Raw genomic sequence first — 47,900 nt, forward strand, 5'->3', positions numbered from 1 at the left:
TATCGAATTGCGACAATGGCTACAATGTGTTATCAATGAATCAAGAATCAGATAAAAAGGAGACACTTATAATGGCTTATCAACATATCCTTCTTGCTGTAGATGACTCTCCTATTTCTTATGCTGCAGTTGAACATGCTGAGAAACTTGCACTTGCTTTTAACTGTAAAATTACCGTAACCAGCGTGATTGCTGTCGACCCATTTAAGGGAGTCGACTTCTATAAAGTTGCGCCGGCAGTGACACAATATCTACTCGAAGCTGAGAAAAATGCGCTTGCACGTTTAAAAGATATTCAAGAAACATTACTGCACCATGGCGTGAGTGCTGTAGATACCAAAGTTGTTCGTGAAGTTCCTCCAGCAACCGGTATTTTGAATGCTGCTGATGAATTGAATGTAGATCTTATTGTTATGGGATCACACGGGCGTACAGGTTTCAAAAAATTCTTTTTAGGTAGCGTTGCTCAGGAAGTTTTATCGATTTGTCCACTGCCTGTACTGATTATTAAATCAACACTCAGTGAAGATTAGTATTTTCAAGCTCAATAATTAAAAGGTGAAATTATGTCTTATCAAAATATTCTTGTTCCAGTTGACGGTTCAGACATTTCTTTCTCAGCAATCAAGCATGCTGCATCTATTGCCAAAGCATTTGGCAGTAAACTTACTGCGATCAGTGTTGTTGCAGATGATCCATTTGCAGCAGCGGACTTCTATTATTCTCCAGATATGCTGAAAGAATATATTCAAGAAGCAATCAAAAATGCTGAAGAAGCTTTAAGCAAAGCGAGACAGCTGGCAGAACAACAAGGTGCACAAATCGAAACTCAAGTGGTGAGAAATTCGGTGTCTGCAGAAACCTTCATTAAGACAGCGGAGTCTTTAAACACTGATCTGATTGTTATGGGATCACATGGACGAAAAGGCTTCCAAAAGTTTTTATTGGGAAGCTTCGCTCAAGACGTACTTGGACAAACTCAGTTGCCAGTATTAATCATTAAACAATAAATTTAATTTGTTCAATATTAAAGCCCACGATATCGTGGGCTTTAATAATTAAAACGAATAGAAAATTATGTGATTGCAATCACTTTGACTAAAATGGTTTGCGACTCTTCGAAATCATCAAAAATTTGTTTTCGATTTAGCTCTTTTGACTTGACCTTGAATTCGTGATTTTGATAATGAATTACATCGGGTATTTGATCAAAATAATCACCTTCAGCTTCAATACTTTCTTCAAATAGAGGTGTGCCAAGCTGATATTCTCTGCTCTTTAAGACAACATATTTAACTGTTGTTTTCATTATTCACACTCCTTTTTCATATGCACTTTATTTTTATTTATATCACTTTTTTAGCTGTTTGAAAGATAAAATTTGATAATATTGAATAGTAATTCTCCAAATGGCATAAAAAGGAAAACCCACTGATTAAAAGTGGGGCGGCTGTAGATACAGACGTTTACGCTAATTATATTTTTTACTGATTTTGTAATTATCTTTTGTTTTTATTTTGTCTGAATACAGTATCGCAAAGAAATATGACAGTGTTATTTCAAAATCACTGAGGCACATTCAGACTGATTATTTTTTACTCACAATAGTACACTATTCAGCCGGTTGATAAAATTTGCTATTATTTCTGCATTCAACTGATTGAATACAATATAATTCATCAAGAGTTCAGAACCAATGTCTTTAGTACAGTGTTGTAACCTTCTCGAACAAAAAGGTTTAAAAGTCGCCTTTATTGAAAGTGCCAGTTCTGGCTATTTATGTAGTCAATTTTCAATTTATAAACATAGTGGTGCTGATATTTTATTGGGTGGATTAGTCAGCTATGATCCGTCTATTAAAGTTTCTGTGCTGAAAATCGCTCCTTCTCTTATCGAACAGTATACAGCTGAATCAGCTCAAGTGACTGAAGCAATGGCTGTACATGGAATGCAACTGTTTCCTTCGGCAGATATCATGGTGAGTTGTACTGGTTTGCTTAAACCAGGAGGTAGTGCAACGGCTGAAAAACCGGAAGGTACATTTTTTATTAGTATCCTTTATCAGCAACGAAAATACAGTTACCAATATTTCATCGATGCAACACCTATTGCTCGCTTAGAGCAATTAACCGCCAATGTTGCCAGAGAAATTTTGAATATTTTAACAACTGATTAACATAACTGCTTCAAATATAGGCGCTGTACAATTTACTGAAATATTTTAATTCACTTTTTTACTAAAAAGCGGTAAATTTTATATACATTATGAACAATCAATAACACGAATGAACTTATTAGGAAGCGTTATGAAACTTCAATTTGCTTTAATTTCTTCTTTAGCATGTTTAACTTTGGCTGGTTGTGCTGGTTCTTATCCAGAAAGAGTCGTGACCAAAGGACCTTTAATCTGTGAAGCAAATGAAGTTTGCCCTGAGCTTTCGATGCGTTGGAAAGATGAAATCCGTGATGGTTTTAAGATTACTGCAGAAATCGATAATCCAACCAAATATGATATTACTCAGTTCGTTTTCCTTGTTGATGGTCAACCTTATACATACTCAACCATCAATAGCACACAATACGCTGGTACAGTGTCTTCAAACTCAATCAATGTTCCAGTAAGTTTCCTAAACTCGTTCCGTAACGGTAAAGAAATTTCGCTTAAACTGGTCACTAATCAAGGTGATGTAGAACGTTCAATTTTAAAAGCTGATGGACAACAGTCTTCTGCTTATTTGACATTCTTAAAAGGTTATACAGGTCAGATCGTTGAAAAATAATTAAATTTTCAATGCTTTGAATAAAAAACCAGACATCAAGTCTGGTTTTTTATGTATAGAAGTTACCATTTTTATGCAACTTCTCATACTTTTCAAAATCATAAGGGGTATTTTTAATTAAAAAATACCCCCGAATATTGAAATCATTTAGGCTCAATTGGCGTAAAAGGAGCAACGACATCCGCATTCTGTGCGCGATGTCGCATAAAGTGATCCATCAACACAATTGCCAACATTGCTTCAGCAATAGGCGTTGCACGTACCCCCACACAAGGATCATGGCGACCTTTGGTTAATACATCCGTATCTTCACGATTCAAATTAATGGTTTTGCCAGGAGTGGTAATACTTGCAGTAGGTTTGAGTGCAATCGCGACACGAATAGTCTGACCAGAAGAAATTCCACCCAATATGCCGCCTGCATGATTGGCAAGAAAGCCATCTGTGGTCAACTCATCACGCGTTTCATGACCAAACTGTTCTGCAACAGCAAAACCATCACCAATTTCTACGCCTTTGACTGCATTGATTGACATCATCGCATGTGCAATATCTGCATCTAAACGATCAAATACAGGTTCACCCCAACCTACAGGTACTTTTTCAGCCAGGATCTCAAGTTTTGCCCCACAACTTGTGCCTTGTTCTCTTAAAGAAGTCACTAAGGCTTCAAAACGAGGCACTGCATTGATGTCACCACAAAAGAAAGGATTATTAGGTACTTCATTCCAATCCAATGTTTCTGTTTTTTCAGTGCCGATCTGCGTCACATGCCCACGAATCACAATACCAAACTTTTCAGCAAGGAATTTTTTAGCGATTGCACCTGCTGCAACACGCATTGCTGTTTCACGTGCGCTTGAGCGACCACCACCTCGATAATCACGGAAACCATACTTTTGGGTATAGGTATAATCTGCATGTCCTGGGCGGAATGTTTGTGCGATATTGCCATAATCTTTGGATTTTTGATCTGTATTGCGAATCAATAAGCCAATTGACGTACCTGTCGTTTTACCTTCAAAAACACCTGAAATGATTTCTACTTCATCTGGTTCTTTACGTTGTGTAGAAAACTTGGAAGTCCCCGGTTTACGTCGATCCAGATCAATTTGTAAATCTTCGGCAGATAATTCCAATCCGGGTGGTACGCCATCCACAATTGCCATCAATCCTACGCCATGAGATTCACCACAAGTCGTTACACGGAAGAGCTGTCCAATACTATTACCTGCCATGCTTACAACTCCTTATGCTTGAATCGATTGAATAAATAAATCACGGAAATTGCGACATTGTTGAGCAGTAAGCGCAAATATGCCTGAACCACCTTTTTGGAACTGTAACCAATAGAAATCAATTGTATTAAAATTCTGTTTCATTGCCCATTCAGAATTACCCACCTCAATGACAATCAAACCATCTTCAGTTAAATAGTCAGCGGCTTGAGCCAGCATTTTACGGACTAAATCGAGACCATCTTGACCTGCCGCCAATGCTAATTCTGGCTCATGATGGAATTCTTCTGGTAAGTCAGCCATATCTTCAGCATCCACATACGGTGGATTAGAAACGATTAAATCATATTGATTTTCAGCAGGAATTTTTGCAAACAAATCTGATTCAAGTAATGCAACTTGATACTGCTTGTTATGATGTTCGGTATTGATAGAAGCAACTTCTAAAGCCTCTTTAGAAATATCAGTGGCATCAACCTCTGAATCTGGGAATGCATATGCCAATGCAATCGCGATACAGCCCGTACCTGTGCACATATCTAAAATGCGTTGAGGCGTTTTTGGATTTGGATTTTCTGGCAAATTATTTTTAGCTTCAAGAAGCTGTCCATTTTCATCCAAACAATAGGGTGCAAAACGATTTTCAATCAATTCAGCAATCGGTGAACGTGGAATCAATACACGTTCATCGACATAAAAAGGTTTACCAAAGAAATAAGACAAGTTTAATAAATAAGAGGTCGGAATTTTTTCATTGATACGACGTTCTAATAAATTAAGAAATTCAGCTTTTTCACTTGGCAACAATTTTGAATCTAAAATTTCAGCATCAGCATTCCACTCTAGAGATAGTGTTTGTAAGACCAGTGCAGAGCTTTCAGCAAAATAATCTTCTGTACCTTGACCTAAATGTGCATCGTATTGACGTAAAGCTGTAACCCCAAAACGAATAAAATCACGAATTGTTGAAAGGTTTTCAGCAGCTTCCTGTAAATGTTCAGGGCTAATAGTCGGTCGATCCACTTAGGGTTTCTCCAAGGTCATAATTTCAAACGCCTTATGATACCTTGTTTTCAACCAGATTTATAATCCTTTACTACAATTTACTTGCCAATTATTTATCCACTTTGTCAAAATTTACAGGCGATAAGTGAGTTTTTCTAGACTATTCGCGCGGTTTACAGTTTGTTTCAGGGCGCAATTGTAATATTTCATTTTATAATCGTCTGAAACAGATTTTTGAGCTTTATCACACTGTTGACTACGTTGTTTTAACCATTGTTTTTGATATTTTTTTTGCGCTTTCTTTTCTTTATCCGAATACAGATCAAGGGTCTGTTTAAAAAGTGATTTTAAACGATCATCTTGTTTGCTAAATTCACTTTGCATACAATTTGCTAGGCTTGCAGAATGTGTACCAGCAGCATTCATACAACTTATATAATCTGTACTATAACCCATTGCCTGTGCCTTAATCGGCAACGCCAAAACCAATCCCAATGCCCAATATTTTAAATACATCAAATTCCCCATAAACAAGTTATTCTAATTTAAGTGCTTAAAATAGCAGTTTAAAAGATTTCAAATAAAATACAATCTCCTCATGTTTGTCTAGATTTTCAGTATTGAAATCGTTAAGCAATCGACTGCAAGTAAGGCTTCGCTTGAAATTATATGGATTCGCCTTTATATATAGAAATGCCCTCAAATTTATTCTGAATTTAGTTAATTTATGAGTTACAAGCACAACAATCTCATGGCCATGCGGCAATCTTGGTGGAATGATGAATCTACAGCAACTGTAAAAGCTGAAAAGCAATTTTTTCAACAAACACTCAGTGAAAAAGGTGTTTATGAAACCCCTTCACTTGAAGATGTAAAATATTTTTTCTTTAGTCTGCCGAGTATCATTATTGTCAAAGGTTATGCACTTGGGTTTACCAATCAACAAGTCAAAGACATGATCAGCCAACATATTGAAGTCAATAGACAAACTTTATCTGCACGAAATGAGATTAAAATTCAGTTCAGAATGTAATCATTTATTTTGCTGATGGTCTGTTGAATCAATTTAATTCCCCCATTCAGCGAATTGAACTATTTAAATACAGCCATTCCATGTAATATTCCTTACACTTAGTTCTTATTTATCTTTTCGAATCGCTTATAAAGGATTTTATCTTCATGTCAGATCAGAACGAAAAGCTCAAACAGTTAAAAACCTCGTCAATGGATCGCCGTTTATCAATTGCAAAAGCATCCTTATTGGCTGGTACACGCTGGGCAGCTTCAAGTGCGAGTTCAATCTTTTCAAGTGAAGAAGAAAAAGAGAAAAAACGTAAACAAGCGATGAAAGAACAAGCCAATTATCTGGTTCAGGAAATTGGCAAGTTAAAAGGCTCAATCGTCAAAATTGGTCAAATGATGGCACTCTATGGCGAACACTTTTTACCTGAAGAAATTACTCAAGCACTGAATACATTAAACAATCAAACCGTTGCACTTGCTTGGCCAGCAATTAAACAACAATTGGTCAGCCAGTTAGGCTCCAAACTGAATGATTTAACCATCGACCACGAACCCATCGGCACAGCTTCCCTTGCCCAAGTTCACCGTGCAACGCGTAAATCTGATGGTTTAGAACTGGTTTTAAAAATTCAATATCCAGGCGTTGCGGATGCCATCGACTCAGACATGAGCCTATTTAAAAATATGCTCAAGTTAACGCGTATGGTTCCGCAAACACGTGAATTTGATCAATGGTTTGATGAAGTTCGCGAAATGATGCATCGCGAAGTAAATTATGAGGTCGAAGCGGCAACAACTCGACGTTTTGCACAACGCCTCAAAGAAGATCCACGTTATGGCGTGCCACAAATTATCGATGATTATTGTACCAACCAAGTGTTGTGTATGACATTTGAACGTGGTGTGCCGATTAACAGCCCTGTTATGCTGTCATTACCTCAAGAACGACGTAATCTTTTGGGTGAAGCTTCACTCGAAATTGCAGTGCGTGAACTCTTTGAATGGGGTGAAATGCAGACAGACCCGAACTTTGGTAATTATTTGGTTCGTTTAGGTAATGGAGAAGACATCAAAGATAAAATCATCTTGTTAGATTTTGGCGCGATTCGTCAGTTTGATAACCAACTTCTTAAAGTTGCCTGTAATTTGATTAAAGCAGGTTATCACCATGATGCTGAAGCGATGGTCAATGCAATGTCTGGCTATGAGTTTTTTGATGCAATGCCGCTCAGTATTAAACCCGATATGGCAAAAGTTTTCTTATTGGCAACAGAAGCATTCAGCACACCACTAAATAATCCTGATCTACCTGCTGGTGTGATGGATCAACATAATCGTTATGACTGGAAAAAAAGCCAATTACATAGTCGTGTGATGCAGCGTGCTTCCAAATCAATGGCATCACGTTATTTCAGTGTGCCACCGAAAGAGTTTATGTTTATTAGCCGTAAATTTATTGGTGCCTATACCTTTATGACTGTAATTGAAGCCAAAACCAATGTACGTAAAATGATTACTCCGTTTCTGTAGGTCAATCTTAAAGTTCTTTAAAGTGACTTTGCAAAAATGTCACTTTTACCAATACCCAACATTTGTTGGGTATTTTTATTTAAAAATAATTAAATAAATACAATATATTAAACCTGATAAATCAACTTTAACAACCATTCATCTACGGTCAATCAGTTTGTCATCTATGACATAGTTTTTTCTTTTTTTGCATGTCAGGATGATCGCATACCAACACTAGAATACAGGGTATTTCGGAATGACCAATATGGTAAATAAAGCTCAGGGGTTGGGCTTAAATCTAATTACAAAAATTGCAGGCAGCGATTTACTTGATCAATTTAAATTGCGCAAATTTATTGAAAGATCACTTTATCAAGGATCAAAAGCAGGTTTTAAAACGCTCAGTGCCACGCAAAAAGCCTTTAAATCAGATACAAATGTGTCTAAACAAAGACTGCCCAACCAACAAAAATCGCTTTTTGATCTAAGCTTGACAGAAGAACAGCAAATGACTGTTGATGCAATGTATCAATTTGCCGCAGAAGTACTTTATCCATTGGCGCATCAAGCCGACCACCATGAAAAATTTCCTGTAGAACTCTGGCAGCACAGCATCGACTTAGGTTTGAATTACTATGCGTTGCCTGAAGCCTTAGGTGGAGTTGCTTCTGAGAAGAATATTGTCAGTAATATTTTGATTGCCGAGCGCTTAGCAAAAGGTGACTTTTCTCTTGCAGCGGGATTGCTCTCAACATTTAGTGTGATTAATGCAATTACGCAATGGGGTTCTGAGAAATCACAATCGCTTTATTTACCTAGTTTTGCCAATGATACTGAAATTCAAGCCACTTTTGCGGTACAAGAAGCAACCCCTGCCTTTAATCCTATGCGTTTAAAAACCAAAGCAACATCACAACATGGTCAGTTTAGCTTAACGGGTGAAAAAACATTGGTGTTGTTAGGTGAAACGGCTGATCTACTACTGGTTAGTGCTGAGTTTAATGGTAAGCCTGATGTGTTTATTGTCAACCGTGACTCCAGTATTACGGTGAAAAAAACACCGGCAATGGGTCTAAAAGCGACGGAAACAGTGACCCTTAAGTTTGATCAAACGCCTGCACAACGATTGGGTGATGAGGACTTTAACTACCCTGTCTTTTTAGATTTAGGTAATTTAATGTGGTGTGCACTGGCTGTAGGAACTTGTGAAGCAGTCAAAGAATACAGTATCAAATATGCCAATGAACGCACTGCATTTGGTGAACCTATTTCACATCGTCAAAGTGTAGCTTTTATGATTGCCGATATGGCAATAGAAATTGATGCAATGCGTATGCTGATCCTCAACGCTGCAAGTTTGGCAGAATCAGGGCAACCTTTCCATCGTGAAGCATATTTGGCACGCTTACTTTGTGCTGAAAAGTCGATGAAAATCGCCACAGATGGCGTACAAATTTTAGGTGGACATGGTTTTACCAAAGAGCATCCTGCTGAACGTTGGTACCGTGATCTGCGTGCTACAGCTGTTTTACATTCTGGTTTACATGCTTAAAACGAATAAAAAAGGATATTACTCATGAATTTACAAAATCCAAAAAAATTCAAAATGCTTTTAGACCAAGCACATGAAACCGCACTGAATGTATTACGTCCAATTTCACGTAAATATGATAAAGCTGAACATGCCTATCCTAAAGAGTTAGATATGCTTGCCTCTTTACTCGATGGTATGAACGATGGTGGTGATGGCTTAAATGCTGGTGCTGCAATCAACAAACGTGGTGACCATGACAACAGCAATAAAAATGGGACCAATATGTCAACCGCTTTAGGCATTATCGAAATGTGCTATGGCGATACTGGTTTACTTCTGTCTATGCCACGTCAAGGTTTAGGAAACTCTGCGATTGCTGCGGTTGCCAATGATGAACAGCTAGAACGATTTAAAGGTGCATGGGCAGCAATGGCGATTACTGAACCGGGATGTGGTTCTGACTCCGCCGCTATTCGTACCACGGCGACACAAGACGGTGACGACTATATTCTCAATGGCGAGAAAATCTTTGTAACTTCAGGTGAGCGTGCAGATTCTGTGGTGGTCTGGGCAACATTAGATAAAAAATTGGGTCGAGCTGCGATCAAATCTTTTGTTGTGCCTAAAGGTACACCGGGCATGAAAGTTGAACGCTTAGAACATAAACTCGGAATTAAAGCATCAGATACAGCTGCAATCAGCTTTATAGATTGTCGAGTACCTGCCGCGAATTTACTTGGCAATGCTGAAATTGATGTCGCAAAAGGCTTTGCAGGGGTAATGGAAACCTTTGATAATACTCGCCCTCTGGTTGCAGCAATGGCTGTAGGTTGTGCCAAAGCATCTTTAGAGCGAATCAAGGAAATTTTTAAAGATGAACTTGATGCTGACTATGCCACTCCATATTTACAGAGCTCTAATTTAGCAGCGCAAATTTATCGGATGGAAGCGGAATGGGAAGCTGCTCGTTTACTCACTATTAAAGCCACTTGGATGGCGGATAATAAAAAACCCAACTCGCGCGAAGCCTCAATTGCCAAAGCCAAAGCTGGACGTATTGGCAATGAAATTACATTGAAATGTGTAGAACTCGCCGCAAGTGTAGGCTATAACGAAGATGAACTGCTTGAAAAATGGGCACGTGACTCAAAAATTCTCGACATTTTTGAAGGTACACAACAAATTCAACAGTTGATTATTGCCCGTCGTGAATTAGGAAAATCATCCAGTGAACTGAAATAGTTTCGAATGGTTGATCAAACCTCAACTGCTATAGTTTTGATCAATTAAATTATCAACTGATCACAAAAGGTAGAATTTTTGCTATAAAAATTCTACCTTTTTATTTTCATATTCATATGTATCAAATTCGAACTATACACATACAAGATAATGCTGCGATTGTACAAGTCATTCGGGAAGTATCTAAAGAATTTGGTCTTGCACCTGAGTCTGGCTTTGCTGTTGCCGACCCTATTCTGGATGATTTATATCACGTATACGCACAAGGCAATGCACAATACTGAGTGATTGAGGATGGCAATGGTCGAATCGTTGGCGGTGGCGGTATTTCACCATTACAGGGAAATTCCTCTATTTTAGAAATTCAAAAAATGTATTTTTTACCCGAACTTCGTGGTCTGGGATTTGCAAAAAAGATTCTTGAACAATGTTTTGAGTTTGCTCAACATCATGGTTTTCAAGCCTGTTATTTAGAAACCACTGAAAACCTGTGGCAAGCGGTAAAACTCTATGAAAAATTAGGCTTTGAGCATTTGCCCGCGCCTAAAGGCAACACAGGTCATAGTCATGCTTGTGAAGTTTGGATGCTTAAAACATTTGGACCTAGCACTTAATTCACTTTAGTCGTATTTTCATTGCTTTAAAGTCATTGGACAATGCCAAGATTAGAATCGTTTAAAAACTGAAATGTATTTTTTAATGCGACTTAAAAAAATGAATCCTTGGCAAAACAGTCATTGAAATTGCATAACGGTAATTTACAATGAAAATGTTTAGATAATTTAATTTTTATACTTAGAAATTCATGATTTATAAGTATCTTGTGAAATTAAGGGAATGTATAAACAATGTTGTATTTGGAAGATTTAAACGTAGGTGATCATTTTAAAAGTCGTGAATACGAAATGACTTTGGATGAAGTTTTAGAATTTGCACATAAGTATGATCCGCAAGTGTTCCATACCGATGCAGAAAAAGCCAAAGATCATCCTATTTTTAAAGGATTAGCCGCAAGTGGCTGGCATACATCGGCGGTCACCATGCGACTCTGGACTGAATGCTTCCCTGTTGCATATGGACTGATTGGTTCAGAGTCCAGCTTACGATGGCCCAGACCTACACGGGTTGGCGATCGAATTCATGTCGATGTTGAAATTGTTTCGATTACCCCTTCTAAAACTAAAAATGATCGTGCTATTGTGACCTATATCACACAAGCTAAAAACCAAAATGATGATGTATTACTTATTTCAACCACCAAAATCGTGGTATTTAAACGTAATTTTGATGCGCATTAATCCTCAATTTGTCTTACAATATTTAAGGGTTTTTCCATATCATGACAATATGATGAAACAAGTAAAAGCAATGTTCAGAGCAATGGAAAGCACATGAAAACAGTCTCAGCTCGCCAAGATCAGGGAATTCCTGGTGTTTATGGACTATTATTATTAGATATCGTTTCGCGTTGGGGATATAGTGCGGAAACATTATTTGCACCGTTTAACTTTACCAGTGAACAGCTCGCAGAACCAGAATGTCGAATACCTACACCTCTTGCCAATGAGCTCATTAAACATGCGCTGAAACTGACAGGTGAAAGCACATTAGGCTTTCATCTCGGAACACAGATGCGTATTTCAATTCATGGCTTTATTGGCTATGCCATCATGACTGCCAATGACATTACTGATGCGTTGGTACTGGCAAACCGATTTATTCAATTGCGTATGCCCTTTTTGCAATTGTACTTCTCAACATTCGGTGAAAAAGCCACTTTACAGTTGCAATGTGATATTGAAATCGAACCTTTGCGTACTGAAATTGTGATGGGTTTGACTTTTGGGATCATGACCATGGCAAAGGCATTAACTGGAATTAATGACCTGCATGGTGATATTGATTTTGACTTTCCAAAGCCAGAAGGTTTTGACAAATACATTGAAAAACTGTCAAAGCAATATACTATGCGTTTCGAACAGCCACACTTAATTGCTAGTTTTGACAAAGCTTATTTGGGTTTAAAGATGGTCAATGCCGACCCAATTGCCAGTCAAATTGCCATTAACCAATGTGAAGCAGAACTTTCCGCTTTAGGCGAAAGACGCCGTTTGGCAATGCGTGTGCGTGATATTTTAACTCATTCAGAACAGCATTATCTCAGTATCGAAAATGTTGCAGATCGCCTACATATGTCCGATCGTACCTTAAAACGGCAATTGGCAGCTGAAGGAACTTCTTTTTCAACATTGGTAGACGAAGTTCGTTACCGTCATGCTACCTCGTTACTTTCACGTACCGACTATACCCTTGAGCAAATTGCTGATGAACTTGGCTATAGTGATGTAGCAAATTTTAGTCGTGCATTTAAACGTTGGAGTGGACGCAGTCCTAGCAGTTGGCGTAAAGATCCGTACTTATAATATGCTTTGCACTGATTATTGATTTATATGAATAAGTTTATCAGTATCTCTGCTTTTTGTTTTGTTTAAAAAAACGGTATAACTCGTGGCAAAAATAAATGGATTAATGGAGTCATTATGAATCATCCTTCTGATTTGAAGTATGCAGCAACACATGAATGGGTAAAAATTGAGGGTGATCTCGTGATTACCGGTATTTCAGACCATGCTCAAGATGCTTTGGGTGACCTTGTTTATGTTGAAGCTCCAGAAGTAGGTAGCCATGTAACTGCTGGCGCTCAGGCTGGTGTTGTTGAATCAGTGAAAACTGCTTCTGATATTCATGCTCCTGTCTCAGGTGAAGTGGTCGAAGTAAATACCGCGCTTGAAGATGATCCAGATTTTGTCAATGATGACCCATATGGCAAAGGTTGGATTTATAAGATTAAGCCAGACAATATTGCTGATGTTGAAAAGTTACTCAGTAACACTGAATATGAAGCTGGACTTTAATTTTTAAGCACTTTATAAAAAGACCAGAATTTTCTGGTCTTTTTAATTTCATATCGAAAATTAGTACAGTTCTACAACTTATTAAGCCGAACACGCTAAAGTCTTTTCAGAAAGCTGTTCAGCAACTTCCAAAAGCAACTGCTCAGTTTTGCTCCAACCTAAACAGCCATCCGTAACAGATTGACCATAGGTCATATCACAAGAAATTTTTTGATTGCCATCAACTAAATGACTTTCCAACATCACACCACGAACATGAGTTAAATGTCTTTCTTCAATAATTTGCTGTAAAACCAACGGTTGCTTTAAAGGATCTTTACTGCTGTTACCATGACTACAGTCAATCACCAGCGCAGGCAATTTTCCTTGATGTTGATGGCGGATCTGTTGAATCGATGCAGCATCATAATTGGTTCCTTTATTAGAACCACGCAAGATGATATGCGCTAAAGGATTGCCCTGACTATGTACAATACATGGTGTACCTTTTTGACTCATGGCAAGGAATTGATGGGCATGGCTTGCAGATTGGATTGCATCTAAAGCAATTTGAATCGAACCATCTGTACCATTTTTGAAGCCGATACTGAAAGGCATGTGACTTGAAATTTCACGGTGAATTTGTGACTCACTGGTACGAGCACCAATCGCACCCCAAGCCAACAAATCATCAAAATAAGCTGTTGCCATCGGGCTTAAAATTTCGCTGGCAATCGGTAAACCTTTTTCAATAATTTGCAAATAAAGTTGGCGTGACTTCTCTAAACCCAATTGCATATTGGCAGACCCGTCTAAATTTGGGTCGTATAAAAAACCTTTCCAGCCCACTGTTGTACGTGGCTTTTCAATATATGCACGCATTACTAAAAAAATATGATCTGAAACTTTTTCTTGGAGTTGAATTAAACGATCTGCATATTCAAGTGCAGATTTTTCATCATGAATTGAGCATGGACCTGTGATCACAAGTAAACGATGATCTAAACCATTGAGAATGTTTTGAATTGTTTGACGTTGTTCAGCAACTTGAAAAGCAAGTTTATGTTGTAATGGGAATTTTTCTTTTAACTCATAAGGCAAAGCTAACTGAGTTTCTATCGTTTGATTTTGTTGTAAAGCGATATTTAGAGCATTCATAATGTATTCCTTTGGACTCTCACTCAGTCCTAACTTTTATTTGAGCGTATGGGATCTATTCAAATGGGCAATCAAATTGTTCATTTGACCAAAGTAAAACCAATAAAAGTTGCTAAAATATACAGCGTTAAATTTCATCATGACATTCTCCAAAACTTTAAATTCAATCTATTTTAAAAGGTTAATATATAGGCATAAAAAAACCTGATCAGGGTTGCCGATCAGGTATTAACTTTGATGGGCAACCATTTCAGTGCCCGAACGACTTCAGGCAACTATCTAAAGAATTGCCAAAAATAATAAGAAGTAGCGATTACAGGTTGCTTTAACATCTTTATGTCGTTCATAAAAATCTATCTTGAATTCACAATACTCGCTGTGCCATGACTTTTCAAGCTATTTTTAAAAATATTTTGATTTTATATAAATGCACTGAATAAACTGAATTAATTATGCATTTAATGATACATGTCCGGCGAAACGAGAATCTGTTTGCCTAACATTTTTTGTACTTGATCTGCGTTGATCGCTTGGCTAAATAAGAAACCTTGACCGAATTTGCACCCTATCGCGATTAAACTGTCCAATTGTTGTGTGGTTTCAATTCCTTCAGCGACAATATCTAGTGATAAAATTGGACCAAGCTTGGCAATTCCTTCGACGATCGCCTTGATTGAATCTTCCTCATGCATACGGTTAACAAAATTATAGTCGATCTTGAGGCTATCTACTGGATAATCTCGGATATGTGACATTGAGGAATGCCCTGTCCCAAAATCATCTAAAGCAATACGAACCCCTGCATGTTTAAGTTTTTTTAATGCCCGAACCACATATTCATAACCACGATCTGCAAGTACATGCTCCGTTATTTCGATTTCAATCAAATGTGCCGGAATAGCATAGTTTGTCAGTCGTTTTAATAAAGTTTCGGCATAATTATCTCGCATAAACTCTACAGGTGATGCATTAATCGAAATCGGAACAACCTTTAAATCCAGGTTCATCCAATGCGACATATCGGTAAAAATACGATCATGCATAATTTCACTGATTTTGGTGGCCAATTCAAAATCATTAAACGCCTCTGCTACGGTAGAGGGGAAATAGACCTCTCCTTCTACATCTCGCCACCGCAATAATGCTTCAAAGCCAATAATTGAACAATCATCCAGTTTTACTTTAGGCTGGTAAAATGCCTCAACCTGATTACTTCGTATCATGTATCGTGCAGTATGTAATTGTTTAGCTTTACGTTGTGCAGTCTCCAACATATCAGCCCCAAACATACGCACACCACCACGTCCACGCTCTTTTAAGTCATTCAATGCTGTATCGGCACATTTTAAAAGACCAGATCCATCTTTAGCATCATCAGGGTAAATTGCTCCACCAATACTCATACCTCCGTTTAATAACTTACCAGTATAAGTAATTGGCGCTTCTAATTGTTTTAATAATTTTTTTGAGACTGTTTCAATTTGCTGATTGCTTTCTACATTTTCAACCACCACAGCAAACTCATCCCCACCTAGTCTCGCAATATAGGCATGTTCATCAAGACAATTGGCTAGTCGTTTCGATAAAACTTTGAGTAAATGATCCCCTGCTGAATGCCCTAAAGTATCATTAATGTGCTTAAAATGATCGAGGTCAAGTAACAATAATCCAATTTTGCCACGGGAATCTCGAGCTTTGCTGATCGAAGATTTTAGCCTTTTTTTGAATACACGACGGTTCATCAAACTCGTCATTTCATCAAATTCACTGTTTAATCGTAGCTTTTCTTCAGCAATGCGTTGTTTAGTAATATCTCTTGATACACACAAAATACTGGTCGTTTGCCCTTGTGCATTGACAATAGGCGTCAATATATTGTCCCAATACATGGTGACATTATTTAAAATACTCTTTCCAGCAAATCGGGCATTTTTTCCTTTAGCCGCTTCTTTGATTGCTTTTTTACCTTGCTCACGCACTTCAGGGGGCAACAATCCCAACCATTCCATACCAAAACTTGTGACTTTTTCTTGTCCGAGTAGTGCGAGGCTGCCCGATTTATTCATGTGTGAAACATAACCATCTGGGCTAATGATTTTGATACAGTCAACACTCGCATCTAGCATGTCAGTATTGGCTTTTAATAATTGTTGAGTTTCCTGTAATTTTGAAAGGTGCTCATGAATATTGCTACATGTGATTGTCCAATCAAAATATTTCTTTTGATATAACGCACTTTGTGCGTTCAACAAAAACCATTGATATACACCATCATGGCGTCGAATACGGCATTCTTGTTCAAAACGCTGACCTGTTTTGTGTGCTTTCATCCAAATGTTTTGCATCAGCGCTCTATCTTCAGGATGTAAAAACTCCATCCATTGATAAGCGTCAATGTCATTATGATCAAATCCGAAATATTGTTTTAAAGCGGTATTACAATAGCCTTCTCCAAATTTAGTCATCCAAATTAAATGTGGAACTTGGTCTAAGGCAAACTTAACTTCATTTGAAATTTGCACACACTGCGGCTTTATAGAATTCCGAGACGAACCCACCTGATTTATATTTCGATCATAAGGTAAATATGCGCCAGCCATAGATTAATCCTATAATATCAGTGCAAATTCAATATAAACTCTTTTTCTAGATGATATATTTTAGCCACATGTTTATTTTGCAATCATTAACAGAAATGTTAACCCTTTCATTTATCAGAAAATAAATTGAATCAAGTCACATTTATAATAAAATAGTGCAAAATTATAGACAAATTTATCAATAAAATCTATGTTTAAATTATTGTCTACTATTTTTCCAATTTATCTTCATCAGATTAACACTGACATGTTTATTCACAATAATCAATTGAAGTTTGTCGGATAATATTTGGGACAATTGACTATTGTTTAAAATCACTTTTTTATTATTTAAAATAATTTAGCGGCAACTTCAAGTATCGAACCCCGTTACTTTCAGCTTCAGGAAATTTCCCTGCATCCATATTGATTTGGATCGCAGGAAGAATCAATTTAGGCATGGATAAGCTAGCATCACGCTGTTCACGCATATGAATAAATGCCAGTTTTGTGACACCGCTATGGATATGAATATTTTCTTGGCGTTGAGTTTTAAGATCCGTTTGGCAAGCATAGTCTGTACGCGACTCAGAAAGATAGTCATGGCATAAAAAAATGCGAGTATCATCAGCTAATTTAAAAATCTGCATGACAGAATCATAAAGTTGTGCCGCACTACCTTTTGGAAAGTCACAACGAGCAGTACCATAATCTGGCATAAACAATGTATCACCAACAAATGCCGCATCTCCGATCACATAGGTTAAACATGCAGGAGTATGACCAGGTGTCGGAATATTATAAGCCTCTAATTGACCTATTTTAAAAACTTCATGATCTTTAAATAAATAGTCAAATGACTGATGAGAGTTTAATGCCTTTATATCCAGATGATAAATTTGGCTAAAAGTATCCTGTACGATAGCAATCTTTTCACTCATTGCAATTCGTCCACCAAGCTTTTGCTTTAAGTATTGTGAAGCCGTTAAATGATCAGCATGTACATGTGTTTCCAAAATCCACTCAACACAAAGTTGATGTTGTTGAATATATTCAATGATTTGATCTGCATGCGTGGTGCTGGTGGTCGCTGATGCTGCATCATAATCCAATACACTGTCAATAATTGCACAACATTTGCTTATTGGATCAGTCACAACATAACTGAACGTATTGCTATTTTCATCAAAAAAATCTTGAACAATCGGATTCATCACCAACTACACTCCTACAACCTTACGGTGAATAAGGACACCAGCCAACATTGCGATAATAAAGTACAGTGCGGGATAAACACCTGCGCCGATCAAAGTAAATGCAGGAGCTGGACATATACCTGCGATTCCCCATCCTATTCCAAAAAGCACAGCGCCGAGGATCAACTTTGTATCGATTTTCGTATTGATCGGTAAGTCAATTTTTTCATTAAATAAAGTGACTGGCTGACGTTTCACCTTCTGAAATGGTAAAAATGCGACCATGATCGCGCCGATCATGACAAAAGCCAAACTTGGGTCCCAATGACCAAATATATCTAAAAAACCAATCACTTTTGCAGGATTGGACATGCCTGAAAGCATGAGACCAATTGCAAATAAACCACCAAAAACAAAAGCAAATATATTTTTCATGTTCATTCTCCCAACACATGACGCATCACATAAACAGTCATGAATCCTGCCAGCATAAAAGTACAGGTTGCAACGAATGAGCGTTTAGATAAGCGACTAATCCCACAAATACCGTGTCCACTGGTACAGCCTGAACCCAGTCGCGTACCAAATCCAACCAAAAGACCTGCAATGATCAATAAAATTGGATCTGTAGTCATCATTTCAATTTGTGGATGAACCATAGAATTATAAAAAAATGGCGTAATCAACAAACCTAATAAAAACCATAATGCAGGCGTTTTTAACAGGGTTTTAGGATCTAATACTTGTGCAACTAAACCACTAATACCCGCAATACGACCATTCACCAATAAATAGCCGACAACAGCCAGCCCAAGTAAAGTGCCACCAATGAAAGCAAGGATAAAGTCATGCATCATTTTAAATCCAAACAATATATATTTTTATAATATATGTTTTAATAATTTATTCAATATCATTGTTGTATATCGATATAAAATTTTCTGCAAACCCATGAATAATATAATTTTTCAAAATTAAGCGCTATGAGTTTGACTAGACCAACTCATAACTCGCTGATACATTGACAGACCTTTGAATGAAAAATTGAATACAGAATCATTCTTCATTAAATTCATTCAATACTTTATCAACAAACCATTTGGGAAAATAATGGACAGCTGGATTTAATTTTAATACTTCGGCATTCTCAATTTCAGCAATAAAAGAAGCTTTTTCACCATCACTTGAATTATCAAAAATATATGCGCGATCAGAAACCTCAATAGCAGGCATCAATAAATCTAAACTGCGATAGTATCGTTCATAGATCTTGTGTTCTGGAACATCATGTCCACCGGCATAAACACGATACTTCACCCGTGCAATATTTATTTTTGGATCTACTGTCGCAACATAATATAAATATGTTTTGAACCCTTGACGTTTTGCTTCACCTAAGAATTCGACTTTACTGGCATGTGACATCACTGTTTCAAATGTAAAGCTTATTTTGAGCTTTAAAAACGCCATTCGAATAAAATCAATGATGCGCGCACAAAGATATGAATCTATTTCATCTAATTCAAAAACAATCACTTGATCATGTATGATTTTAGGTTGAGTGAATAATAGAGGTACTAATCTTTCATTTCTTTTACGTTTATTTTGTTTTAAAAACGTCAATAAGGCAGGAGCTGATAAAGCTGCATGGTAATCACTTAAACAGAGTTGCTGAGTAGCAAGCAACTGTTTTTCCAGTTCATCTGCATTTAAATACGCTCCAATTTGATTCGGAGCCAAATAGTCTTTGATGGTACTTTTACCTGATCCATTCGGACCAGCAAACATTCTTATTCGTGGTGGTCGCATGTAAAAATTATGCCAAGACCTCTTGTTTCTTTTTACGCTTTAAAACACTACGTTTTAATTTAGGTAATATATATGCTGTAGATAAATCTTGAATAACGGTGACTTCACCATGCAATTGTTGAACAAGTTGTCGATCTTTAACGTAGGTGACACCCGCATCAGACAAACTCGCCTGCCTAAATGCATCATGAAATGCATCAATAGCAAGCATTGGAATTGTTGCTTCTTCCCGTAATGAAGTTTTCATGACTGTAAATTGACTCATGGAAAAATCCCCAGTCTGTTTGCGTTGTTTTCGTTATCATAACATAAGACGTATTTTTGTCTATTTATTCAACATCTTTCATACATGTCAAAATACCGCTAAATATTGTATAAATATCAACATGTATATATTTATAAAATTGATTTAGAAATTCACGAAAAAACATATATTCGAACCCATGCGACATGCTTGGACACAGTTATACTAAGCCAAACCATGATGGAACCGTTTTATGCCCAATGATCTTAAAATTGATGTTATGCGTGACTCTGCCTCATCAGTTGTTACAATCCTAAAATCTTTGGCTAATACTGATCGTTTACTCATTTTGTGTCATTTGGCTCAACAAGAGTTGAATGTTTCACAAATTGAAGAACACACTCAAATTAATCAACCAACACTCTCACAACAATTAATGATGTTACGTAAAAGTGATGTGGTTGCGACACGTAGAGATGGAAAACAGATTTATTATTCGATTAAAGATGACAAACTCACCACTGTTTTAAAAATGCTGTATGACCTTTACTGTCCTAAAATTTAAACTTTTTCTATAATTTTAAAAATAAAAACAGAAACTTATCTCTTAAGCACTTATTGTCGCTATTTTTCTTAGCATTTTTTCTGCATAATATATATGAAAATGTGATATTGAAAATTCAATGGCTACTCCTAGATTGCAATTTAGTAAAATGCTTCCTGCTTGGCAATGGTTACAAGACTATACTGTTCCTAAATTTCGAGCCGATTTACTCGCCGCTTTAATCGTTATTGCCATGCTGGTTCCACAAGGAATGGCATATGCAATGGTTGCAGGCTTGCCTCCAGTCACGGGGTTATATGCCAGTATTTTACCGATGATCATCTATGCCATCGTTGGCGGAAGCCCAACTTTGTCCATTGGTCCTGTTGCACTGATTTCGATGATGACCTTTGCAACGCTTGAACCTTTGTATGAGGTTGGATCACCTGTTTATATTCAAGCCGCATGCTTATTGGCAATTTTAGTTGGCATACTTTCGACATTACTTGGCATTTTTAGGTTTGGTTTTTTAATTCGTTTAATCAGCCATCCTGTAATTAAAAGTTTTATTATCGCCTCTGCTGTGTTGATTGCACTTAGCCAAGTGAAGTTTATGTTGGATATTCCACTAAAATCAGGAAATATCGTTGAGTTTATCCAAAGTGCTTGGCAATATCTTCGATTTACAAGTATTGAAACTTTAGTTTTTGGTATCGCTGCAACACTGTTTTTGCTCTATATGCCAAACCTTTTGAAGTCAAAAATCTGCCATACCTTTTCAACTTCTGTGCAATTTTGGATCAAGGCACTCCCTCTTATATTGGTGTTTATTTCAATTGCATTGATTCATTTTTTACATATAGATCAATATGGAATTAAAACTGTCGGTGAAATTCCTTCAGGATTTCCACCGTTTGCCATGCCTTACTGGAACTGGGATTTAGTGATTCAGCTTCTGCCTGGTGCAGCCATGATTACAATGGTCAGTTTTGTAGAATCTATATCCATAGCTCAGACAACTGCCTTTCAACAACGTAGTGAATTAAATAGCAATCAAGAGCTTATAGCCTTAGGTCTTGCCAATTTTAGTGCTGGTGTTACCTCGGCATTTCCTGTGAAGGGTAGCTTATCCCGTACTGTAGTCAATGCAGATGCTGGTGCAAAAACACCGATGGCTGGAGTTTTATCATCTATTTTTATTGTTATTGTCAGTTTATATCTTACAGGATTATTTAAAGAGTTGCCTCTGGCAATTCTTGCAGCAACCATTATGGTTTCAATTTGGAAGTTAGTCGATTTTAAGCCGTTTATTGAAACTTGGCGCTATTCAAAAGCAGATGGTCTTGCAATGTGGGTGACCTTTTTTGGCGTGTTGTGTATCGACATTTCTACAGGTCTAATCATCGGCATTATTTCGACATTTATTTTGTTATTGTGGCGAATCAGTCGCCCACATATCGCTGTGATTGGTCTAGTTGAAGGTACTCAACACTTTCGTAATATTTCCCGCCATGAAGTGCTGACCAGTACCAATATTGTCTCAATCCGTATAGATGAGAATTTAACTTTTTTAAATGCTAATACTTTAAAAGAATTTGTGATTTTTGAAGTCAGTCAACATCCTGAACTGCATCATGTTGTGATTAATTGTTCAAGTATCAGCAATATTGATGCAAGTGCTTTAGAAACACTGGAAGAAATCAATAATGAATTAAAGAATTTAAAAATTCAGATGCATTTTACTGAGATTAAAGGTCCAGTTATGGATCGTTTAAAACAGTCGAATTTAATCAATGAACTGAGTGGGACAGTCTATTTGACGCATTACCAAGCAATGCATGCCTTAGATGCTCAAACTTTCAGATAAAAAATCATTTAATTTGTCAACAATTTTTAATATGATTGCTGAAAAAGCTATATATTTTTTAATATCTTAATTTTTATGGTGAAAATGTGGTATTTAAGTTTTCGCGTTTAGGTATAGAATAGCCGGCTTGTTCATTGATTTTAGACCAGTTTAGGCAAAAAGGTTCAATATGTTTGCTGCCCTAGCACGTTTAAGTTTAGTTACACGTATTCTTATTGCCATCATTCTTGGTTTTTTAGTTGCGTATTTATTTCCAAATTCAGCCGGATATTTCAATATTTTAGGCGAGCTTTTTATTAAAGCATTAAAATCTATTGCACCGATTCTGGTATTTGTATTGGTTCTCGCTTCAATTGCTAATTTTAAAGTGGGTGGCGGTGCAAGCAATTTAAGACCTATTCTGATTTTATATGCCATCGGAATGTTATTGGCTGCGATCAGCGCAATAATAATTAGTACCTTATTCCCAAGTACACTCATTTTCACGCATGCCAGTGAAGCAGCTTTACAACCACCAGGAAGTGTGGCTGAAGTATTAAAAAATTTACTGCTGAGTTTTATTACCAACCCAATCACAGCACTACATGAAGCCAATTTTATTGGTATTCTGGCTTGGGCTGTTGGTCTAGGTGCTGCACTTCGTCATGGTTCGGAAACCACAAAACAAGTGATTACAGATGTAGCAGATGCAGTTAACAGTATTATTCGTATTGTGATTTCATTTGCGCCAGTCGGTATTTTTGGTTTAGTGGTCGCTACTTTTGCACAAGCTGGTTTGGAAACGCTAAAAAACTATGCACATTTGATTGCAGTCCTTGTGGGAACAATGTTGTTTGTTGCGTTAGTGATCAATCCATTGATCGTGGGTATTGTGATGCGTAAAAACCCATACCCTTTGGTACTCAAATGCTTAAGAGAAAGTGGAATTACTGCATTCTTTACGCGTAGTTCTGCTGCCAATATTCCAGTCAATCTTGATTTGGCGAAGCGTTTGGGTGTAAATGATACCACTGCCAACGTTGCGATTCCTTTAGGTGCGACAATCAACATGGCTGGCGCAGCAGTAACGATTACGGTACTCTCTCTAGCAGCAGTACATACCCTTAATATTCATGTTGATATTGTCACCATGGTTATCTTATGTATTGTATCTGTTTTATCTGCATGTGGTGCTTCAGGTGTTGCCAGTGGTTCTTTGCTACTGATTCCAATTGCATGCGGTTTGTTTGGGATTCCTTCAGAAATCGCGATGCAAGTGGTGGCTATTGGGATGGTCATCAGTGTATTGCAAGATTCAACAGAAACTGCATTAAATTCATCTACTGACGTTATATTTACAGCAGCAATTGACCTCTCAAAAAGGTAATTTGCCGAAGGTATGAAGAAAAGAAGGAATTATGCCTCTTCAATATTTACCAGCCTGGATTCAGCTTGGTGCTTTTATGCTTGCAGTCAATGCAGGCATAATTAATGTATTGGGCTTAATCACGGTTCTACACCAATCGATCTCTCATATGACGGGTAATGCCAGTTTATTTGCTCAAGCACTGGTACATCAACAATATAGTCATGTTGTGTATCTGCTGCTGATTATCATCAGTTATGTGCTGGGTTCAAGCTATAGTGGCTATATTTTAGGTAATAGTCATTTTCAACTTGGTCGTAGATACGGCATACCGCTGAGTCTAGTCAGTATTTTTATTTTTTTGTGTTGGGTATTTATTCCCTATCATCCGCAATACGCCTTACTTTGGGCAAGTGCCGCCATGGGTATACAAAATGCCATGGTGAGCCATTACAAAGGTACAATTATTCGTACCACGCATCTTTCAGGTGTATTAACAGATTTAGGATTAGCATTAGGCTATTTTTTCAGAGGGCTTGTGGTTGAAAAACGCCGCATAACTTTGCATTTATTGATTCTTTTTGGATTTATTCTGGGTGGAATCATTGCCAGTATTGTCCATCCTTATTTACAATTGAATGCATTCCTTATCCCTGCTGGATTAAGTTTAGTATTAAGCTTAGTGTATTGGTTTATTTATTTTCGGCATGGCTCGAAACACAGTTAATCGTTGGTTATTATTATGGTTAAAAACGCATTACAAGCGCAATTACTCAAAGCTGGCTTAGTTGATAATAAAAAAGCAAAGAAGCTTTCTAAGCAAGCACAACATGAACAGCGTACTGGTCAAAGTAATGAGGCTGAACTCAAAGCAAAAATTGAACAAGACAAACAAGAAAAAATCTCTAAAGACCAGGCACTGAATCAAGAAAAACAAAGAATTTTAGATGAAAAAGCATTGAAAGCATCAATCATCCAAATGATCAAGCAACATAAAATCAAAGATACAGATGGTGATGTTACCTATCAGTTTATTGATGGTTCAATTAAGAAAATTTATCTTAATCAACAAGTCTACAATGCTCTGGTTGCAGGTAGCTTAGTGATTGCACATGATCATGATGCTTATGCCATATTACCTAAAGCTTTAGCAGATCGTATCAATGAGAAAATGACTGGCTTTATTATTGTCAATAATTCTGAAAAGAATGAACAGGTCACAGATGAAGAAGATCCTTATGCAGCTTACGTCATTCCAGATGATTTAATGTGGTAATTTTGGGTCAGATCTGAACCAGTACAGATTAAAAATATCTGTCTTTACTTACAAAATGGATTGTGTTCTAAAATGCATTTCTTAGGCACAATCACCAATCGATATAAACACACCAGTGCAATATAAAGATATTTTGCCTGAAATCGCGATCATAAGTTACAACGCACTTTTTGAGTTAGACAGAAAAATAAGAATTCAACTTTGATTTACTTTTGCAAAATCAAATAAATATATAAGTGCGCAATACTATTTAGCGCTGTTGAATATACTTCTTGCTTAAACTGCTGCACAACTTTTGCAATATCATAATGTCCGTAGCTGACTTGCCAAATCCAGCTAAATTGCTCCACACAATACTGAGCCTTATAACCACGAATAAAATCAACCATTATTTGTGTGGGCAGTCTAACTCTTCCTGCGCGACAAAAGTAGCAGCTTTAGGAAGAGTTTCATTAACGCGTTGTAGCGCTTTGTTTTCAATTTATTATGCCAAGCACGCAAAGTTTCAGAGGTACAACCGATTTTAGATGTAATTGCTGTAATTACAGTCCAAGTAGAAATATAGTCTTTTTTAGAGTCAGACACTAAGCTTACTGCCCGTTATTTGATTTTTGGGGTGTATTTTAATTTTGTCATTATAATACTCTCTTAATAAAGTTTGTCTCCAACAATCTCGGTACCGTTCAGCTTTGGTATTAACCTTGCCATTACTGGAAAGTAAAGCGTAAAATATTTAAAGTTTTTTGATAGGAATGTTGAGATTGAAGCCGAAATGAATTTAAAAAGTGATCAAATCGAATTAACTCAAGAAGAAGTTCATAAACTTGCAGATACTTTTAAGTTATTAGGCGATGCATCCCGACTCAAAATACTTTTGTTTTGTATGCGTGGACCGAGTTCTGTTGGAGAGATTTCTACAGCTCTTGATCTTTCACAATCATTGGTCAGTCATAACCTTAGACTTTTACGTTCAGCACGTTTAGTAAAGGGCAACCGACAGGCAAAACAAGTTATTTATCAAATAGCAGATACTCATGTGAGTCATGTAATTTCTGATATGGCTATACATATTGTTGAAGAGGCATGTGAAGACTTTTAATACAATTACGACAGCTAATTAAAAGCACAACCAATATATCCAATAGGGCAAATATGACGTATATAGATGCCAATATTAACTAAATTGGATGTGCTTATAACATTTTACAAGCATCATAAGATTTTTAAAATGTTATGAGTTTGAACAACAAGCATCTTTTTCAAATGCACTCAGGCGACAAAAGCATGATGCTTCAATTGGAATATCTGCTGAAGCAACAGCAATATCACGTTGTAAGGAAATTTCTTCAGCTTCCTTATCTCTCCCTAACTTAGTTAAGCATTCATATAATCCATGCAAACTCCATACATTATTCGGACGGATGCGACGCCTACCTAACTTTTTATCCAAGCCTAATTCGATCCGATACTCTGTAGCAGCCACTTCATAATTGCCTTGTTCCATATTAAGTGCACAATATGCATGACGTACAGGTTGTAACCAAGCAGGAGGATCACTGTATGGAAGAGCATCTTCCAACTCAATACCTTCTCTTAATATCATAAATGCTTTTTCAATATTTCCTTTACGATATTCAAGCTCACCATGAATCATTTTTGTGGCAATATTAAGTGCATATATTTCTTTAACAGGAATTGAATTATATCGTTCTTCAGGCACAGCTGCTGCTGCTGCTTCGAATTCAATATGCGCTTGTTCAGCTTCAGGAATCCGTCTGAGTGCAGAGAACGCAATCCCACGAGCATAACTGATCATTGCTACAGTCGAACTATACAACTCTTTATCTTCAGGAAGTTCGAGTTCTAAAATTTCTTCCCATAGACCGAAACGGATCATTACATGGGGTAAAGTTGTACAATAACTCTCACATAAATTAGCCATAGGCGGTGAAGAAATACTAAGTACTTCAGGTGTGAGGATTTTGTTAATGCGATGAGCCATATCTAAAGCTTCTCGAGATTTACCTGCCATCATCGCACCATATGCTCCAACTATTAAATTGTGTGCCCTATAGGCGACGTACCAAGCATCTGGATTCATTTCTTTCGCAAAATATTTGTCATCTGCTCTAGCCGCATCTAAATTCGAGTAAACAACTCGTCGCCAATCTCCACAAGCGTTATCTATATGAGTAGACATATGCGCTAAATGTGAACCATCGGGAGATAAGCTACGAAGATTATCAGCAGCCGTCAAAGCAACCTCTGGGTAAGGTGACATTTCCATTAGGTGAATATATAAGTGGTTTAATACGGGGTGACGATTACTACCAGAGCGTGATAATGCATCTTCAAGAACTTTTCGCGCTTCCAATGTACCTGAACCAATAGCTTCCCCAGTATCTATGTCCCAAAGTTGACGTGGACTAAGACACATTAGTGAGTCAGCGAATAGTGCAGCAGCATCGAGATCATCCGAATATTTTTGATAAAATGGTCTCAGTGATTCAGCATAAGCTAGATTGAGCTTTTTAAAGTCATCTTCGTTAGTCGTCATAATTTTAGGAAATCGAGATGCTAAAGCATTAATCAGATCTTTTTCAAAAGAAGTCGCATTTTTAACAGCGTTTTCTTTTGCCTTTTCCATAACTCTTTGAATAAATGGAATCTTAATTTCAAGATCTGCTTTATCAAATAATCGCCATGCTTTGTTGTAATTTGGACCTGACGCAAATGCAATTCCCCAGTATGCCATAGCGCAGTCGGGATCATATTCTGTAGCTTTTTTAAAACAATTGACAGCTTCTCCAAGGTTGAAACAATAGGTCCATTGTAAACCACGGTCAAACCATATTTGGGCATCAGGTGATGTTGTTGTAATTTTACGGTGATAATCACCGAGATCATAATAAGTATCAGTCATTCTTGACTCCTTAATTCAAAATCCTTTAACAAAAGAATTTAATGGTTATGACCAGTATAAGGATTAGTTTTTATAGCTTTCTCAAGACTACAAATACGATCTCCTAACCAGTCAATGGCAACAGTTAAATCCATAAATATGATTATCTATACATATGAATATATATTCATATGTATAGGATGTCAAATCAATATAATTTCATATCAATCCACTGAAAAACTCATACAGTAAAATAGAATTTGTCTTGACCAATAAAATTAATGTAATGAATGTATTGTTAAATGATTTAAAGCTTTTATTGCCACGCTTTATATCAAAAGTTTAAATAGATCTGCGTAGGTAATGCTTCACTCTTGCGCTGCAAACAAAGCAATGCTTTGTTTTTTCTCAGATGAAAGATGACAAAAATCTTTCGTTGAGCGAGTGGGTATATCCTACTCCCCACTCAACATAACGACATCCATGTCGCCTTACGATATAAAGACCATCTATAATTTAAAAATGCAAAAATAAATAAATCTGTAAAAACTTCTAATAATTTGTATAAAAGCATAAAGTCTATTGGATATGAATGATTGAAATTGAATCACTTGTATGAATAATCAGGCGGTTTAGGTATAGATATAAGGCATAGCTTTTGCTTTTAAGTCACTTTAGTCAGAAGATATCTTGATCATTTTTTACTATGGGCTTGACTCAAAATACTCACAGATAATAGCCCAAAATCACAAAACTGAGTAAACAGACTGTCTCTGCGATTTCTATACTCGCACCAATCGTATCTCCTGTAATGCCATCAATTCTTTGAATAAATTTATGTCGGAGATAAATGAGCGTTAAAATAAAAATGATTGCTGTCGCTAATCCAACCCAAACAAAGTATCCGACAGCCAATAGACTGATACTAAAAATGATGATCGACCATGTTTTAGGGATGTATTGTGCAATGGTAGAACCTAAACCTCTTTCACGAACATATTCTGTGGTCAGAAATAAAAAAAGTGGCGTTAAACGTCCAAAAACTGGAAATAACACCAAAGCAGTGTAGAGTTGTTCTTGAAGTAAAACATACAATGCAGACCATTTAATGATACAAACAATGATCAGACTTAATACGCCGATTGGTCCACAGGCAGGGTCTTTCATTATTCTAAGGGTATTTTCTTTATCGCCAAAACCACCTACCCATGCATCGGCAGTATCTGCCAAACCATCCAGATGAAGTCCACCTGTTAACCAAATCCAGATCACCAGAATAAAAGTGCTTAATAAAACAACAGGTAAAACATGCAATAGGCTGGCTACTGCATAAAGCACTAAGCCAATTAATAAACCAACCACTGGATAGAATAATAATGAACAGCCATTCTGCTGCGGTGAAGGCATTTTTCTTAAATGAACAGGAACAATCGTTAGAAACTGCAATGCAATAAAAAATGGAGTCATCTACCATCCTCCAAAAGTTCCAGTTGCATGGTTTCACTGTCTAAAATAAAGCGATTTAATTGCCCTAAATCAGCAGTCATTTTTAAAATATCATCTAAGGATTGTTGCAGCGCGATACATTTTAATAACTTAATCACACCGCCATGTGTGACCACTAAAGCAGTTTGACTGTTTGATGCCAGCATATGTTGTTGAATCGAATACAATGCCTGATTGATTCGAGATTGAAAATCTAAATATTTTTCAGCATTGGGTGGGGTAAAACGAGTTGGGTACTGCCAAAAATTTGCCAAAAGCTCAGGAGAATCTATATAAATCTGTTGAACAGAAATACCCTCCCAGTCCCCAAAATGTATTTCTTGAAGCCGTTGATCCTGCATCAACGGAATCTGAACTTGCTCAGACAGTGATTTAGCAAAGTGTACACAACGTTTCAAAGGAGAGCTGAACACATAATCCCACTGTGTTTGAACTGAGTTTTGATCTAAGAATATGCTCTGGTGCATTTGCTGCCAGCCCAATTCTGTTAAATCGTCATCAGTTGAGCCGCGCAAAGTATGACTTAGCGTGGTTTCGCCGTGACGTAATAGATCAACCCTCAGTTTCATTTATCTGCTCTTGTTTTGAATATTTTAAACTTTTTCACCAATCACAGCAGCTTCAGCAAATGTTGCCATATTGTTATGTAAGCTACATGCGAGTTTAATGACCCCTAGTGAAGCTCCTGCTCCACTTCCTTCCCCCAAACGCAAATTCAGTTTTAATAATGGATCAGCATTGAGTTCTTGTAATATACGCAAGTGACCATATTCAGCAGATTGGTGCCCAAACAACATCCACTGACGAACTGCAGGATTCAACTGAACTGCTACCAAAGCTGCAACAGAACTGATAAATCCATCCACAATCACAGCTAAACCGACTTGAGCACAACGAATATATGCACCCGTCATTGCTGCAATTTCTAAGCCACCGACTGCACAAAGCGCCTTAAATACATCACTTTTAACATAATTTTTATGCATTTCAACAGCATTTTTAATTATATTTTTCTTATGTATCAATTGCTCTTCTCGAATCCCTGTACCTACACCTGTTAATTGCTCTGCTGGTTCATTTAATAAAAAGCTTGCAACGGCTGAAGCAGCACAGGTATTTCCTATTCCCATTTCTCCAGCAATATAAATCGAAGCATGATTGGCAAAGGCTTTTTCAACACTTTTACGTCCTAAATCCATAGCTTGAGCACATTGTTCTTCAGTCATCGCCACTTGTTTTGCAAAGTTTGCTGTTCCTGGCGCAATACAGTGACGTTCAACACCTTGATATTCGTAAGCGTCTCCGACCGTACCACAATCAATCACTTGCAATGTCGCTGCATATTCTTTGGCAATCACACTGATACATGCGCCGCCAGTTGCAAAATTTTGCAGCATTTGTCGTGTTACCGCTTGCGGATAGGCTGACACATTTTCTGCCATTACCCCATGATCACCTGCAAATATTGTAATCCAAGGATGTTCAAGCTGTGGTTTAGGATTATTTTGTAGACTTGACAATTGCACAGCGACATTTTCTAGAGCAGCAAGTGAACCCGTCGGCTTGGTCAATTGCGATTGACGTTCTTCAGCCTGTTGTTTCATCTCTGCACTTGGAACTTTGCATGCTTCTAACCACCAACTCATTGTTTTTCTCCATATCAATCATTTTTAAACATATAAATATCAATTCGATCTATGATTTCGACCACTAGAAATCATAGAGCTTCGTTTTTTAAAACCATTGGAAAACCAGCAACACAAAATACAACTTTATCAGCAATTTGCCCCAACTGCTGATGCAAGCGCCCAGACTCATCAACGAATTTACGGGTGATTTCTCCCATAGGAACAACACCAAGTCCAGTTTCATTACTCACCAAGATCACTTGAGACTCTAATTTAGGCAGGATTTGCAGTAGTTTTTGACATTCCTGAATCTGTAGATTTTTATCATCATGTATTAACAAATTACTCATCCACAAAGTTAAACAATCGACTAGAATCAAATGCCCTTTTTGATCATTTTTTTCCAATATATCCGCAAGATAATGTGTTTCTTCAATCAATTCCCATTCACTTGGGCGTTGCGACTGATGGTGAGCTATGCGTACCTGCATTTCCTGATCCCAAGCTTGGGCAGTCGCAATATAGATCACTTTTAAATCTGAATCTTTTGCAATCTGTTCTGCAAGTTTACTTTTTCCAGAACGTGCGCCCCCCAAAATTAGTTGCAGCATGGATTCTGCTCCAAAGATACTTTTTTAGCATTTGAGTTGAGTGAATAATATTCTAAATCAAATAATTTGCCTTGTAGATCGTTTGCTTTATAAAAACCAAAATGCAGTTGATCTATCGTGATTTCAAACTGTTGTTGCTGTGTCATTTCAATTTCTTCTAAAATTTGTTGTGATGGAAACTCTGCCTTATAAAGTCCTAAGGTAATATGTGGGTAATAACAGGTTGGAGCAATTTCTTGTGTTGATTTAGCCAATGTAGTTCTAATCTTGCTTAGGCTATTTTGATCATCATGAATATCAACAAAAAGAGCACTGCTAAAACTGTTTATCTTACCCGTCTTGAGTTTAAAAGGTTGAAGATTACTTTTCTTTAAATCTTGCAATTGCTGTTTTAATTGTTTGAATTGGAAATCATCATCGAATTGTGGAGATAAATCTGTTAAAAACCCACAAATATATATCGTGATATGAAATTGTCGTGTGTTGGGATGAAATAAAAAATTTGAAAACTTTTGTCTCAATTGATTTAGATAAGCACCTAAGGCTGGATGCTTAATTGCAATGTACCATAAAGCGTAGTTTTCCCTCCCTTTGTGCCACTCAGGATAATCATATACTTGTGTTGCTACAGTGGTACTTTGGGAATGTAAAAACATGTTAAAATTCACATTCGTTTGAATGACTCTATTAAAGCATGGAATCCACTGATTTAATTGCTAAATTGCATGAGTGTTGTTCAATCAAAAGAGAATTTTATTCAATTTAATTGTTCAAGCTTACTTTTAAAATCTTTCATTGACTCAAAATAACCATCTGCCATGTCCAACATGTACTGATTTGGCGCTTTAATATCTCGAATCAAAATAGCTACACCACTTGCATCATGTGCTGAACGAAGCCCATTTTCTGAATCTTCAATCATAAAGCAGTTTTTTGGTGCTAAATTGAATTTTTCACACGCAGTTTTAAAAATTTCTGGATGAGGTTTTCCTTGTAATACCTCATCACCACACACTAAAAATTTAAAATAATGCTCAATATTGGCGATTTGAAGGTATTTCTCCGCAATCTCCCGCGCACTTGATGTAGCGACTGCCATGGGAATCTGATGTGAATAGAAATACTTCAATGTTTCGAGTACACCCTCTTTTAATGGCACGCCATTTGACTCAATCATTGCCAATTCAATTTGAGCTGCACGTTTGCGAATCTGATGATAAGGAATATTTGCGTCATAAAATTGCTGTGCTAAAAGTTCAGAGCTTGACTCATTAAGTCCTAAGCATTGCATTAAATAATCCAGTGAGAATTCAAGCTGCATAATGTCTAAAGAGGCTTGTTGTAAAGCTTTAAATCTAAGCCGTTCTGTATCCAGTAAAGTGCCATCCATGTCAAAGATCGCAGCTTGAATAATATGTTGATGAAACTTCACACTTGACCTATAGAAAATAAATAAAAGGGAGACGTATATCTCCCACACATTAAAATAGCAAACTATTGAATATTATAGCATTGCTTAAGCTTTAAATAATCATAATAATAACTCTTGGTTTTATAACGCGCATAATCACATTCTTGTTTAAAACTGATCTCTTTTTCGTTATACAACATTTTCAACAAAGTTTGACCTTGTGAATTTTGATAAATATCCCACTGTACATTTGCCGCCATTGGGGAGATATCTTCACCACGCCATGTGCTGTTGTTGTAACTAAAAGTCTGTGAAAAAGGCACAGATTGCATCATGCCTTTCAGTTCCAAACTGGTGGCTAAAGGAATAATGATTTCAGCGTGGGCAAAACGAAGTACAGCAATATTCTTTTGACGCTTATTGATCACATCATCTACTTGTTTAAATAAATCTTGCTTGAGCGACTGCACAATTTCAGTTGTGATGGCTTTGCCCGCATCAAAACTCGGTCCTTTACTATAGAAATCATTGGCATCGTTATATTGTGCATAAAACTTGGCAGCATCAATTGGCATATATTTGCTAAAATCTGTAGCGCCTAGTTCATCTTGCATTCCCCCTGTAATAGAATATAACTCATATAAATACGCCGCCGCATCTACTGCACTTGTAATGGTATTTTTACCTTTGCCTTTTTCAGTAATTTGTTCACCTTGAGGACTGGTGACAGTAAACGATCCTGTATTACTAAAGGTATAGCCAGCTTGCCCCAGTTTTTGAATAAACGTTGCTTTAAAAATAGGTGTTAACACCGCTGTTGCGATTTTTTGTGCATTATTGTCTGCGCTTAATTCTTTAAGCTTTTGTTTTAAACTTAAATCATTTTCTTCATAATCTTGGTATTTCAGGCTTGCATCATAGACTTGCTTTTCTAAATCCGTTTTGATGTTGGCAAGATCATCCTGTGCATTCAAACTGTGAAAATATAAGTTAAAGCGACTTACACCACCATCTGCGATACTCGGTACAGATCCACTGTTTAAACTTTGATAACTCGCAGGTGTAATCGAACTCTTTAAATTCGGTTGCTGTTTTAACAATTCATTGCTAAAGAATTTTGCACTGTCTACGGCGCGATCTACGCCCGAACTTACGATTTGAATGGTTTTGCCCTGCTGACTGGCTTGATTAAATAAGTCAGGTAAACGCTGCAACAGTCGATCTGCAATTCCACGATGTTCTTTAATCCCTATCGATGATTCATTGCCATAACCATATTGGCGGATGCCTTCTACACCATAACCCAATAGAATATTGGCTTTCATCATTGCTTCTAGATCAGCACCAAGTTTTTCGCCCAATGGCGTTAAAGCATTTTCTTGTTTGGCTTTTAGCCACATGTTGTAAAGTGCTAGATCATATTTAATACTCGATAAACCACGTGAGCCATGTCGTGCAACAAGTTCAGTAAAAACTGCCTGATAGCCAGCAGGTTGAGCTTCATAAGTGCTTAATTTCTGTTGCGGTAAATAAGGTTGTTTGGTCTGCAAATATAAAGATGTAGTTGTCTGTGGTGGCGTTGTAGTTGAGTTCCTATTATCCGTATCATCATTACAGGCACTAAGAAATAAACCAGAGCTCAAACATATAAATAAAGAATGTTTAAATTTTAAATTTTTCATCAGCAAAGTGTCATATTGGACTAAATGCCGAAGAAACTAGTCCAATAATATGACACTGATATGACTTTATCGATATTATTTTTCTCTATTCCATTTAAAAACAATGAAATAAACATAAAATACAGCAAAAATACCAATCAATAAATAATATGGAAAAATTATGTTGAATTGATACAGCGCTGTACTCAACAAAGGTGCAACCACTAAGCTGAGCGCTTGCACCATTGTACATAGTGCTGCTATTTTCATTTGATCATGGATAGAGACCGACTGTGATGCACCTGTGGTAAATGCAGGCATTAAACTCGCCACGGCGATCCCATAAAAAACATAAGCGAGCTGAAAGATGATAATCTGTTCGGTATATATCGACATCAACAACCCTATCAGCATTGCCGATAATCCAGCCACCAATAAGGTTTGCAATGACCATTTTAACCATTTTGAAATTGCCACTTGCATAGCAACCAATGCAATACCAACAATTAATGAACATTGCGAAAAATACAATGCACTTTGTTCAATACTGAACTTAAATTTATCTTGGATATAAAAGCCAGCCGTTAAATTCAGGGTAACAATGGCGATGTACAAACTGAATCCTAAGATTAGCCAGATAAAAGCTTTGTTTAACGTATGTTTATTTTGATTCTTTGCTTGATACTGCTCATCAATATCTAGTGGTTGATTGGCTAAATCTGTAGGGTTTTGATGCAAATTTTCTTGAAATTCGACCGAATTTTGATTATTTTTTTGGTAAAAGCTTACGATTAATATACTCAAGGTTGCGAGAATCACCACAGCCAACCACATGGGAATTAAGATCCCATAAACGATCAATAATGTCGTTAGAAATGGTCCTAAAATTAATCCTAAACTGTTGAATGCACCAAACTTTGCCATCATTTGACTACGTTGTTTTTCTTCTTCATAGCGTGTCATCACATAACTTTGTAAAGCAATCTGCGGCATTGCCATAAAAATACCTGTACTGCTGCGACTTAATAACAGTAAAGCAAATAACAGCCCTGCTGGTACACTATAATGCAATCCATAACTGAGTACACCTGAGAACAGTCCCCATGTGATGGTCATACCAATAAAACCTAAACTGAGTAAATAATATTGATTTTGTAATTTAGTTTTTTTTGAGATCCACATTGCCGTTAAACTCATCAACAAAGCACTTGCAGAAACCAATAAACCTGCTTGAAGTTCTGACATTTTAAGCTGCCGAATCAAGGGGGCAAGCAAAGGCAAAATCATGGAAAAACTCATTCCATTTGCTAGACTTGCAGCTAATAAAATCGTATTGTTTTTATTCATTTAGACCTTATTCAAATATCACAGTGAGCAGATAATCAAATACATTATGCAATTGAGACGCATTTCCATATTGATCAAATTAAAAAGCCCCTTTTACGTGATTGATTGGCAAAAGAGGCTAAAGATTTAATTAATATTTCACGCTATAGCTTAGACTATAGGTACGACCTTGTGCAGGTAAGCTTGAGATTGCACCATAAACAGTTGAAACAGCTTGGCTATATACTGATTTATAATCTGTATTCCAGACATTATATACACCAAATCCAAGTGTCCCAGGTCCAACTTTGGCATTAGTAATCACATCCATCGTTGTAAATCCTTTAATCTCAGCGGGTGGACGAGTTGAGCCACTGTCGATCGCATCTTGACGCGCTTTGTCTGTCCCACCTATGGCTAAGGCTTGTACTCGCACACCAATGCCATCATCAAACTGCCAATCTGAATAAACCGTTCCTTTTAACGGTGCTATCCGTATAGCATCCAATTCTTGCCATTTACCTTGAGTATTCTTATATTGCCCAGTGGTATATGCTGCTGTTCCACCGATAGTCCAATTCGATGAAATTGGATAAGAGAGATTGGCTTCTGCACCATACACACGTTCATCCGTGTCAATAACCTCTATAGCATAATTCGGTGGTCCAAATTTCAGACTCTTGTCTGAATCATTATAAAACGCAGTAATACCTGCATTTAAACCTTTGGCACCTTGAATTCTCCAACCCAATTCATAGTTATTAACTTTAATTGGATCAATCGTCTGACTACTTACTACAAAGTTTGCAGGTACATCACGCAGCATACGTTGTATGTCTGGTAAATTTGAACCTTGTGAGAAATTGGCAAAAACTTGTTGTGCATCGGTCAGATGATAGACAGCCCCAATATTAAATAAAGTTGCATCATGTTTAACCGTTCCACCATTTAAGGTCTTTGCTTGATAAGTTGGCACTATATCAGCGACGACTGCTTCTGTGTAAGGTGTTGACGAATCAACATCACTTTCAACGCGCTCATATCTTATGCCCGCTTGTAAATCAATACGGTCGGTAATATCCAATTGGCTTTGCGCAAAAAAACCGAGCTTACTGGTTTCTACATCTGGACCAAATTGATAGCGCTTAAGCGGTTTAAAGGATAAACCATTACTTCCCATAAATGTGGGTAAATCATAACGTTGCATATCCTGACGGTCTTGCTCATTTTCATAATCTACCCCATAGGTCAGACCTAACTTACGACCTTGTAAATTAAAATCTTTTTGTAAAGCAAGTCGAGCACCCCAAACATCAATATCTGTATCAGATTGATAGACTAAATACTCGCTACCTTTTGGCAATGCAGTATGAGCAATCGGATTCACTGCTGGATACCAACGGGCTTGTTCATTACGATAATAGGCTTCAGCATTTAAAATCTGCGTAAAGAAGTCATCATTTTGGTATTGGGTATTAAAACTATAGCGTTTGGTTCTTGGCTGATCATCGAGCTGTAATCCTTTAACGGCTTTTTGGCTCGGTTGTGCACCAAATAAGACCGCAAGTCCTGGACCATAGTCTGGTCCATAATCACTGTCTTGTTCATCGTTGTAATATTGACCACCAAAACTGAGACTTTGACCATCGGCAATTTTCCAAGTCAAACGTCCATTCACATCTATGGTTTCAGTATCTTGACGATCCGTCTGCGCAACTTCAGGTCCGACTCGATCGCCATGACTGTCTTGGATTTCACCACGTTTAGCATAGCCAATACCGAGTGTTCCTTTTAGAGCGTCTTGATTGAATGAAATGCTTTGTGATGCTTCATAAGCCATTGCATCACTTTTAAAATTGTTGCCAGACGTGACACCGACTTTAGTTTCAAAACTTAAAGGTTCTTCGCCACCATTTTTTGTGATGATATTGATGATTCCACCTGTTGCGCCAGAGCCATAAATACTACTTGCGCCAGAAACGACCTCAATTCGCTCAATCATAGATGGGCTAATGCTATTGAGTTGTCGTGAACCATCGCGATAACCTGTTTGAGGTACACCATCAATCATGTATTGGACCACACGCCCACGCATCGTCATACCATAGTTTGATGTTGTACCCGTATTCGGCGTTAAAGACGGTACCAACAAGCCTAAAATATCTGCAGTGCTTTTACCCGCATTGGCTTGCTTTTCGATTTCAGCATGATTAATGCTATACACTGTTCCAGCGATTTCGGAAATACTTTTTGCAGAGCGTGTAGCAGTTACAACGATGGGTGCCAAGCTTTTCACTTCTGATACGGTATTGTCATTATTATTCGCAGGCTCTTGCGCATAAAGTTGAGTACATACAGCTAAACTTAAACAGGTCAGTTGTATATGTATTGATTTTTTTCTCATGAGTTATCCTTCCATAATCTTTGACTTTGGATTTATTTGCGATTTTGAAATAATGAGATGCGATAAAATTACACTCACTACAGATGCTACGGCCAGTACAATATAAAAATTGCCATAACCTAATGATTTGGCCAGAAAACCTGAGCCTGCCCCACCAATGAAATAGACCAACAATTCAAAACACACCAGAATTGTAAAATCAGTTCCTGCTTGTTCTTTTGAGCTATTTTGCATGAAGTATGCATAAAGCGAAGTCATTGCAATATAACGAATTGCAAGAAACGCAATGACAAAAATTCCCAATAATAAATGCCACTGGTTTAACCAACCGAGCAAAATAGCAAGTCCCAATAATCCGTAGATTAAGGTTCGTAGCCAGCCCGCCCAAACCAGCAACTGTGTTGCCTTTATTTTTTTCAGTAAGAGTGCTGCTGAAACCGCAGCTAACAACCCCACACCTGCACCCACTACAGACATCAATACCCCAATCTGTGACAGTGACCAGTGTTGATCAATGAGCATTGGGTTAAGCATTGCCATTGCAGGTGCTTCGACAAAACGATAGCAGAGAATTAACAATAAAGCCCAACGAATTTCTGGTCGTTTAAATGCACGAATCAGACTTGGAGGATTTTGCGCAATATGTTCTTTGGGCTTTTCTTTGATTTGAAACACAGCCAGCATGGTTAAAGCTGTCATCACCGCTAAACACGTTAATGCTGTTTGCCAACCATGATATTGATAGAGCCATAATGTCGCCGCACCACCAATCATACTCCCGATGGCAACACCAATACTCTGCGCCATACTGCCAAAGCGATAATCTTGTTCAGAGAAAGCTTCAACAGTATAGCCGTCTATGGCAATATCTTGCGTTGCCGCAAATGTTGAAATCCATAGTCCAATCACGACAAACACAGCCAAACCATATGAAAACTGGGTAAATGCCAGTGCCAATACGCCCAGCACCAAAGCAATTTGCGTAAACATCAACCAGGTTTTTCGTTTTCCTAATTTTTTAACATATATTCGATCAATCAACGGCGCCCAAAAAAACTTAAACGCCCATGGAATATATAACAGTGACAACATTCCAATCCAGCGTAAATCAACCCCTTGATGCCTTAAAATTGCAGGCAGTGCCACATTGTAAAAATACAAAGGCAAAGCATGTGCTAAATACAGAACGATCACAACACTCAAGCTTAATATTGAAATCTGCTGTGTCATTGATGTATTTTTTGAATTATCTATGTTCTGCATATCCACCTCTGCACCGCCCACTGCAGTGCATCACAACGATCCAACGTGACGTAATAAGGAACACGCCAAGCCACATGTAAAGCTGGTGAGTTCAAGCGTTGTTGATCTGCATCATCAAGCGCAATCCGCACCAATCCCACACAATATTTAAAAAATTTGACTTTATTTTTTTTATACCAAGCGGCTTGAACTTGGCGATATTCCTCTGGGAAAGTCGTACCATCTAGACTTTGCATCACCAGTGCAAAATTTTGTTGATGATGCAAAAAGTTTTCAACTTCTGCGAGCCACTGCTCAAATTCAGCAATTGATACATCTTTTGAAAACGTCATATCCATAATTTGAATATGTGTAGACTGGTAACTCATATGGAGGGTTCAACTCGCTCTGTTTGGTTGGGAAATTTCTTTTGCGCAAGATATTGCTGGGACTGCGTAAGAAAATCACCAAATTTTTGATAAAAGGTCTCTCTAAAACAATAATACAGCATGGCATCTTTTTCAGGCATTGGAATTATACCCTGAGCTTCATAGCACATGTCTTCTACCACTGCTGCATAAGGTTTGACTTTAGAGTCAGGTTCACCCACGATTTTCAGAGATGCTGCATTTTCAAAAATATAAAAGCTTAATAAACGCATGACCGCTCTTAAATAACCTTTACCAAATGCTGATTTTTCACCAAAAAGTAGATGCCAACCTAAATCTAATTCATGTCCCGAATAATATAGCCCCAATCTATCACGTTTTCCTTCATATATTTCGGTATAACCCACATCTTGCCCGTCTACACCGACAATTAACAAACGATGGTGGTCGTCAGCCAATTGTTTTTCAAAATATACTTTGAGTTCGACTTCAGACTTATTCAATTGCCACTGCGGAATTACATGCGGTTCATGCATCCACTTATGTAACAGTGCCATATCATCAGGATATTTCACTTGGCGCAGATAAAATTGTGTACCATTCTCATAGTATTCATAAAAATCAGGTAATTGGCGTGATAGTGTTTTCATTAATGTCACCTTGATAAAATTCATTAATTCAATATTTAAGATTCATTTTCAATGCTATACAGACAGACTTGCTGAATGCTTTTGTGTTAAATGCTGTTGTTGCGATTGTTGATCTGCCCACTGCTGTAATGTGGTTGGACTGACAGGATTGGCAATTAAATCTAAAAAGACAGGAACAGGACGCTCAGCTTCATCGTTATAACTGGTGGTAAATAAACGCACCCGATTTAAGCAGATCTTGTCATATTGGCTTCTAAACATTGCAAATTTTTCAATACGTGCTGAAAGCTCAGGGTGTTGTTGATGAAATTCAGCAATCACATCCGAAATTGTTTGCCAAAAATCCACTTCGTTATGTGTTGGAAAATCTTGTAGGAATACATTACTGATATAACGGTAATGCACCATGAACAAACCTGTAAAAATAAAGTGACTGAGCTCCAAAGCCGAATGGCGAAGTAAAATTTTTCCTTCTTCTGGAAGTTCTGAAAGCTCAGGGAAGTCTTCATCTACCAGATTAATATCATCAATAAAGTCTTTCAGTACCATGGCTTTGGGTACACCATTTTCGTGAATTAGCATGGTATTTTCACCATGTGGAGAAAATGCAAGACCATATTTATACAAGCAGATCAGTAAGGGTTTTAAACTGACTGTTGCGAATTGTTTTAACCATGCCAAAGGTGTTAGACCTGATGCTTGAACAAGCACATCTAGAACAGATCTACCTTGAATATCACGATGTAATAACGCAGCTTGGGAGAGTACTTGCTGATGATCTGCGACATAAGGATCGATACTTTCACGCCACAAACAGCCAAATAACTCCTTGAATTGATAAGGCGCACCTTCGATTTGGTCATAACAAGGCTGATGAATGGTTAGCGTCGCAACTTCACCTAGAAAAACCACGCCAGATTTTTGTAAATCTGCATCTTGTTTGAGTAAATTTTTTAGCCAAGCCGTCACAGCTGGCGCAGCTAAATTTCGTTTTGATGGTAATCCTCGATAAACTGCTGTATTAAAAATACTTACTGGTAGTTTAATGTAATGACGTTGTGTGTTTGATGTATTGCATAATGTACGAATAGATTGCATTGGTACATAATCATCTTGACCAATATCAAGCTCTACAATTCGCTGATGGACAATTTCGTTGCTGTAAGTCGGTACAATCCATTGGTGCCATTGCCAAGCATGTACAGGGATTAAATAATAATCCTCTGCATTCAAAGCATGGTTTTGCATTGTTTCACGAAATTTATTCAGTTCCTCAGCATTAAATTCATGCAGATAAAGGTCACCTGCTTGCCATTCAGGTGTTGAACGAAATTCAGCCAAATCACGATGTACAGCTAGCCAGAGTAATTTGACTTTAGGTGAGATTTCGGGTGCAGCACTGAGGTAGTCGTCATAACCAAATCCCATACGCCCCTTGCTCATAATAAGCCATGGATGTCCACGTAACATCCCTTCAATCTTATGGTGTGATTCTGTGAGTACCGCTGTACTATTTAAGCGATTTTCATCAAAGACATGCGCTTCTGCCAACCACGTATTATTCATTTCTTTGATCAAATAAGCTTTGGTAAAGGGCTTTACTTCGGATTGATTAGAAAATGCTGCAATAAATTGATGCAGATTCCAAGCCGCTTGGGTGGAATCTGCATTCAAATCACGTACTGAGCCTTCTTCAATCAACCAATGTCCTAACAAATATTGTTTGGCATTAAACTGATAACGGCGGTCATCCAGCGTCAACTGAAATAAATCACCGCCTAAGTTTTCAGCCTGAATAATTTCCTCATATAAAAATTCAGCAATTGCCATTTCGATTAGGCGTTGTCCTGCACTCCGCCACTGCTTTTGATTAATTTGTAACTGTGCAAAACTCATATGCTTTTCTCAATATTTGAATATCTTTGTGGGTTTTGTTTATGCTGAGAACTTTGTGGCAAAGTTGCTGATGTCATTTTCAGATTTTTTGCCGAATGCTCAATCTCATTAGACGGTCTATATGACTGTACTGCTGGATTTTTCTGAATCGCTTGTACTTGTGGATTTTGCAAAGGATCAAAATGCTGGAAACATTGCGACTGTTCAGGTAGGTCATATAAGGCATAACCCAATAACTGATTAGCAATCGTTGCCGCACGATACGCACCCAAACCCAAATCAGGTGTGCCTACACCATGACTGTGCATTTCCATATTTTGTACATAGATTTCGCCAATACCTGTATATGCAGTACGATAATCAACTGTAATATCCCAATGTCCCTGTGCATTGGTTTGAATATATGGTTTAACATGCTTGAGAAATTCAAACTCTGGACTTATATAGCCTGTCGCGCAGACAATATAATCACTGTCAATACTGAACTGATTTAAGCTGACACGATCCTGAAAAATCAGTTTGATTTTCCCTTTATCTGTCAGCGCAGCATCAATTAAATTCGATTGACTATGCAAATGTGTCGCAAGTTGTTGATTGGCAATATTTCGATGGTACAACTTTTTATAAATTTCTCGAATGGTCTGAGCACTAATACCTTTATAAAGATAGGCTTGCTTCGCTAACTGCACATCCTTACTTAAATCATCAAATTTATAAAAATGCTGAATATAATCTGGACTAAAGTGTTCCAATCCTAAAGGCGTATATTCCATCGGGAAAAAGCCATTGGCACGTGTCAACCAGTTTAAGTTAAACTGTGGTTTAGACACTTGATCAAATTGATACTGTCGATCAAATAAATCTAAAAAGATTTCAGCTGCTGACTGACCCGAGCCTAAAACTACCACATTGCCTTGCAAATCTTGCGTTGAATGTTTCAGATAGTCTGCTGAATGCTTGCAACGTTCAGGATACGCTTGCATAAACTTACGCACACATTGTGGTACATAAGGAACATTCCCAGCACCCAATACAAGATTTCGACAATTGTAGCGTTGCTGAATACCATCTTGGTGCACAGACACTTCAAAACCATAGCTTTTCGGGATGATATCCGTCACTGTAGACAGATACTGAATACATTCAAGCTGATCAGCAACCCATTGACAATAATGGTTATATTCCTTACGCGGAATATGTGGCTGCTCAAGAAAATAAAACTTATATAACCTTTGCTGATCTTTTAAATAATTGAGAAAACTAAACGGACTGGTTGGATCTACCATAGAGACCAAATCTGCCATAAATGGAACTTGTAATAAGGTATTGGGCAACTGCATACCTGCATGCCAATCAAACTGTTCCTTTTTTTCAAAAAAGAGATATTGCAAATCAGATTTTTTGTGTAACAGACTGGCTAAACTTAAATTAAATGGACCTAAACCAACAGCAATAAAATCAAGCATAGATCGCATCCTTCTGTTTAAGACACAAAGGATTCGGCAATTGAACATAAACTGATTGCTGTTCAACAGGTGCAATCAACTCATCTAATTCATATAAACGCGTCAGCAAGTTACCTTTATACGGCAACGTAGGCTGATATAACAAAGCATGTAATAAAGTGCTTTCAGGATACTGTTGCAGCAAATCAGATAACTTATCCTGCAATACATGTATGAGTCTTTGCTCTGAAATACTGCCAGTCGCGCCAATTGCATTAATAATGCCGAAAATAGTATTGCCAAAGAAATAGTAGCTAAATCTTTCATCTACAAAAGACTTAGGGCCAACAGCATGTGCTTTTTCATCAAGTTCAGGAAACTCTTTTAATATTTCAGTCGCATATTCTTCGATATAGTAAAAACCTTGATTATCCCTTAACCATAAATTTTTAGGATAGGCATTTTCTAACTCAACCAAGACATTCTGTTGATGGGATTCAAATGCCATGCCGTAACGATGATAGAGATACATCATCGGCACTAAACTGATTTCCAAGAATTGCTTAAACCAATTCAATGCGATCTGTTCAATATTGTGCTGTGGTTCAGCTTGGGCAATGTCTTCAAATAAATGATCAAAACGATTTAAATCTTTTTCAGGATGATCCTGGCACAAGGATGCAATACATGTAACCTGCTGCTTTTTATCAAAAGGTTGATCTCTAAAAATACAAATGGTTTCATTGACAATGTTGCCATCAAGCCTTAGAGCAGTCCAAGCGGGATCATTTACGGCTTTGAGTGTAGGACAATGTTGAACAATTGACTGCCCCATCTGCCCATGCCATAAACGATGCGTCATTTCACCACGATGACATTCTTTGGCTAAATTAATTCGAATTGAGTTGGTGATCATCACCGATAATGAAGGCTTAACCATCCACGGCGCAGCATAACTTGCTAAGGTTCTTACTGAAGTGGTTGCTGAAAATTGCCAAGCTTTTTCGCCAAAATCGATTATCTTATGTTTAGCTTTTAATTCTTTATACCAGTCTTTACTTTGTAAATATCGTGCTTGCCAAGGGTGCAAAGGCAATAACTTATAATTTGAATAGGTATTTAGCAAAGTGATTTCAGCTTCATTTAAATACCAATGTATCTCTTGCCTAAGTTGTGAAGTGATATCCTCTGCACACGAAGCATTACTCTCAGCGACATATTCTGGTGCAACCAACCAGTAATACAACTGAGTTTTACCTTGATGTTCAGGAGAAAATTTCAACCAGTCTTCATGGATAAATCCCAACCTACTTTTTGGCGCAGGATGCATACTATGTCCAAGAATTAATGCTTGTTCTGATTGAATGAAGTCCTGTTTTGCCTGAATTAAACGATCAAAATCAGGCTGTCGATGTGTTAAAAACTGAAGCAATGCATCTCGACTTTGAATCCACTTTTCGACCAGTGATGCACAATCCAGTGTTTGTGAAGCATTTTGTACCAACTCTTCTAACAGCAAGCTGACCATCGCAATAGCGCTAAACTGTTGTATTTGTCCTTTAGTAAAGACTTGTGGAAGTCTGGAAATTCTGTGTCTGCCAACAAAACTACTATATGACAAAGGAACAAATAATTGAGACTGAATTGATTCCAAAGGAATTATTAACAACGTCAAGCCTTGGCTAAACGTGAGTTGAGTAGAATTTTGTTGATATTTTTCAAGTAAAATTCCACTGCCTGTTTCTTGTGAGTATGCATTGATTAGGTGCTGCATCGCCAATCGGCTGGCAAGCTCTTTCATCTGACCATATCCTCTGTACAAGACTTTTTACTGCACTAAAAAGTTCTAAATTTAATTTATGTTTTTTCTTGGATCATGCTGTCATGCTCAGCACAAATCGATCTTAATGTTAATAATTCTCATTTAAGAATGCAATTTTGTATTTTTCATGTATTAGGATAGTTAATTTGATGATTTTATGAATTTTTATCATACATCGTATTTTTTTCGATCATTAATATCTTAAAATTTTCAATTGTAATAAATGATAATATTCTCATTTAGGATTGAGAGATTTCATGAAAATTTTCATCAAATTGCATTATTTGTATAATTTCTTGTTCAATATCACAAATTAATTTAAAAAGTAGAAAGAAGAAATGAATCGAAATGGAAAATGTGTATTTGGTTTAAAATTATAAGTCATCTTGGCTTTTTTTGCGGCACTCACTATTTCTTCAGTTTTAAAATCAGCTAGATTGGCATTCAAGATTTGGGCATCAATAACATCACCTTTCTCATTGACCCAAAATTCAAGCTCCACAAAATAATTTGTTTGTTTCGCTGTTTGGTGAACATATTCAGCATCCTCAGGACTAAATTGAGGGCTGACAGGTACAATCCATTCGGGCTGAATTCTCGGAGTAAAGAATTCATCTTTATCTACGACCATACCATTTTTCCCCATAATGAGTCGATTGATGAAGTTATATGCATAAGCAGACTGTAAGGACAAAATTACCGTAAAAAAAACCAAAACTGTTATTTTATTTTTCATAAGATTGACCTTGTATTTTAATTTGGAAATCATACAGTCAATGACTGATATTATCAGAACTATCTTTCACGGAAATGATGAGATAAAAATATGGACCATTTAGAAAAAGATATGATTGATTAAAATTTAAAGAAAACCTGATTTCACAAAATCCTATAACTTCATCTATCGTTTTGTTTAATCTTAGCGATATGATTTACAAGCTGCATCCAGAATAAATAATACGGCAGGATTGTTGGTTAGCTAAAGAACAAAACATTAGTGCAGCTTCTTTCGCCTTATCCTCTGAAACATTATATTTAATTTCAGATTTTTGACCGCCATTGATTGGATCAGCCACAGCAACACAGCCATTTTTATAAGTATGGGATACCTCACACTTCTGTACAGCATGTTGCTGACATGCTTTTAATGCATCAGCTTGTGATGCATCTTTCGATGTATGGTTTTTTGAGAAACCAACTGATCGTCCCTTTAATTCTCTGCCTTTTTCTTCTGCAATCGCTCCCCATAAGTTTTCAGCCATAGGATACAATGTTGGATTTTGATTATAATTTCCACTACCTCCGTTAGGAATCGGCGCGCAACCTTGAACACCTTGCCCACCGATTGGATAATATCCTGATGGACAATTGCCTTCTGCATAAACATTGGTAATTGCTAAAAAATAATAAAACCAGCAAAAATAGGAAATTTAAAAATCTGATGATTGGTTATGATCACTTTATCTATTCCTTTATGAAAAATAATCTCTAGTAAAAAATTATTCATCTTTAATTTTATCAATTTGTCATTGATTCATCATAAATCAAAAAAATATTAGCAGCACATCAAACTACAAGAATCATGTAATTTTTTATATTTATTCATGTTAGTTCTAGGGGCTGTGGACATTTCATAAATGGCTTGCGTTGTAGGTTAAAATTGAGCAGGCATGAGGAGTATACTCCGCAAGGAAATGAAGAGAATAGCGAGACTATTTTTAAATTTCATAACGTAGCCTGAGATAATTTTAGCCACAACCC

47 protein-coding genes and 1 pseudogene are annotated in these 47,900 nt (G+C 37.2%); 18 read left to right on the top strand and 30 right to left on the bottom strand.

Annotation, left to right across the window (positions count from 1 at the left end):
- Positions 1-71 precede the first annotated feature (71 nt).
- Positions 72-533 carry a universal stress protein gene (locus tag ACINWC743_RS21045; protein ID WP_004830675.1) on the top strand — a complete coding sequence of 154 codons (462 nt, stop codon included), beginning with the start codon at positions 72-74 and terminating at the stop codon, positions 531-533.
- Between the two features lie 33 nt (positions 534-566).
- Positions 567-1,010, top strand: a complete 444-nt coding sequence (locus tag ACINWC743_RS21050; protein ID WP_004830674.1) for a universal stress protein — start codon at positions 567-569, stop codon at positions 1,008-1,010.
- Between the two features lie 65 nt (positions 1,011-1,075).
- Here ACINWC743_RS21050 and ACINWC743_RS21055 read toward each other — a convergent pair whose 3' ends face one another.
- On the bottom strand, positions 1,076-1,309 hold the full coding sequence (locus tag ACINWC743_RS21055) for a hypothetical protein (protein ID WP_004830673.1): 234 nt from the start codon (positions 1,307-1,309) through the stop codon (positions 1,076-1,078).
- 387 nt (positions 1,310-1,696) lie between these two features.
- On the opposite strand from ACINWC743_RS21055, the gene ACINWC743_RS21060 reads away from it, so the two are divergent.
- A complete protein-coding gene (locus tag ACINWC743_RS21060; protein WP_009586884.1) occupies positions 1,697-2,176 on the top strand; it encodes a CinA family protein in 480 nt (159 codons plus the stop codon).
- Positions 2,177-2,306: 130 nt separating this feature from the next.
- A complete protein-coding gene (locus ACINWC743_RS21065) occupies positions 2,307-2,780 on the top strand; it encodes a hypothetical protein (protein WP_005031671.1) in 474 nt (157 codons plus the stop codon).
- A gap of 143 nt (positions 2,781-2,923) precedes the next feature.
- On the opposite strand, the gene aroC is transcribed toward ACINWC743_RS21065, so the two are convergent.
- The 3 genes from aroC to ACINWC743_RS21080 form a co-directional block, all read right to left on the bottom strand.
- Complete coding sequence (gene aroC, locus ACINWC743_RS21070; RefSeq protein WP_009586917.1) at positions 2,924-4,018, bottom strand: chorismate synthase; 1,095 nt, start codon at positions 4,016-4,018, stop codon at positions 2,924-2,926.
- Positions 4,019-4,030: 12 nt separating this feature from the next.
- Positions 4,031-5,041, bottom strand: a complete 1,011-nt coding sequence (prmB, locus tag ACINWC743_RS21075; RefSeq protein WP_009586904.1) for a 50S ribosomal protein L3 N(5)-glutamine methyltransferase — start codon at positions 5,039-5,041, stop codon at positions 4,031-4,033.
- Between the two features lie 114 nt (positions 5,042-5,155).
- Complete coding sequence (locus ACINWC743_RS21080) at positions 5,156-5,539, bottom strand: lysozyme inhibitor LprI family protein (protein ID WP_009586862.1); 384 nt, start codon at positions 5,537-5,539, stop codon at positions 5,156-5,158.
- 211 nt (positions 5,540-5,750) lie between these two features.
- Here ACINWC743_RS21080 and ACINWC743_RS21085 point away from each other — a divergent pair, with 211 nt between their 5' ends.
- The 8 genes and pseudogenes from ACINWC743_RS21085 to gcvH all read left to right on the top strand — a co-directional run bounded on the left by ACINWC743_RS21085 (position 5,751) and on the right by gcvH (position 13,249).
- The gene (locus ACINWC743_RS21085) at positions 5,751-6,056 is read left to right on the top strand and encodes a hypothetical protein (RefSeq protein WP_035301538.1); all 306 of its coding nucleotides are present in this window, start codon (positions 5,751-5,753) and stop codon (positions 6,054-6,056) included.
- Positions 6,057-6,202: 146 nt separating this feature from the next.
- The gene (locus ACINWC743_RS21090; protein WP_004830666.1) at positions 6,203-7,576 is read left to right on the top strand and encodes an ABC1 kinase family protein; all 1,374 of its coding nucleotides are present in this window, start codon (positions 6,203-6,205) and stop codon (positions 7,574-7,576) included.
- Positions 7,577-7,823: 247 nt separating this feature from the next.
- A complete protein-coding gene (locus tag ACINWC743_RS21095; RefSeq protein WP_171064923.1) occupies positions 7,824-9,110 on the top strand; it encodes an acyl-CoA dehydrogenase family protein in 1,287 nt (428 codons plus the stop codon).
- Positions 9,111-9,134: 24 nt separating this feature from the next.
- Positions 9,135-10,334, top strand: coding sequence for an acyl-CoA dehydrogenase family protein (locus tag ACINWC743_RS21100; protein WP_009586924.1), 1,200 nt, complete (start codon positions 9,135-9,137; stop codon positions 10,332-10,334).
- A 116-nt stretch (positions 10,335-10,450) separates the two neighbouring features.
- A pseudogene (locus ACINWC743_RS21105) lies at positions 10,451-10,948 on the top strand (GNAT family N-acetyltransferase).
- Between the two features lie 234 nt (positions 10,949-11,182).
- Positions 11,183-11,632: a MaoC family dehydratase gene (locus ACINWC743_RS21110; RefSeq protein WP_004830661.1), complete on the top strand. Its 450-nt coding sequence runs from the start codon at positions 11,183-11,185 to the stop codon at positions 11,630-11,632.
- A 93-nt stretch (positions 11,633-11,725) separates the two neighbouring features.
- Complete coding sequence (locus tag ACINWC743_RS21115; protein WP_004830660.1) at positions 11,726-12,757, top strand: AraC family transcriptional regulator; 1,032 nt, start codon at positions 11,726-11,728, stop codon at positions 12,755-12,757.
- A 117-nt stretch (positions 12,758-12,874) separates the two neighbouring features.
- Positions 12,875-13,249, top strand: a complete 375-nt coding sequence (gene gcvH / locus ACINWC743_RS21120) for a glycine cleavage system protein GcvH (RefSeq protein WP_009586899.1) — start codon at positions 12,875-12,877, stop codon at positions 13,247-13,249.
- A gap of 81 nt (positions 13,250-13,330) precedes the next feature.
- Here the strand turns inward: gcvH and ACINWC743_RS21125 are convergent, their stop codons facing one another.
- From ACINWC743_RS21125 to ACINWC743_RS21155, 7 genes are all read right to left on the bottom strand, one after another.
- Entirely contained in the window at positions 13,331-14,386 is a 1,056-nt protein-coding gene (locus tag ACINWC743_RS21125) for a 3-deoxy-7-phosphoheptulonate synthase (protein WP_009586901.1), read from the bottom strand.
- A gap of 458 nt (positions 14,387-14,844) precedes the next feature.
- Complete coding sequence (locus tag ACINWC743_RS21130; protein ID WP_009586918.1) at positions 14,845-16,986, bottom strand: EAL and GGDEF domain-containing protein; 2,142 nt, start codon at positions 16,984-16,986, stop codon at positions 14,845-14,847.
- A gap of 326 nt (positions 16,987-17,312) precedes the next feature.
- On the bottom strand, positions 17,313-18,179 hold the full coding sequence (locus ACINWC743_RS21135; RefSeq protein ID WP_009586875.1) for an MBL fold metallo-hydrolase: 867 nt from the start codon (positions 18,177-18,179) through the stop codon (positions 17,313-17,315).
- Positions 18,180-18,185: 6 nt separating this feature from the next.
- Complete coding sequence (locus tag ACINWC743_RS21140; protein WP_005031691.1) at positions 18,186-18,596, bottom strand: DUF6691 family protein; 411 nt, start codon at positions 18,594-18,596, stop codon at positions 18,186-18,188.
- A gap of 2 nt (positions 18,597-18,598) precedes the next feature.
- Complete coding sequence (locus ACINWC743_RS21145; RefSeq protein ID WP_035301549.1) at positions 18,599-19,015, bottom strand: YeeE/YedE family protein; 417 nt, start codon at positions 19,013-19,015, stop codon at positions 18,599-18,601.
- A 202-nt stretch (positions 19,016-19,217) separates the two neighbouring features.
- Positions 19,218-19,970 (bottom strand): zeta toxin, encoded by a 753-nt coding sequence (locus ACINWC743_RS21150; RefSeq protein ID WP_009586943.1) that lies wholly within the window; start codon positions 19,968-19,970, stop codon positions 19,218-19,220.
- A 7-nt stretch (positions 19,971-19,977) separates the two neighbouring features.
- Positions 19,978-20,235, bottom strand: coding sequence for a hypothetical protein (locus tag ACINWC743_RS21155; protein ID WP_009586913.1), 258 nt, complete (start codon positions 20,233-20,235; stop codon positions 19,978-19,980).
- 232 nt (positions 20,236-20,467) lie between these two features.
- Between ACINWC743_RS21155 and ACINWC743_RS21160 the strand changes: the two genes are divergently transcribed.
- The 5 genes from ACINWC743_RS21160 (at position 20,468) to ACINWC743_RS21180 (ending at position 25,246) form a co-directional block, all read left to right on the top strand.
- On the top strand, positions 20,468-20,779 hold the full coding sequence (locus ACINWC743_RS21160) for an ArsR/SmtB family transcription factor (RefSeq protein WP_004830638.1): 312 nt from the start codon (positions 20,468-20,470) through the stop codon (positions 20,777-20,779).
- A gap of 118 nt (positions 20,780-20,897) precedes the next feature.
- A complete protein-coding gene (locus tag ACINWC743_RS21165; protein ID WP_035301541.1) occupies positions 20,898-22,625 on the top strand; it encodes a SulP family inorganic anion transporter in 1,728 nt (575 codons plus the stop codon).
- A 169-nt stretch (positions 22,626-22,794) separates the two neighbouring features.
- A complete protein-coding gene (gene sstT, locus ACINWC743_RS21170) occupies positions 22,795-23,991 on the top strand; it encodes a serine/threonine transporter SstT (protein ID WP_005031697.1) in 1,197 nt (398 codons plus the stop codon).
- A 31-nt stretch (positions 23,992-24,022) separates the two neighbouring features.
- Positions 24,023-24,697, top strand: coding sequence for a YoaK family protein (locus ACINWC743_RS21175; RefSeq protein ID WP_005031699.1), 675 nt, complete (start codon positions 24,023-24,025; stop codon positions 24,695-24,697).
- Positions 24,698-24,712: 15 nt separating this feature from the next.
- The gene (locus tag ACINWC743_RS21180; RefSeq protein WP_009586922.1) at positions 24,713-25,246 is read left to right on the top strand and encodes a DUF2058 domain-containing protein; all 534 of its coding nucleotides are present in this window, start codon (positions 24,713-24,715) and stop codon (positions 25,244-25,246) included.
- Between the two features lie 206 nt (positions 25,247-25,452).
- On the opposite strand, the gene ACINWC743_RS21185 is transcribed toward ACINWC743_RS21180, so the two are convergent.
- Positions 25,453-25,635, bottom strand: a complete 183-nt coding sequence (locus ACINWC743_RS21185) for a hypothetical protein (protein WP_035301542.1) — start codon at positions 25,633-25,635, stop codon at positions 25,453-25,455.
- Between the two features lie 383 nt (positions 25,636-26,018).
- On the opposite strand from ACINWC743_RS21185, the gene ACINWC743_RS21190 reads away from it, so the two are divergent.
- A complete protein-coding gene (locus ACINWC743_RS21190; protein WP_009586893.1) occupies positions 26,019-26,345 on the top strand; it encodes an ArsR/SmtB family transcription factor in 327 nt (108 codons plus the stop codon).
- Between the two features lie 132 nt (positions 26,346-26,477).
- Here ACINWC743_RS21190 and ACINWC743_RS21195 read toward each other — a convergent pair whose 3' ends face one another.
- From ACINWC743_RS21195 to ACINWC743_RS25355, 18 genes are all read right to left on the bottom strand, one after another.
- On the bottom strand, positions 26,478-28,169 hold the full coding sequence (locus tag ACINWC743_RS21195; RefSeq protein ID WP_009586881.1) for a tetratricopeptide repeat protein: 1,692 nt from the start codon (positions 28,167-28,169) through the stop codon (positions 26,478-26,480).
- 705 nt (positions 28,170-28,874) lie between these two features.
- Positions 28,875-29,615, bottom strand: a complete 741-nt coding sequence (locus ACINWC743_RS21200; protein WP_009586897.1) for an adenosylcobinamide-GDP ribazoletransferase — start codon at positions 29,613-29,615, stop codon at positions 28,875-28,877.
- A complete protein-coding gene (locus ACINWC743_RS21205) occupies positions 29,612-30,223 on the bottom strand; it encodes a histidine phosphatase family protein (protein ID WP_009586920.1) in 612 nt (203 codons plus the stop codon). The genes ACINWC743_RS21200 and ACINWC743_RS21205 overlap by 4 nt, the downstream gene beginning before the upstream one ends.
- 24 nt (positions 30,224-30,247) lie before the next feature.
- Positions 30,248-31,300, bottom strand: coding sequence for a nicotinate-nucleotide--dimethylbenzimidazole phosphoribosyltransferase (cobT, locus tag ACINWC743_RS21210; RefSeq protein WP_009586939.1), 1,053 nt, complete (start codon positions 31,298-31,300; stop codon positions 30,248-30,250).
- 71 nt (positions 31,301-31,371) lie between these two features.
- Positions 31,372-31,893: a bifunctional adenosylcobinamide kinase/adenosylcobinamide-phosphate guanylyltransferase gene (gene cobU / locus ACINWC743_RS21215; protein WP_009586870.1), complete on the bottom strand. Its 522-nt coding sequence runs from the start codon at positions 31,891-31,893 to the stop codon at positions 31,372-31,374.
- Positions 31,881-32,549: a 2'-5' RNA ligase family protein gene (locus ACINWC743_RS21220; RefSeq protein WP_009586937.1), complete on the bottom strand. Its 669-nt coding sequence runs from the start codon at positions 32,547-32,549 to the stop codon at positions 31,881-31,883. Before ACINWC743_RS21220 ends, cobU begins: the two co-directional genes overlap by 13 nt.
- Positions 32,550-32,650: 101 nt before the next feature.
- Entirely contained in the window at positions 32,651-33,325 is a 675-nt protein-coding gene (locus tag ACINWC743_RS21225; protein ID WP_009586921.1) for an HAD family hydrolase, read from the bottom strand.
- A gap of 62 nt (positions 33,326-33,387) precedes the next feature.
- A complete protein-coding gene (locus ACINWC743_RS21230) occupies positions 33,388-34,986 on the bottom strand; it encodes a histidine-type phosphatase (protein ID WP_009586888.1) in 1,599 nt (532 codons plus the stop codon).
- A gap of 75 nt (positions 34,987-35,061) precedes the next feature.
- Positions 35,062-36,312, bottom strand: coding sequence for an MFS transporter (locus ACINWC743_RS21235; RefSeq protein ID WP_009586878.1), 1,251 nt, complete (start codon positions 36,310-36,312; stop codon positions 35,062-35,064).
- 130 nt (positions 36,313-36,442) lie between these two features.
- Positions 36,443-38,695, bottom strand: coding sequence for a TonB-dependent receptor (locus ACINWC743_RS21240; protein WP_009586886.1), 2,253 nt, complete (start codon positions 38,693-38,695; stop codon positions 36,443-36,445).
- Positions 38,696-38,698: 3 nt separating this feature from the next.
- A complete protein-coding gene (locus ACINWC743_RS21245; protein ID WP_009586880.1) occupies positions 38,699-39,958 on the bottom strand; it encodes an MFS transporter in 1,260 nt (419 codons plus the stop codon).
- Complete coding sequence (locus tag ACINWC743_RS21250; protein WP_004830621.1) at positions 39,946-40,326, bottom strand: hypothetical protein; 381 nt, start codon at positions 40,324-40,326, stop codon at positions 39,946-39,948. The genes ACINWC743_RS21245 and ACINWC743_RS21250 overlap by 13 nt, the downstream gene beginning before the upstream one ends.
- Positions 40,323-40,976: a GNAT family N-acetyltransferase gene (locus ACINWC743_RS21255; protein WP_009586873.1), complete on the bottom strand. Its 654-nt coding sequence runs from the start codon at positions 40,974-40,976 to the stop codon at positions 40,323-40,325. The genes ACINWC743_RS21250 and ACINWC743_RS21255 overlap by 4 nt, the downstream gene beginning before the upstream one ends.
- Before the next feature lie 54 nt (positions 40,977-41,030).
- Complete coding sequence (locus ACINWC743_RS21260) at positions 41,031-42,872, bottom strand: IucA/IucC family protein (protein WP_009586941.1); 1,842 nt, start codon at positions 42,870-42,872, stop codon at positions 41,031-41,033.
- A complete protein-coding gene (locus ACINWC743_RS21265; protein ID WP_009586869.1) occupies positions 42,869-44,338 on the bottom strand; it encodes a lysine N(6)-hydroxylase/L-ornithine N(5)-oxygenase family protein in 1,470 nt (489 codons plus the stop codon). Before ACINWC743_RS21265 ends, ACINWC743_RS21260 begins: the two co-directional genes overlap by 4 nt.
- Entirely contained in the window at positions 44,331-46,118 is a 1,788-nt protein-coding gene (locus ACINWC743_RS21270) for an IucA/IucC family protein (protein ID WP_009586879.1), read from the bottom strand. The genes ACINWC743_RS21265 and ACINWC743_RS21270 overlap by 8 nt, the downstream gene beginning before the upstream one ends.
- Before the next feature lie 334 nt (positions 46,119-46,452).
- Positions 46,453-46,875 carry an energy transducer TonB family protein gene (locus ACINWC743_RS21275; RefSeq protein ID WP_009586868.1) on the bottom strand — a complete coding sequence of 141 codons (423 nt, stop codon included), beginning with the start codon at positions 46,873-46,875 and terminating at the stop codon, positions 46,453-46,455.
- A 196-nt stretch (positions 46,876-47,071) separates the two neighbouring features.
- On the bottom strand, positions 47,072-47,401 hold the full coding sequence (locus ACINWC743_RS25355) for a DUF4189 domain-containing protein (RefSeq protein ID WP_009586887.1): 330 nt from the start codon (positions 47,399-47,401) through the stop codon (positions 47,072-47,074).
- Between the last annotated feature and the right edge of the window lie 499 nt (positions 47,402-47,900).

The organism is Acinetobacter sp. WC-743 (genome assembly GCF_000335555.1).
Classification (GTDB): Bacteria; Pseudomonadota; Gammaproteobacteria; order Pseudomonadales; family Moraxellaceae; genus Acinetobacter; species Acinetobacter bereziniae.

Bases quoted from the DNA above. Each gene is read 5' to 3' on its own strand.
- ACINWC743_RS21045 (WP_004830675.1), top strand. From the start codon at position 72: ATGGCTTATCAACATATCCTTCTTGCTGTAGATGACTCTCCTATTTCT.
- ACINWC743_RS21050 (WP_004830674.1), top strand. From the start codon at position 567: ATGTCTTATCAAAATATTCTTGTTCCAGTTGACGGTTCAGACATTTCT.
- ACINWC743_RS21055 (WP_004830673.1), bottom strand. From the start codon at position 1,309: ATGAAAACAACAGTTAAATATGTTGTCTTAAAGAGCAGAGAATATCAG.
- ACINWC743_RS21060 (WP_009586884.1), top strand. From the start codon at position 1,697: ATGTCTTTAGTACAGTGTTGTAACCTTCTCGAACAAAAAGGTTTAAAA.
- ACINWC743_RS21065 (WP_005031671.1), top strand. From the start codon at position 2,307: ATGAAACTTCAATTTGCTTTAATTTCTTCTTTAGCATGTTTAACTTTG.
- aroC (WP_009586917.1), bottom strand. From the start codon at position 4,018: ATGGCAGGTAATAGTATTGGACAGCTCTTCCGTGTAACGACTTGTGGT.
- ACINWC743_RS21080 (WP_009586862.1), bottom strand. From the start codon at position 5,539: ATGTATTTAAAATATTGGGCATTGGGATTGGTTTTGGCGTTGCCGATT.
- ACINWC743_RS21085 (WP_035301538.1), top strand. From the start codon at position 5,751: ATGAGTTACAAGCACAACAATCTCATGGCCATGCGGCAATCTTGGTGG.
- ACINWC743_RS21090 (WP_004830666.1), top strand. From the start codon at position 6,203: ATGTCAGATCAGAACGAAAAGCTCAAACAGTTAAAAACCTCGTCAATG.
- ACINWC743_RS21095 (WP_171064923.1), top strand. From the start codon at position 7,824: ATGGTAAATAAAGCTCAGGGGTTGGGCTTAAATCTAATTACAAAAATT.
- ACINWC743_RS21100 (WP_009586924.1), top strand. From the start codon at position 9,135: ATGAATTTACAAAATCCAAAAAAATTCAAAATGCTTTTAGACCAAGCA.
- ACINWC743_RS21110 (WP_004830661.1), top strand. From the start codon at position 11,183: ATGTTGTATTTGGAAGATTTAAACGTAGGTGATCATTTTAAAAGTCGT.
- ACINWC743_RS21115 (WP_004830660.1), top strand. From the start codon at position 11,726: ATGAAAACAGTCTCAGCTCGCCAAGATCAGGGAATTCCTGGTGTTTAT.
- gcvH (WP_009586899.1), top strand. From the start codon at position 12,875: ATGAATCATCCTTCTGATTTGAAGTATGCAGCAACACATGAATGGGTA.
- ACINWC743_RS21125 (WP_009586901.1), bottom strand. From the start codon at position 14,386: ATGAATGCTCTAAATATCGCTTTACAACAAAATCAAACGATAGAAACT.
- ACINWC743_RS21130 (WP_009586918.1), bottom strand. From the start codon at position 16,986: ATGGCTGGCGCATATTTACCTTATGATCGAAATATAAATCAGGTGGGT.
- ACINWC743_RS21135 (WP_009586875.1), bottom strand. From the start codon at position 18,179: ATGAATCCGATTGTTCAAGATTTTTTTGATGAAAATAGCAATACGTTC.
- ACINWC743_RS21140 (WP_005031691.1), bottom strand. From the start codon at position 18,596: ATGAAAAATATATTTGCTTTTGTTTTTGGTGGTTTATTTGCAATTGGT.
- ACINWC743_RS21145 (WP_035301549.1), bottom strand. From the start codon at position 19,015: ATGCATGACTTTATCCTTGCTTTCATTGGTGGCACTTTACTTGGGCTG.
- ACINWC743_RS21150 (WP_009586943.1), bottom strand. From the start codon at position 19,970: ATGCGACCACCACGAATAAGAATGTTTGCTGGTCCGAATGGATCAGGT.
- ACINWC743_RS21155 (WP_009586913.1), bottom strand. From the start codon at position 20,235: ATGAGTCAATTTACAGTCATGAAAACTTCATTACGGGAAGAAGCAACA.
- ACINWC743_RS21160 (WP_004830638.1), top strand. From the start codon at position 20,468: ATGCCCAATGATCTTAAAATTGATGTTATGCGTGACTCTGCCTCATCA.
- ACINWC743_RS21165 (WP_035301541.1), top strand. From the start codon at position 20,898: ATGGCTACTCCTAGATTGCAATTTAGTAAAATGCTTCCTGCTTGGCAA.
- sstT (WP_005031697.1), top strand. From the start codon at position 22,795: ATGTTTGCTGCCCTAGCACGTTTAAGTTTAGTTACACGTATTCTTATT.
- ACINWC743_RS21175 (WP_005031699.1), top strand. From the start codon at position 24,023: ATGCCTCTTCAATATTTACCAGCCTGGATTCAGCTTGGTGCTTTTATG.
- ACINWC743_RS21180 (WP_009586922.1), top strand. From the start codon at position 24,713: ATGGTTAAAAACGCATTACAAGCGCAATTACTCAAAGCTGGCTTAGTT.
- ACINWC743_RS21185 (WP_035301542.1), bottom strand. From the start codon at position 25,635: ATGGTTGATTTTATTCGTGGTTATAAGGCTCAGTATTGTGTGGAGCAA.
- ACINWC743_RS21190 (WP_009586893.1), top strand. From the start codon at position 26,019: ATGAATTTAAAAAGTGATCAAATCGAATTAACTCAAGAAGAAGTTCAT.
- ACINWC743_RS21195 (WP_009586881.1), bottom strand. From the start codon at position 28,169: ATGACTGATACTTATTATGATCTCGGTGATTATCACCGTAAAATTACA.
- ACINWC743_RS21200 (WP_009586897.1), bottom strand. From the start codon at position 29,615: ATGACTCCATTTTTTATTGCATTGCAGTTTCTAACGATTGTTCCTGTT.
- ACINWC743_RS21205 (WP_009586920.1), bottom strand. From the start codon at position 30,223: ATGAAACTGAGGGTTGATCTATTACGTCACGGCGAAACCACGCTAAGT.
- cobT (WP_009586939.1), bottom strand. From the start codon at position 31,300: ATGAGTTGGTGGTTAGAAGCATGCAAAGTTCCAAGTGCAGAGATGAAA.
- cobU (WP_009586870.1), bottom strand. From the start codon at position 31,893: ATGCTGCAACTAATTTTGGGGGGCGCACGTTCTGGAAAAAGTAAACTT.
- ACINWC743_RS21220 (WP_009586937.1), bottom strand. From the start codon at position 32,549: ATGTTTTTACATTCCCAAAGTACCACTGTAGCAACACAAGTATATGAT.
- ACINWC743_RS21230 (WP_009586888.1), bottom strand. From the start codon at position 34,986: ATGAAAAATTTAAAATTTAAACATTCTTTATTTATATGTTTGAGCTCT.
- ACINWC743_RS21235 (WP_009586878.1), bottom strand. From the start codon at position 36,312: ATGAATAAAAACAATACGATTTTATTAGCTGCAAGTCTAGCAAATGGA.
- ACINWC743_RS21240 (WP_009586886.1), bottom strand. From the start codon at position 38,695: ATGAGAAAAAAATCAATACATATACAACTGACCTGTTTAAGTTTAGCT.
- ACINWC743_RS21245 (WP_009586880.1), bottom strand. From the start codon at position 39,958: ATGCAGAACATAGATAATTCAAAAAATACATCAATGACACAGCAGATT.
- ACINWC743_RS21250 (WP_004830621.1), bottom strand. From the start codon at position 40,326: ATGAGTTACCAGTCTACACATATTCAAATTATGGATATGACGTTTTCA.
- ACINWC743_RS21255 (WP_009586873.1), bottom strand. From the start codon at position 40,976: ATGAAAACACTATCACGCCAATTACCTGATTTTTATGAATACTATGAG.
- ACINWC743_RS21260 (WP_009586941.1), bottom strand. From the start codon at position 42,872: ATGAGTTTTGCACAGTTACAAATTAATCAAAAGCAGTGGCGGAGTGCA.
- ACINWC743_RS21265 (WP_009586869.1), bottom strand. From the start codon at position 44,338: ATGCTTGATTTTATTGCTGTTGGTTTAGGTCCATTTAATTTAAGTTTA.
- ACINWC743_RS21270 (WP_009586879.1), bottom strand. From the start codon at position 46,118: ATGAAAGAGCTTGCCAGCCGATTGGCGATGCAGCACCTAATCAATGCA.
- ACINWC743_RS21275 (WP_009586868.1), bottom strand. From the start codon at position 46,875: ATGAAAAATAAAATAACAGTTTTGGTTTTTTTTACGGTAATTTTGTCC.
- ACINWC743_RS25355 (WP_009586887.1), bottom strand. From the start codon at position 47,401: ATGGCTGAAAACTTATGGGGAGCGATTGCAGAAGAAAAAGGCAGAGAA.